This is a genomic window from Kitasatospora sp. NPDC023120, from assembly GCF_055560835.1.
Window position 1 is genome coordinate 336,810 of record NZ_JBVHHY010000001.1, and the last position, 52,239, is coordinate 389,048.

The 52,239-nt window shown below is 70.5% G+C and carries 68 protein-coding genes (1 of these 68 cut by a window edge); 60 read left to right on the plus strand and 8 right to left on the minus strand.

The window, feature by feature from the left end; all coding sequences use genetic code 11:
* Together ACZ3TI_RS01610 and ACZ3TI_RS01615 are read left to right on the plus strand one after the other, a co-directional pair.
* Positions 1 to 191 carry the 3' end of a glycosyltransferase family 2 protein gene (locus ACZ3TI_RS01610; protein ID WP_465722172.1) on the plus strand. It extends 772 nt beyond the left edge of the window, so the window shows 191 of its 963 coding nt (coding positions 773-963); the start codon falls outside the window, past its left edge; the stop codon is at positions 189 to 191.
* A complete protein-coding gene (locus ACZ3TI_RS01615; RefSeq protein ID WP_465722174.1) occupies positions 188 to 640 on the plus strand; it encodes a GtrA family protein in 453 nt (150 codons plus the stop codon). The genes ACZ3TI_RS01610 and ACZ3TI_RS01615 overlap by 4 nt, the downstream gene beginning before the upstream one ends.
* Here the strand turns inward: ACZ3TI_RS01615 and ACZ3TI_RS01620 are convergent.
* On the minus strand, positions 627 to 2,222 hold the full coding sequence (locus ACZ3TI_RS01620; RefSeq protein WP_465722176.1) for a DUF2142 domain-containing protein: 1,596 nt from the start codon (positions 2,220 to 2,222) through the stop codon (positions 627 to 629). The genes ACZ3TI_RS01615 and ACZ3TI_RS01620 overlap by 14 nt on opposite strands.
* An 80-nt stretch (positions 2,223 to 2,302) precedes the next feature.
* On the opposite strand from ACZ3TI_RS01620, the gene ACZ3TI_RS01625 reads away from it, so the two are divergent.
* A complete protein-coding gene (locus ACZ3TI_RS01625; protein WP_465722178.1) occupies positions 2,303 to 2,740 on the plus strand; it encodes a GtrA family protein in 438 nt (145 codons plus the stop codon).
* Between the two features lie 67 nt (positions 2,741 to 2,807).
* Here the strand turns inward: ACZ3TI_RS01625 and rfbC are convergent, their stop codons facing one another.
* On the minus strand, positions 2,808 to 3,407 hold the full coding sequence (rfbC, locus tag ACZ3TI_RS01630) for a dTDP-4-dehydrorhamnose 3,5-epimerase (protein WP_465722180.1): 600 nt from the start codon (positions 3,405 to 3,407) through the stop codon (positions 2,808 to 2,810).
* Positions 3,404 to 4,279, minus strand: coding sequence for a glucose-1-phosphate thymidylyltransferase RfbA (gene rfbA, locus ACZ3TI_RS01635; RefSeq protein WP_465722182.1), 876 nt, complete (start codon positions 4,277 to 4,279; stop codon positions 3,404 to 3,406). Before rfbA ends, rfbC begins: the two co-directional genes overlap by 4 nt.
* Before the next feature lie 83 nt (positions 4,280 to 4,362).
* Between rfbA and rfbB the strand changes: the two genes are divergently transcribed.
* From rfbB to ACZ3TI_RS01675, 8 genes are all read left to right on the plus strand, one after another.
* Positions 4,363 to 5,340, plus strand: a complete 978-nt coding sequence (gene rfbB / locus ACZ3TI_RS01640) for a dTDP-glucose 4,6-dehydratase (protein WP_465722184.1) — start codon at positions 4,363 to 4,365, stop codon at positions 5,338 to 5,340.
* Positions 5,337 to 6,251, plus strand: a complete 915-nt coding sequence (rfbD, locus tag ACZ3TI_RS01645) for a dTDP-4-dehydrorhamnose reductase (protein ID WP_465722186.1) — start codon at positions 5,337 to 5,339, stop codon at positions 6,249 to 6,251. Before rfbB ends, rfbD begins: the two co-directional genes overlap by 4 nt.
* Positions 6,248 to 7,567 (plus strand): lipopolysaccharide biosynthesis protein, encoded by a 1,320-nt coding sequence (locus ACZ3TI_RS01650; RefSeq protein WP_465722188.1) that lies wholly within the window; start codon positions 6,248 to 6,250, stop codon positions 7,565 to 7,567. Before rfbD ends, ACZ3TI_RS01650 begins: the two co-directional genes overlap by 4 nt.
* A gap of 109 nt (positions 7,568 to 7,676) precedes the next feature.
* Positions 7,677 to 8,069, plus strand: coding sequence for a DUF2304 domain-containing protein (locus ACZ3TI_RS01655; protein ID WP_360254645.1), 393 nt, complete (start codon positions 7,677 to 7,679; stop codon positions 8,067 to 8,069).
* The gene (locus ACZ3TI_RS01660; protein ID WP_465722190.1) at positions 8,066 to 8,842 is read left to right on the plus strand and encodes a glycosyltransferase family 2 protein; all 777 of its coding nucleotides are present in this window, start codon (positions 8,066 to 8,068) and stop codon (positions 8,840 to 8,842) included. Before ACZ3TI_RS01655 ends, ACZ3TI_RS01660 begins: the two co-directional genes overlap by 4 nt.
* Positions 8,843 to 8,849: 7 nt before the next feature.
* A complete protein-coding gene (locus tag ACZ3TI_RS01665) occupies positions 8,850 to 9,743 on the plus strand; it encodes a glycosyltransferase family 2 protein (RefSeq protein ID WP_465722192.1) in 894 nt (297 codons plus the stop codon).
* A gap of 48 nt (positions 9,744 to 9,791) precedes the next feature.
* The gene (locus ACZ3TI_RS01670; RefSeq protein ID WP_465722194.1) at positions 9,792 to 10,481 is read left to right on the plus strand and encodes a glycosyltransferase family 2 protein; all 690 of its coding nucleotides are present in this window, start codon (positions 9,792 to 9,794) and stop codon (positions 10,479 to 10,481) included.
* A complete protein-coding gene (locus tag ACZ3TI_RS01675) occupies positions 10,478 to 10,849 on the plus strand; it encodes a DUF2304 domain-containing protein (RefSeq protein WP_350519909.1) in 372 nt (123 codons plus the stop codon). Before ACZ3TI_RS01670 ends, ACZ3TI_RS01675 begins: the two co-directional genes overlap by 4 nt.
* A gap of 94 nt (positions 10,850 to 10,943) precedes the next feature.
* Here the strand turns inward: ACZ3TI_RS01675 and ACZ3TI_RS01680 are convergent, their stop codons facing one another.
* On the minus strand, positions 10,944 to 12,152 hold the full coding sequence (locus ACZ3TI_RS01680) for an acyltransferase family protein (RefSeq protein WP_465722197.1): 1,209 nt from the start codon (positions 12,150 to 12,152) through the stop codon (positions 10,944 to 10,946).
* A 331-nt stretch (positions 12,153 to 12,483) separates the two neighbouring features.
* Here ACZ3TI_RS01680 and ACZ3TI_RS01685 point away from each other — a divergent pair, with 331 nt between their 5' ends.
* The 37 genes from ACZ3TI_RS01685 to glmM all read left to right on the plus strand — a co-directional run bounded on the left by ACZ3TI_RS01685 (position 12,484) and on the right by glmM (position 37,107).
* Positions 12,484 to 14,298: a hypothetical protein gene (locus tag ACZ3TI_RS01685; RefSeq protein ID WP_465722198.1), complete on the plus strand. Its 1,815-nt coding sequence runs from the start codon at positions 12,484 to 12,486 to the stop codon at positions 14,296 to 14,298.
* 392 nt (positions 14,299 to 14,690) lie between these two features.
* Positions 14,691 to 14,999 carry a 30S ribosomal protein S10 gene (gene rpsJ / locus ACZ3TI_RS01690; protein WP_012785157.1) on the plus strand — a complete coding sequence of 103 codons (309 nt, stop codon included), beginning with the start codon at positions 14,691 to 14,693 and terminating at the stop codon, positions 14,997 to 14,999.
* 14 nt (positions 15,000 to 15,013) lie between these two features.
* The gene (gene rplC / locus ACZ3TI_RS01695; protein ID WP_207810335.1) at positions 15,014 to 15,661 is read left to right on the plus strand and encodes a 50S ribosomal protein L3; all 648 of its coding nucleotides are present in this window, start codon (positions 15,014 to 15,016) and stop codon (positions 15,659 to 15,661) included.
* Between the two features lie 4 nt (positions 15,662 to 15,665).
* Positions 15,666 to 16,343: a 50S ribosomal protein L4 gene (rplD, locus tag ACZ3TI_RS01700; protein ID WP_097237486.1), complete on the plus strand. Its 678-nt coding sequence runs from the start codon at positions 15,666 to 15,668 to the stop codon at positions 16,341 to 16,343.
* Positions 16,343 to 16,660 carry a 50S ribosomal protein L23 gene (gene rplW / locus ACZ3TI_RS01705; protein ID WP_030280768.1) on the plus strand — a complete coding sequence of 106 codons (318 nt, stop codon included), beginning with the start codon at positions 16,343 to 16,345 and terminating at the stop codon, positions 16,658 to 16,660. The genes rplD and rplW overlap by 1 nt, the downstream gene beginning before the upstream one ends.
* Before the next feature lie 46 nt (positions 16,661 to 16,706).
* Complete coding sequence (gene rplB, locus ACZ3TI_RS01710) at positions 16,707 to 17,543, plus strand: 50S ribosomal protein L2 (RefSeq protein WP_209414068.1); 837 nt, start codon at positions 16,707 to 16,709, stop codon at positions 17,541 to 17,543.
* An 11-nt stretch (positions 17,544 to 17,554) separates the two neighbouring features.
* Positions 17,555 to 17,836, plus strand: a complete 282-nt coding sequence (rpsS, locus tag ACZ3TI_RS01715) for a 30S ribosomal protein S19 (protein ID WP_030280772.1) — start codon at positions 17,555 to 17,557, stop codon at positions 17,834 to 17,836.
* Between the two features lie 58 nt (positions 17,837 to 17,894).
* On the plus strand, positions 17,895 to 18,242 hold the full coding sequence (rplV, locus tag ACZ3TI_RS01720; protein ID WP_030280773.1) for a 50S ribosomal protein L22: 348 nt from the start codon (positions 17,895 to 17,897) through the stop codon (positions 18,240 to 18,242).
* On the plus strand, positions 18,242 to 19,066 hold the full coding sequence (gene rpsC, locus ACZ3TI_RS01725) for a 30S ribosomal protein S3 (RefSeq protein WP_030055823.1): 825 nt from the start codon (positions 18,242 to 18,244) through the stop codon (positions 19,064 to 19,066). Before rplV ends, rpsC begins: the two co-directional genes overlap by 1 nt.
* Positions 19,067 to 19,071: 5 nt before the next feature.
* The gene (gene rplP, locus ACZ3TI_RS01730; RefSeq protein ID WP_030300385.1) at positions 19,072 to 19,491 is read left to right on the plus strand and encodes a 50S ribosomal protein L16; all 420 of its coding nucleotides are present in this window, start codon (positions 19,072 to 19,074) and stop codon (positions 19,489 to 19,491) included.
* Positions 19,491 to 19,715, plus strand: coding sequence for a 50S ribosomal protein L29 (gene rpmC / locus ACZ3TI_RS01735; RefSeq protein WP_030232478.1), 225 nt, complete (start codon positions 19,491 to 19,493; stop codon positions 19,713 to 19,715). The genes rplP and rpmC overlap by 1 nt, the downstream gene beginning before the upstream one ends.
* Positions 19,715 to 19,987 (plus strand): 30S ribosomal protein S17, encoded by a 273-nt coding sequence (rpsQ, locus tag ACZ3TI_RS01740; RefSeq protein WP_030280777.1) that lies wholly within the window; start codon positions 19,715 to 19,717, stop codon positions 19,985 to 19,987. Before rpmC ends, rpsQ begins: the two co-directional genes overlap by 1 nt.
* Positions 19,988 to 20,089: 102 nt before the next feature.
* Positions 20,090 to 20,461 carry a 50S ribosomal protein L14 gene (rplN, locus tag ACZ3TI_RS01745; protein ID WP_030232481.1) on the plus strand — a complete coding sequence of 124 codons (372 nt, stop codon included), beginning with the start codon at positions 20,090 to 20,092 and terminating at the stop codon, positions 20,459 to 20,461.
* A 15-nt stretch (positions 20,462 to 20,476) separates the two neighbouring features.
* On the plus strand, positions 20,477 to 20,788 hold the full coding sequence (rplX, locus tag ACZ3TI_RS01750) for a 50S ribosomal protein L24 (RefSeq protein ID WP_100892787.1): 312 nt from the start codon (positions 20,477 to 20,479) through the stop codon (positions 20,786 to 20,788).
* Positions 20,788 to 21,357, plus strand: a complete 570-nt coding sequence (rplE, locus tag ACZ3TI_RS01755; RefSeq protein ID WP_350519913.1) for a 50S ribosomal protein L5 — start codon at positions 20,788 to 20,790, stop codon at positions 21,355 to 21,357. Before rplX ends, rplE begins: the two co-directional genes overlap by 1 nt.
* A gap of 4 nt (positions 21,358 to 21,361) precedes the next feature.
* Positions 21,362 to 21,547: a type Z 30S ribosomal protein S14 gene (locus ACZ3TI_RS01760; RefSeq protein WP_030055830.1), complete on the plus strand. Its 186-nt coding sequence runs from the start codon at positions 21,362 to 21,364 to the stop codon at positions 21,545 to 21,547.
* Positions 21,548 to 21,815: 268 nt separating this feature from the next.
* Positions 21,816 to 22,223 (plus strand): 30S ribosomal protein S8, encoded by a 408-nt coding sequence (gene rpsH, locus ACZ3TI_RS01765; RefSeq protein ID WP_207810340.1) that lies wholly within the window; start codon positions 21,816 to 21,818, stop codon positions 22,221 to 22,223.
* A gap of 22 nt (positions 22,224 to 22,245) precedes the next feature.
* Positions 22,246 to 22,785: a 50S ribosomal protein L6 gene (rplF, locus tag ACZ3TI_RS01770; RefSeq protein WP_465722201.1), complete on the plus strand. Its 540-nt coding sequence runs from the start codon at positions 22,246 to 22,248 to the stop codon at positions 22,783 to 22,785.
* A 3-nt stretch (positions 22,786 to 22,788) separates the two neighbouring features.
* Positions 22,789 to 23,172 carry a 50S ribosomal protein L18 gene (gene rplR, locus ACZ3TI_RS01775; RefSeq protein WP_030280785.1) on the plus strand — a complete coding sequence of 128 codons (384 nt, stop codon included), beginning with the start codon at positions 22,789 to 22,791 and terminating at the stop codon, positions 23,170 to 23,172.
* 48 nt (positions 23,173 to 23,220) lie between these two features.
* A complete protein-coding gene (gene rpsE, locus ACZ3TI_RS01780; RefSeq protein WP_465722203.1) occupies positions 23,221 to 23,841 on the plus strand; it encodes a 30S ribosomal protein S5 in 621 nt (206 codons plus the stop codon).
* Positions 23,841 to 24,023 (plus strand): 50S ribosomal protein L30, encoded by a 183-nt coding sequence (gene rpmD, locus ACZ3TI_RS01785; RefSeq protein WP_030055835.1) that lies wholly within the window; start codon positions 23,841 to 23,843, stop codon positions 24,021 to 24,023. Before rpsE ends, rpmD begins: the two co-directional genes overlap by 1 nt.
* 2 nt (positions 24,024 to 24,025) lie before the next feature.
* Complete coding sequence (rplO, locus tag ACZ3TI_RS01790) at positions 24,026 to 24,478, plus strand: 50S ribosomal protein L15 (RefSeq protein WP_030280790.1); 453 nt, start codon at positions 24,026 to 24,028, stop codon at positions 24,476 to 24,478.
* Between the two features lie 312 nt (positions 24,479 to 24,790).
* The gene (gene secY / locus ACZ3TI_RS01795) at positions 24,791 to 26,101 is read left to right on the plus strand and encodes a preprotein translocase subunit SecY (protein ID WP_465722205.1); all 1,311 of its coding nucleotides are present in this window, start codon (positions 24,791 to 24,793) and stop codon (positions 26,099 to 26,101) included.
* Positions 26,101 to 26,754, plus strand: a complete 654-nt coding sequence (locus tag ACZ3TI_RS01800) for an adenylate kinase (protein ID WP_465722207.1) — start codon at positions 26,101 to 26,103, stop codon at positions 26,752 to 26,754. The genes secY and ACZ3TI_RS01800 overlap by 1 nt, the downstream gene beginning before the upstream one ends.
* Positions 26,755 to 26,870: 116 nt before the next feature.
* Entirely contained in the window at positions 26,871 to 27,710 is an 840-nt protein-coding gene (map, locus tag ACZ3TI_RS01805) for a type I methionyl aminopeptidase (protein WP_465722209.1), read from the plus strand.
* Between the two features lie 130 nt (positions 27,711 to 27,840).
* Positions 27,841 to 28,266 carry a large conductance mechanosensitive channel protein MscL gene (mscL, locus tag ACZ3TI_RS01810; RefSeq protein ID WP_465722211.1) on the plus strand — a complete coding sequence of 142 codons (426 nt, stop codon included), beginning with the start codon at positions 27,841 to 27,843 and terminating at the stop codon, positions 28,264 to 28,266.
* A 194-nt stretch (positions 28,267 to 28,460) separates the two neighbouring features.
* On the plus strand, positions 28,461 to 28,682 hold the full coding sequence (gene infA / locus ACZ3TI_RS01815) for a translation initiation factor IF-1 (RefSeq protein ID WP_003956442.1): 222 nt from the start codon (positions 28,461 to 28,463) through the stop codon (positions 28,680 to 28,682).
* A 32-nt stretch (positions 28,683 to 28,714) separates the two neighbouring features.
* Positions 28,715 to 28,828 carry a 50S ribosomal protein L36 gene (rpmJ, locus tag ACZ3TI_RS01820; RefSeq protein ID WP_003956441.1) on the plus strand — a complete coding sequence of 38 codons (114 nt, stop codon included), beginning with the start codon at positions 28,715 to 28,717 and terminating at the stop codon, positions 28,826 to 28,828.
* Between the two features lie 177 nt (positions 28,829 to 29,005).
* Positions 29,006 to 29,386 carry a 30S ribosomal protein S13 gene (rpsM, locus tag ACZ3TI_RS01825; RefSeq protein WP_188306769.1) on the plus strand — a complete coding sequence of 127 codons (381 nt, stop codon included), beginning with the start codon at positions 29,006 to 29,008 and terminating at the stop codon, positions 29,384 to 29,386.
* A 72-nt stretch (positions 29,387 to 29,458) separates the two neighbouring features.
* Positions 29,459 to 29,866 (plus strand): 30S ribosomal protein S11, encoded by a 408-nt coding sequence (rpsK, locus tag ACZ3TI_RS01830; RefSeq protein ID WP_030232513.1) that lies wholly within the window; start codon positions 29,459 to 29,461, stop codon positions 29,864 to 29,866.
* A gap of 139 nt (positions 29,867 to 30,005) precedes the next feature.
* A complete protein-coding gene (locus ACZ3TI_RS01835; protein ID WP_030055844.1) occupies positions 30,006 to 31,028 on the plus strand; it encodes a DNA-directed RNA polymerase subunit alpha in 1,023 nt (340 codons plus the stop codon).
* A gap of 127 nt (positions 31,029 to 31,155) precedes the next feature.
* Positions 31,156 to 31,635 carry a 50S ribosomal protein L17 gene (gene rplQ, locus ACZ3TI_RS01840; protein ID WP_380418021.1) on the plus strand — a complete coding sequence of 160 codons (480 nt, stop codon included), beginning with the start codon at positions 31,156 to 31,158 and terminating at the stop codon, positions 31,633 to 31,635.
* Between the two features lie 81 nt (positions 31,636 to 31,716).
* Positions 31,717 to 32,652 carry a tRNA pseudouridine(38-40) synthase TruA gene (gene truA, locus ACZ3TI_RS01845; protein WP_465722213.1) on the plus strand — a complete coding sequence of 312 codons (936 nt, stop codon included), beginning with the start codon at positions 31,717 to 31,719 and terminating at the stop codon, positions 32,650 to 32,652.
* A gap of 42 nt (positions 32,653 to 32,694) precedes the next feature.
* The gene (locus tag ACZ3TI_RS01850; RefSeq protein WP_465722215.1) at positions 32,695 to 34,353 is read left to right on the plus strand and encodes an ABC-F family ATP-binding cassette domain-containing protein; all 1,659 of its coding nucleotides are present in this window, start codon (positions 32,695 to 32,697) and stop codon (positions 34,351 to 34,353) included.
* A gap of 232 nt (positions 34,354 to 34,585) precedes the next feature.
* A complete protein-coding gene (gene rplM, locus ACZ3TI_RS01855) occupies positions 34,586 to 35,029 on the plus strand; it encodes a 50S ribosomal protein L13 (protein WP_030055846.1) in 444 nt (147 codons plus the stop codon).
* A 45-nt stretch (positions 35,030 to 35,074) separates the two neighbouring features.
* Complete coding sequence (rpsI, locus tag ACZ3TI_RS01860; protein WP_465722217.1) at positions 35,075 to 35,578, plus strand: 30S ribosomal protein S9; 504 nt, start codon at positions 35,075 to 35,077, stop codon at positions 35,576 to 35,578.
* Positions 35,579 to 35,742: 164 nt separating this feature from the next.
* Positions 35,743 to 37,107, plus strand: coding sequence for a phosphoglucosamine mutase (glmM, locus tag ACZ3TI_RS01865; RefSeq protein WP_465722219.1), 1,365 nt, complete (start codon positions 35,743 to 35,745; stop codon positions 37,105 to 37,107).
* An 85-nt stretch (positions 37,108 to 37,192) separates the two neighbouring features.
* Here the strand turns inward: glmM and coaA are convergent, their stop codons facing one another.
* Positions 37,193 to 38,188, minus strand: a complete 996-nt coding sequence (coaA, locus tag ACZ3TI_RS01870; RefSeq protein WP_465722221.1) for a type I pantothenate kinase — start codon at positions 38,186 to 38,188, stop codon at positions 37,193 to 37,195.
* Positions 38,189 to 38,287: 99 nt separating this feature from the next.
* On the opposite strand from coaA, the gene glmS reads away from it, so the two are divergent.
* Entirely contained in the window at positions 38,288 to 40,144 is a 1,857-nt protein-coding gene (gene glmS, locus ACZ3TI_RS01875; protein WP_465722223.1) for a glutamine--fructose-6-phosphate transaminase (isomerizing), read from the plus strand.
* A gap of 42 nt (positions 40,145 to 40,186) precedes the next feature.
* Here glmS and ACZ3TI_RS01880 read toward each other — a convergent pair whose 3' ends face one another.
* The gene (locus ACZ3TI_RS01880; RefSeq protein WP_465722501.1) at positions 40,187 to 40,738 is read right to left on the minus strand and encodes a Uma2 family endonuclease; all 552 of its coding nucleotides are present in this window, start codon (positions 40,736 to 40,738) and stop codon (positions 40,187 to 40,189) included.
* 179 nt (positions 40,739 to 40,917) lie between these two features.
* Between ACZ3TI_RS01880 and ACZ3TI_RS01885 the strand changes: the two genes are divergently transcribed.
* The 5 genes from ACZ3TI_RS01885 (at position 40,918) to ACZ3TI_RS01905 (ending at position 46,034) form a co-directional block, all read left to right on the plus strand.
* Entirely contained in the window at positions 40,918 to 42,393 is a 1,476-nt protein-coding gene (locus ACZ3TI_RS01885) for an NAD(P)H-hydrate dehydratase (protein WP_465722225.1), read from the plus strand.
* Between the two features lie 153 nt (positions 42,394 to 42,546).
* Positions 42,547 to 43,746, plus strand: a complete 1,200-nt coding sequence (gene alr, locus ACZ3TI_RS01890) for an alanine racemase (protein ID WP_465722227.1) — start codon at positions 42,547 to 42,549, stop codon at positions 43,744 to 43,746.
* On the plus strand, positions 43,743 to 45,029 hold the full coding sequence (locus tag ACZ3TI_RS01895; protein ID WP_465722229.1) for an alpha/beta fold hydrolase: 1,287 nt from the start codon (positions 43,743 to 43,745) through the stop codon (positions 45,027 to 45,029). Before alr ends, ACZ3TI_RS01895 begins: the two co-directional genes overlap by 4 nt.
* Before the next feature lie 109 nt (positions 45,030 to 45,138).
* Complete coding sequence (gene tsaE, locus ACZ3TI_RS01900; protein WP_465722231.1) at positions 45,139 to 45,636, plus strand: tRNA (adenosine(37)-N6)-threonylcarbamoyltransferase complex ATPase subunit type 1 TsaE; 498 nt, start codon at positions 45,139 to 45,141, stop codon at positions 45,634 to 45,636.
* 203 nt (positions 45,637 to 45,839) lie between these two features.
* Positions 45,840 to 46,034, plus strand: a complete 195-nt coding sequence (locus ACZ3TI_RS01905; RefSeq protein ID WP_465722233.1) for a hypothetical protein — start codon at positions 45,840 to 45,842, stop codon at positions 46,032 to 46,034.
* A 7-nt stretch (positions 46,035 to 46,041) separates the two neighbouring features.
* Here ACZ3TI_RS01905 and ACZ3TI_RS01910 read toward each other — a convergent pair whose 3' ends face one another.
* Positions 46,042 to 46,608 carry a hypothetical protein gene (locus ACZ3TI_RS01910; protein ID WP_465722502.1) on the minus strand — a complete coding sequence of 189 codons (567 nt, stop codon included), beginning with the start codon at positions 46,606 to 46,608 and terminating at the stop codon, positions 46,042 to 46,044.
* A gap of 154 nt (positions 46,609 to 46,762) precedes the next feature.
* Here ACZ3TI_RS01910 and tsaB point away from each other — a divergent pair, with 154 nt between their 5' ends.
* The 5 genes from tsaB (at position 46,763) to ACZ3TI_RS01935 (ending at position 50,291) form a co-directional block, all read left to right on the plus strand.
* Positions 46,763 to 47,425, plus strand: a complete 663-nt coding sequence (tsaB, locus tag ACZ3TI_RS01915) for a tRNA (adenosine(37)-N6)-threonylcarbamoyltransferase complex dimerization subunit type 1 TsaB (RefSeq protein WP_465722235.1) — start codon at positions 46,763 to 46,765, stop codon at positions 47,423 to 47,425.
* A gap of 23 nt (positions 47,426 to 47,448) precedes the next feature.
* Entirely contained in the window at positions 47,449 to 47,937 is a 489-nt protein-coding gene (rimI, locus tag ACZ3TI_RS01920; RefSeq protein ID WP_465722503.1) for a ribosomal protein S18-alanine N-acetyltransferase, read from the plus strand.
* Positions 47,930 to 49,018: a tRNA (adenosine(37)-N6)-threonylcarbamoyltransferase complex transferase subunit TsaD gene (gene tsaD, locus ACZ3TI_RS01925; RefSeq protein ID WP_465722237.1), complete on the plus strand. Its 1,089-nt coding sequence runs from the start codon at positions 47,930 to 47,932 to the stop codon at positions 49,016 to 49,018. Before rimI ends, tsaD begins: the two co-directional genes overlap by 8 nt.
* Entirely contained in the window at positions 49,015 to 49,275 is a 261-nt protein-coding gene (locus tag ACZ3TI_RS01930) for a hypothetical protein (protein ID WP_465722239.1), read from the plus strand. The genes tsaD and ACZ3TI_RS01930 overlap by 4 nt, the downstream gene beginning before the upstream one ends.
* Before the next feature lie 80 nt (positions 49,276 to 49,355).
* Positions 49,356 to 50,291 carry a polysaccharide deacetylase family protein gene (locus ACZ3TI_RS01935; RefSeq protein WP_465722241.1) on the plus strand — a complete coding sequence of 312 codons (936 nt, stop codon included), beginning with the start codon at positions 49,356 to 49,358 and terminating at the stop codon, positions 50,289 to 50,291.
* On the opposite strand, the gene ACZ3TI_RS01940 is transcribed toward ACZ3TI_RS01935, so the two are convergent.
* Entirely contained in the window at positions 50,292 to 51,467 is a 1,176-nt protein-coding gene (locus ACZ3TI_RS01940; RefSeq protein ID WP_465722243.1) for a THUMP-like domain-containing protein, read from the minus strand.
* Between the two features lie 361 nt (positions 51,468 to 51,828).
* On the opposite strand from ACZ3TI_RS01940, the gene groES reads away from it, so the two are divergent.
* Positions 51,829 to 52,134, plus strand: a complete 306-nt coding sequence (gene groES, locus ACZ3TI_RS01945) for a co-chaperone GroES (protein ID WP_014136232.1) — start codon at positions 51,829 to 51,831, stop codon at positions 52,132 to 52,134.
* Positions 52,135 to 52,239 lie beyond the last annotated feature (105 nt).

Consider the following 52,239-nt stretch of genomic DNA (forward strand, 5'->3'; position numbering starts at 1 on the left):
TCGGCTCGACCGTGCCCGGCTGGTCCTCGCTGTTCATAGGGATGCTGTTCATCGGCGCCGTCCAGCTGGTCTGCGTCGGACTGCTCGGCGAGTACGTCGGCCGGATCTACTCGGCGGTCCAGGCGCGGCCCGCCTACTTCATCGGCTACGACTCGGCCGAGGAGCCGGACCGGTACGGTACGGGCGAGTGAACGAGATCCTCTCCACCGACCGGGACGAGCCCGGTGAGCAGGCCTCCGCGCCGCAGCCCGGGATGCGGCGCCAGCTGCCGTCCTTCCTGGTCATCGGGGTGCTGAGCACCCTCTTCTACCTGGCGCTGTTCGTCCTCCTGCGCCTGGTCGCCTCCTCGCAGGTCGCCAACCTGGTCGCGCTGGCCGTCAGCGCGGTGGCCAACACCGCGGCCAACCGCCGCTTCACCTTCGGCATCACCGGCTCGGACGGCGCGGTGCGCCACCAGCTCCAGGGCGCGGTCGCGTTCCTGATCGGGCTCGGCCTCAGCAGCGGTGTCCTGGCGCTGCTCGGCGTCGCCGTCCCGCACGCCTCCCGGGTGGTCGAGGTGACCGGGCTCGTGGTGGCGAACGGTCTCGCCACCGTGGCCCGGTTCGTCCTCCTCAAACTGTGGGTCTTCAGGAAGCGCTGACGGCGGAGCGGGGCTCCTCCTGCGTGCGCTCGGCCCGGTGGGCGGTGCTGGTCCACGCCCAGATCCCGAGCACCACGCAGCCGGCCGCGCCGGTCAGCAGCGCGGTCGCCGAGCCCGTCGGCGGGTGCCAGGCCCCGGTCAGCGGGTTGAGCGGGGTGTAGTCCACCGAGGTCCCGAGGCCGGCCTGCCAGCGGATCATCGTGTAGCCCAGGAAGGCCAGCTGCAGCGGCAGCACCACCAGTGCGACCGTCCGGACCAGCGAGGCCGACCGGGCCCCTTCGAGCACACCGCGGCGCCCGAGGACGAAGGCGGCGATCAGCGGCACGCCGACGGCGACCGGCAGCAGGTACCGGCCCTGGCCGGCGAAGCCGACCTTGTGCGCGGCGATCGCGCCGGAGAGCGTGAGCACCCCGAACGGGGCGAGGAAGAAGGCGACCACCCGCCAGCGGTCGCCCCACGTGCCGAAGGCGAGCGCGGGCAGCACCAGGCAGCCGATGGCCAGGAACCACAGGAAGTACGCGGTGCCGGGCAGGCGGGTGTCGAGCCAGGAGGGCACGCCGACCATCTCGACGAAGTACTCGGGCCAGCGCACGATCACCTCGTGCCGGATCGCCTTGGGCACCGTGATGCCGGGCGGCACCTGGACGGGCATCATCTCCGAGGCCTTCATGACCACCGTCCACAGCGCCCCCGCGGTGCCGGTGGCGGCCAGCGCGCCGGCCGCCCACCAGGCGGGCCGGAACCGCAGCAGCTGCTTCAGCCGCTCCCGCTTGGCCGGGACCAGCATGATCCCGACGACCGCGGCGCACCAGAGCGGTCCGAGCGCACGGACCGTCATGAGCACCGAGCCGGCGATCCCGATCTGCACCATGGCCGCGCGGCGCAGCGGCTGCTCCGGGTCCAGCACGGTCGGGATGAGGGCCGCGACCAAGGCCACGCCGGCCGCGATCTCGATGCCGTTGGGGTTGATCGAGCCCGCCAGGTGCGCGGTGATCGGGGTGACCGCGACCAGCAGCCCCGCCGCCGCGATCCGGTGCCTGGTCCAGGAGACGAGGGCGTGCGCGGCGGAGGCGAGCAGCGCCGCGACCAGGGCGGAGCTGATCAGCCGCGCCAGGGTGAGGCCCAGCCAGTTCGGCCAGAGCGCCATCGGCCAGCCGACGAGGGCGTAGTAGACCGGGTTGTACCGGCCGGCCCGGGTGCCGACCCGCTCGATCTGCTGGTCCTCACCGCCCGGCGCCTTGGCGCAGGCCACCGACTTGGTGGGGTCGAACCACCAGCAGTTGTCCCGGACGATCGAGGCCGGCACGTGCTGGAAGGCACCGGTGCCGCCGCCCGCGGCCTCCGGCTTGGGCGCGAACTCGCCCCGGGCGGCCCCGACCGCGCGGATGATGTGCTCCCGTTCGTCCGGGCTCGCGTCGTACGGCGAGGCGAGGGCCCAGCCCGCGCAGACGAGGAAGAACCCGATGAACGCGGTCCACCACGTCCGCCGGAACAGCAGGCGACCCGGGCGGCTGGAGCTGTCGCCGGATCTGCTCGCGGCGGGCGCGGGAGGCGTGGTAGCGGCGGGGGAGTATGAGGACACGCGACCAAGATAACGGGTGGCCGAATCCGCCCCACCCGGGCCGCTGTGTGCCCGCCCGGCGTTGCACTTACGATTCCCCCGTGACTCAACTGGAATCGCCCTCGGAAGTGTCCGGATCCACCGTGAAGGGCCGGATCGCCGGACTTCTGGGCCATAGCGCGGTGCGGTTCCTGGCCGCCGGCGTCACCAGCACCACCGTCGACATGGGCCTGCTGTACGTCCTGCACGGGGTGCTCGACCTGCCGCTGGCGCCGTCCACCTTCGTCGCGGTGCTGGCCGGCTTCACGACGAACTTCGTGCTGAACCGGATCTGGGCCTTCGAGAGCACCTCGCCGGTCGGCAAGCAGACCGCCCGCTACATGGTGATGGCGGGCGGCAACTGGGTCGGCACCGTGCTGCTGGTCGGCGGCTTCGTGAAGCTGGGCCTCTTCTACCTGCTGGCCCGCGCGCTCGCGCTGGTGATCCTCTCGGTGGTCAACTACTTCGGCTACAAGTACTGGGTCTTCCGGGACAAGTGACCGCGACGACGAAGGCCCGGCCGGAGTGATCCGGCCGGGCCTTCGCGCGTCTCGGCGGACGCCGGTCCTACTGGGTGCGCAGGCCCTCGGTGAACGCCTTGCAGGTCTCGTACGTCGGCAGCAGGCCGGAGGAGATCGCCTCCGCCAGCGACGGCGCGGCCTCGTCCCGGGCCGACAGCAGCGGCTGGTCGGCCGGCCACTCGATGCCCAGGTCCGGGTCGAGCGGGTGGACCGAGTGCTCGCCGGTCGGGTTGTACGTCTCGGAGCAGAGGTACGAGAGCGTGGCGTCGTCGGTCAGCGCGCAGAAGCCGTGGCCGAGGCCCTCGGGGATGTAGACCGCGCGGCGCTCCACGTCGTCGAGCCGGACGCCCTCCCAACGGCCGAAGGTCGGCGAACCGACCCGCAGGTCGACGATGACGTCGAGCACGGCGCCACGCACGCAGGTCACGTACTTGGCCTGGCCGGGCGGCACGTCGGCGAAGTGGATGCCGCGGACCACGCCGCGCGAGGAGACCGACAGGTTGGCCTGGGCCAGCCGCAGCGGGTGGCCGACGACCTCGGCCAGCCGGTCGAAGCGGTACCACTCGGTGAACATGCCGCGCGGGTCGCCGTGCAGCTGCGGAGTGACCTCGATCAGGCCCTCGATGCTCAGTTCGCGGAACTTCACCGGGCGTTCTCCTCATCCAGCAGCGCCAGCAGGTACTGTCCGTAGCCGCTCTTCAGCAGCGGCTCGGCGAGCTCGCGCAGCTGCTCGGAGCCGATCAGGCCGGCCCGCCAGACGGCCTCCTCGATGCAGCCGATCTTGAAGCCCTGGCGCTCCTCTATCACCCGGACGAACTCCGAGGCCTGCACCATCGAGACGAAGGTGCCGGTGTCCAGCCAGGCGGTACCGCGGTCCAGGATCGTGACGTTCAGCTCACCCTTGCGCAGGTAGGCGTCGTTGACCGCGGTGATCTCCAGCTCGCCGCGCGCGCTGGGCTCCAGGCCGCGGGCGATCTCCACGACCTGGTTGTCGTAGAAGTAGAGGCCGGGGACGGCGTAGCGGGACTTGGGCTTCTCGGGCTTCTCCTCGATGGAGATCGCCTGGCCGTGCTCGTCGAACTCGACCACGCCGTACGCGGTCGGGTCGGCCACCGGGTAGGCGAAGACCCGGCCGCCAGGGGCGTCGGTGTGCTCGGCCAGGCGGGTGCCGAGGCCGCTGCCATGGAAGATGTTGTCGCCGAGGATGAGGGCGACCGACTCGTCGCCGATGAAGTCCGCACCGAGCACGAAGGCCTGGGCGATGCCCTCGGGCTTCTCCTGGACGGCGTACTCCAGTTTGAGGCCGAACTGCGAGCCGTCGCCCAGCAGGCGCTCGAACTGCTCGCGGTCGGCCGGGGTGGTGATGATGAGGATCTCGCTGATCCCCGCCATCACCAGGGTGGAGAGCGGGTAGTAGATCATCGGCTTGTCGAAGACCGGGAGCAGCTGCTTCGAGACCGCCCGGGTGAGTGGCCACAGGCGCGAGCCGGTCCCGCCGGCCAGGAGGATTCCACGCATGCGAGCAGCTTAAGTGAGAGCCGCGCACGCCCCGTCCCGGGCCGTTCGAGGGGGCCGATCGGCGACGGTAGACTACGCGCATTATGCGCATCCTCGTGACCGGCGGCGCCGGATTCATCGGTTCGGAGTTCGTCCGTCAGCTTCTCGGAGCGGACGAGAGCGCCCGGATCACCGTCTTTGACAAGCTCACCTACTCGGGCGTCCTGGAGAACCTGGCCCCGGTGGCAGACCACCAGGGCTACACCTTCGTCCAGGGCGACATCTGCGACGCGGACGCCGTCGACCAGGTCATGCCGGGCCACGACGTGGTGGTGCACTTCGCCGCCGAGTCGCACGTGGACCGGTCGATCGCCGGCGCGGGCCCCTTCGTCGTGACCAACGTGCTGGGCACCCAGGTCCTGCTGGACGCCGCCCGCAAGCACGGCGTCGGCCGCTTCGTCCACGTCTCCACCGACGAGGTCTACGGCTCCATCAGCGAGGGCTCCTGGACCGAGACCTGGCCGCTGGCCCCGAACTCCCCGTACTCCGCGTCCAAGGCCGGCTCCGACCTGCTGGCCCTGGCGTACCACCGGACCCACGGCATGGACGTCGTGGTGACCCGCTGCTCCAACAACTACGGGCACTACCAGTTCCCGGAGAAGGTCATCCCGCTGTTCACCACCAACCTGATCGACGGCAAGAAGGTGCCGCTGTACGGCAACGGTGGCAACATCCGCGACTGGCTGCACGTCTCGGACCACTGCCGGGGCATCGAGCTGGTCATGCGCGGCGGCCGGGCCGGCGAGGTCTACAACATCGGCGGCGGCACCGAGGTCACCAACAAGGAGCTGACCGGCCTGCTGCTCGAGGCCGCGGGCGCCGGCTGGGACATGGTCGAGTACGTCGAGGACCGCAAGGGCCACGACCTGCGCTACTCCCTGGACATCAGCAAGATCGGCGAGGAGCTCGGCTACGAGCCGCAGGTCTCCTTCCCGGACGGCCTCGCCGCGACCATCGCCTGGTACCGCGAGAACCGCGCCTGGTGGGAGCCGCTGAAGCAGAAGGCGGCCCTGGCGAAGTGACCGCGAACGCCGCCGGCCGGGTGCGCTGGCTGGTCACCGGCGCGGCCGGGATGCTCGGGCAGGACCTGCTGTCGGTGCTTGCCGCCGACCCGACCGCCGAGATCACCGCGCTGCGCCGGGCGGACCTCGACATCACCGACGCCGCGGCCGTGCAGGCCGCCGTCGACGGCCACGACATCGTGGTCAACTGCGCCGCGTGGACGGACGTCGACGGTGCGGAGACCGCGGAGGAGGCCGCCACCGCCGTCAACGGCACCGGCGTCCGCCACCTCGCCGCGGCCTGCGCCAAGACCGGCGCCCGGCTGCTGCACGTCTCCACCGACTACGTCCTGCCGGGCGACGCCACCGAGCCCTGCCCGGAGGACGCCCCGACCGCGCCGGTCAACGCGTACGGCCGCAGCAAGCTGGTGGGGGAGCGGGCCGTCGCCGAGCTGCTCCCCGAGCACGGCTACGTCGTGCGCACCGCCTGGCTGTACGGCGAGCACGGCCCGAACTTCGTGGCCACCATGCTCAAGCTCGCCGCCCAGCGGGACACCCTGGACGTGGTGGACGACCAGCACGGCCAGCCGACCTGGTCGTACGCGCTCGCCGGCCGCCTGGCCGAGCTCGGCCGGGCCGCGCTCGGCGGGTGGGCCCCGGCCGGGGTCTACCACGGCACCGCGAGCGGCCGGACCACCTGGTTCGGGCTGGCCCGCGAGACGTACGCGCTGAGCGGGCTCGACCCGGAGCGGATCCGTCCGACCACCTCGGAGGCGTTCGTCCGCCCGGCCGTCCGCCCCGCGTTCAGCGTGCTGGGCCACGACCGCTGGGCGGCCGCCGGCCTTGCGCCGCTGCCCGAGTGGCGGGCCATGCTCGCCGAGGCCCTGCAGCGTCCGGCCTTCCGGGCGCTGCGCACCGCGGCGGAGCGGTGAGCGGCGTGCTCGGCCGGGTGACGCGCGCGCTGCCGCCGGGACTGCTGGCGGTCGGCGTCGGGACGGTCACCCTCGGGGTGGCCTCCTACGCGCACCTCGCGGTGGCCGGGCACGCGCTCGACCGCGAGTCGCTCGCCGAGGTCTCCGTCCTGTGGACCATGGCGATGTCCTTCGCGCTCGGGCTGTTCTTCCCGGTCGAGCAGGAGCTGACCCGGGTGATCGCCGCCCGGACCGCCCGGGGCGAGGGCGCGGCCCCGGTGCTGCGCAAGGCGGCCGTGCTGACCGGCGGGCTGCTGCTGCTGGTGCTCACCGGGCTGGGGGTGTTCTCCCGCCAGCTCGCGGACGTGTTCTTCCACGGCGACCGGACCCTGGTGGTGGCGCTGGCCGCCGCCTTCGTCGGACCGGCCGCCTGCTACCTGACCCGCGGGGTGCTGGCCGGCCTCGGGCACTTCGGCGCGTACGGCCTCCAGCTCGGTCTGGACGGCGTCCTGCGGATCGTCTTCTCGGTCGGACTGCTGGTGGCGGGCGTGCACTCGGCGCTCGCGTACAGCCTGATCCTGGCCGTCTCCCCGGTGCTGGCCATGCTGGTGAGCCTGCCGCGGACGCTGCGGATCGCGCTGCCCGGCCCGGCCATCGGCTGGCGCGAGCTGTGCAGCGGCCTGGGCATGCTGACCGTCTCGTTCCTGCTGGCGCAGTTCGTCGCCAACGCCGCGGTGCTCAGCATCCAGGTGCTGGCGCCCTCGCAGGCCGTGCTGGTCGGCGCGTTCACCGGCGCGATGGTGCTCAGCCGGGTGCCGCTGTTCGTGTTCGGCGCGCTGCAGGCCTCGCTGATGTCGGGGCTGTCGACGGCCGTGGCGACCGGCGACCGGGCGGGCTTCCGTAAGCTCCTCACCAAGACCTGCGGCATGGTGACGGCCCTCGGCGTCCTCGGCGGGGTGCCCGCCGTGGTCCTCGGGCCATGGGTGATTCACGTCGCGTTCAACGCGGACCGGCATGCTCTCGGTCCGGTGGACTTCCTCTGGCTCTCGGTGGGCACGCTCGCCTACCTGCTCGCCACGGTGGTCGGGCAGGCGGTCATCGCCCGCGGCCGCCACCGTCGGCAGCTGCTCGGCTGGGCGCTCGGCACCGCGACGCTGCTGCTGGTGACCTGCCTGCCGGGAGCCCCGGCGACCCGGGTCGAGGCCGCGTACACCGTCGGTCCGCTGGTGGTGCTCGTGGTCATGTTGCTGGCGCTGCGCGGCGACGGTAGCGTGCGCGGCGCCGGTGCGGACACCTCGCGGACCGCCGTCTCCGCCGACGCGGTCTCCACGAGCTGATCACCATGTCGTCCCAGCTCCCCCCGGCGACGCCCCGCGGTACCGGCGTCCCTAGCATGTGCTCCATTCACCCCCATGCCTCACCGACGCGTGAAAGGCGAGATCCATCGTGCAGCTGAGTGTGCTGACTTCGATCACCGGCGTGCTGGTGCTCGTGTGGATTCTGGAGCTGCTGCGACGCCAGCAGCTCCGGGAGAAGTACGCGGCGCTCTGGCTTGCCATCGGCGTGGTGATCGCCCCGCTGGGCTTCTTCCCGCGGCTGCTGGACTCGACCGCGCGCCGGCTCGGCGTGGCCTCCGGGGTCAGCCTCGTGCTGTTCGCCGGCTTCGTGCTGGTCCTGCTGGTCTGCGTGCACCTCAGCTGGGAGACCAGCCGGCTGGAGGCCGAGACCCGTACCTTGGCCGAGGACGTCGCGATGATGCGCGCCCACCTCGCCGAGCACCACGACTTCCCGATTGCCCGCTCCGGCAGCGACGTGAACGACCCCGAGGTGAAGGCATGATCGACGGCAAGCGGGTACTGATCATCCTCCCCGCCTGGAACGAGGCCGAGGGCCTGCCGAAGATCCTCCGCGAGATCCAGCAGAAGCTCCCCGGCGTCGACACCCTGGTCGTCGACGACGGCTCGACGGACAGCACCGCCGCCGTCGCCGCCGCCCACGGCTCCAAGGTCGCGCAGCTGCCGTACAACCTCGGCGTCGGCGGCGCGATGCGCTTCGGCTACCGCTACGCGCACCTGCACGACTACGACGTGGCGCTCCAGTGCGACGCCGACGGCCAGCACGACCCGGCCTACGTGCCCGCGCTGCTCGAGAAGCTCCGCGAGGCGGACCTGGTCATCGGCGCCCGCTTCGCCGGCGAGGGCTCGTACAAGGTGCGCGGCCCGCGCTCCTGGGCGATGAAGCTGCTCTCGGTGGTGCTGTCGCGGGTCGCCAAGACCCGGCTCACCGACACCACCTCGGGCTTCAAGGCCTGCAACAAGCCGATGATCGAGTTCTTCTCGCACTGGTACCCGGTCGAGTACCTGGGCGACACCATCGAGAGCATGGTCGGCGCCGCCCGCTGCGGCTTCGTCATCCGTCAGGTCCCGGTCGCGATGCGCGAGCGGACCACCGGCACGCCCTCCGCGTCCCCGATCAAGGCGACGATCTACCTGGCCCGCGCCGGCCTGGTGCTGCTGCTCGCCCTCATCCGCCGCATGCCGGCGAACGTGAAGGCCATCGAGCCCGCCACCCGTGCCGCCGCCCGCCGGCCCGAGCTCATTGGCAAGGTCTAGGTACCCGATGTCCCGTTTCGAGATCCTGATGCCGTACTACGGCGACGTCCGGCTGATGCAGGACGCAGTCCGCAGCGTGCTGGCCCAGGAGGGCGACGACTGGCGCCTCACGGTCGTCGACGACGGCAAGGAGCCGGACGTCCCCGGCTGGTTCGAGTCCCTCGCGGACCCGCGGGTGCGGTACCTGCGCAACGAGACCAACCTCGGCGTCAGCGGCAACTTCAACCGCTGCGTCCAGCTCGCCGAGTACGAGTACCTCGTCCTCATGGGCTGCGACGACCTGATGCACCCCAACTACCTCACGGTGGTCCGGGACGCGCTGGAGCGCTTCCCGGAGGCGGGCATGGTCCAGCCCGGCGTGCTGGTGATCGGCGCCGACGGCAACCCGGTCGGCAGCCTGGCCGACACCGTCAAGCGCCGGCTGTACGCGCCGAAGGACCCCGGGCCGCTGCTGATGTCCGGCGAGCCGCTCGCGATGAGCCTGATGCGTGGCGACTGGCTGTACTTCCCGTCCGTGTGCTGGCGCACCAAGGACATGCAGGCGACCGCCTTCCGGGCGGACCTCGGCGTCATCCAGGACCTCGCGATCATCGTCGACCTGCTCCTCGCGGACGTGTCGCTGGCGGTCGTGCCCGAGGTGTGCTTCAGCTACCGGCGGCACGCGGTCAGCGAGTCCTCGGTCACCGCCTTCACGGGCAAGCGCTTCGAGGAGGCCCGCCGCTTCTTCCGGGAGACCGCGGACCGGCTGGACGCGCACGGCTGGCACCGGGCCGCCACCATCTCCCGCCGCTTCGTCTCGTCCCGGCTGCACGCGCTCAGCATGATCCCCGCGGCCGGCCGCAAGGCGGGCCTGCGGGGCGTCGGGGCGATGCTGAGCCATGTGGCCGGCCGCCGGGCCTGACCCGTGAGATCCCCCCAGCAACCCCCTCCCAGTGCCCAGGAAGCGACCATGTCCCAATACGACGACGTCTGGCTGGTGATCCCCGCCTACAACGAAGGCCAGGTGATCGCCGATGTGGTGGAGAACGCCCGCAAGACGTTCCCGAACATCGTCGTGGTCGACGACGGGAGCACCGACGGCTCGGCCGAGCACATCCTGACCACCGGCGCCCACCTGGTGCGCCACCCGGTCAACCTGGGCCAGGGCGCCGCCCTGCAGACCGGGCTCTCCTACGCCCTGCAGCAGCCTGGAGCCCAGTACTTCGCCACCTTCGACGCGGACGGCCAGCACCAGACGGCCGACGTCGAGAAGATGGTCGCCGTGCTGCGCGGCGGGACCGCCGACGTGGTCCTCGGCTCGCGGTTCATCGAGCAGTCCGAGCAGGTCCCGATGATCAAGCGCGTGGTGCTCCGCACCGCGGCCGCGGTCAGCCCGACCGCCCGCAAGCTGAAGCTCACCGATTCGCACAACGGGCTGCGCGTGATCAATCGCGAGGCCGCCTCCCAGCTGCGCATCACCATGAACGGGATGGCCCACGCCTCGGAGATCGTCGGCCTGCTGGCGAAGTCCTCGCTGCGCGTGGTGGAGGTCCCCGTGGACATCCTCTACACCGACTACTCGCGCGCCAAGGGCCAGTCCCTGATCAACGGCGTCAACATCCTCTTCGACATCTCGCTCCGGGAGCGTGGCCGGCGATGAAGTACTTCTGGATACAACTGGTGCTGGTGCTGGGCGCCGGCACCGCGGCGCTCATCTTCATCCGGCGCTGGGACCGGACCAACACCAGGGCCTGGAAGCGCATCGCCTTCGTGCTGTTCGTGCTCGCGAACATCTACGCGGTGCTGCGTCCGAACGACGTCACCTGGGTGGCGAACCGGTTCGGCGTCGGCCGCGGCACCGACCTGGTGCTGTACCTGATGGTCCTGGCGCTGGCGTTCCTGGCGCTCAACACCTACCTGCGCTTCCGCTCCCTGGAGAAGAAGCTCACCGACATGGCCCGCACCGTCGCCATCACCGAGGGCGCGCGGCTCAACCAGGAGCGCTTCGACGAGAAGGTCTCCGGCTAGTCCACGGCGGTCCCCGGCGGACCGAACGCAACCGGGCCCGGTACGCGCACTGCGTACCGGGCCCGGTTGCGTTCGGGGGAGCGGGGGAGCCGGGTCAGCCGGAGACCTCGGACAGCGGCCGGACCGGCGCGGCCGGCGGCTGCGGCTGCCGCGGCGGCTTGCGCAGACCGAGGTCCTTCAGCTTGAGCGCGGGCTTCTCGACGACGTGCCAGGAGCAGAACGCGGCGACGACCGAGAGCGCGACCGAGGCCGCCGTGTACGCCCAGTAGCCGTGCTTGCCGACGCCCCACAGCGCGAGGCACTGCTGGATCGGGAACGCGTAGATGTACACCCCGTACGAGAGGTCGACCTTGGTGCCGACCTTGGTCAGCGGGCCCGGCATCCGGCAGGCGAGCCAGATCAGCAGGTAGGCGAAGGCGGGCAGTCCGAACAGGGTGAACCCGCCGTACCGGGCGGTGCCGAGGAAGACCACCGCGGCCAGCACGCCGGCCGGGTCGCTGATCGGCAGCCGGTCCTTGTACAGCTCCGCGACCGCGCCGAGGCCGAACATGAAGGTCAGGGGTATGAACATGTCCAGGCTGATCGAGCCCAGGAACGGCAGCTGCCAGCCGGTGAGGCCGGTCGGCGCGTACTCCGGGGCGCGCAGCAGGTGGAAGCCCCACGCGAGGTGGACCATGTACGCGTAGAGGCCGAGGACCATCAGGGCGACGGCCCAGCGCGCCCGCCGCAGCACGCTGACCGCGGCCAGCGAGACCACCAGCAGGTAGCAGAGGACCTCGTACGCCAGCGACCACACCGAGCCGTTGAAGGCGGTGGGGTGCGGCACGTGGTCGAGCAGCCCGGAGATCCCCCACTGGTTCACCCCGATCGACCAGTTGGCCTCCAGGTACGCCAGCGGTCCCTCCGGGTGCGACCAGAAGCCGGCCAGCCGGCCCTGGTGGTACGCGACCACGGGGGCGACCACGAACGCCGTCACCAGCAGGCAGGCCCAGAGCCCGGGGAGGATGCGGATGGCGCGGTTCCAGAGGAACCGCGCCGGGCTCAGCCGCATGCCGCTGCGCGTGATCAGAAGCCCCGAGAGAACGAAGAAGCCGCTCACCGCGATCGCGCCGACGTTGGTCTGACCGCGGCTCTCCAGCAGTCCGAGGTCGGGCTTGCCCAGCCCCAGCGGCATCGCGTGGGCGAAGATCACGGCGAGGGCGAGGACGAGCCGGAGCAGGCCGAAGCCGTTCTTCCGTCCGAGGGCCTCGGCCAGCGGCGGTCTGGCCGTCAGAACCGACCTCTTGCGTGCGGTGTGCGACATGGGCGGGGGACTCCGGGCCGGTGGTCGTGGAGGGACGTGGACTGCGCGCCTCACCCTATCCGCCCGGACCCGGCCTCCATTGGGGCGGAAGAGGCCCCCGGGGCAGCGGCAGCGCGCCATGACACGCTCTTGGGGGTGCGATTACCATGAGTCCCGGCCCGGGCCCGGCATCGCCGGCGGCGACGATCCATCCGCCGGACGCCCGCAGCACGTCAGGAGTTCGGCCGAACCTGTGCCGATCGGGCGCCCGGCCATCGCCCGCAGAGCTCGCCCGCATCCGGCGAGCGGGTCCGACCCGCGGCAGTGTGCCGCTTCACGGAAGCGAAGAGACATGACGGATTTGGCCCCGGACGTCGTCGGCGGCCGCGCCGGCGTGCCCGACGACGAGACGACCACGGCGTCCTCCGACGGATCGCCGAGCGGCCGTCGGGGCGACCGCTTCTCGCGGTGGACCGAGAAGCGCTGGTTCCTCCCGCTCGCGGAGGGCGTGGTCAGCGTCGGCGTCGCGCTCGGCTTCATGCTGCTGTGCACGCACATCAGCGTCAACCCGACCACCCGGATCGGCCAGGTCAGCGGCCTCGCCAAGATCCAGCAGTACGCGGCGCTGCTCGGCATCCCCGCCCTCGCGGTGCTGCTGCTGCTCGCCTACCGCGGGACGCTGCGCTACTACCGGGTCGCGCAGCGGCTGGCCTGCGCCGCCGTCGCGGGCCTGGGCACCGGCGTCGTGGCCGGCGGCATCGTGGTCGCCCTGCACGGCACCCCCTGGGGCCTCGGCGGCCAGGAGGGCGACCCGGGCAACCTCATGGGCATGGCCAACGACATGATCCGCGGTCAGGGACTGCCCGGGGTCTACCCCCCGCTGTTCCCCGCCCTGCTCGCCGTCTGGGCCAAGCTCTTCCACAACGGCATCGCCGGCGTGGGCCACGCGCTCAAGGACCTGCAGCTGATCCTCAGCGCGCTCGTCGGGCCGATGGCCTACCTCTCCTGGCGCATGCTGCTGCGTCCGTTCTGGGCGATGGCGGTCGCGGTGCCGACCTCGATCGTCTTCCTCGACCCGATCCGCCCGTACAGCCACGGCTCCATGCTGGTGCTGCTGCCGCTGCTGGCGGCCTGCTTCCGGGAGATCCGCCGGGCCGGCGAGCTCTCGACCCGCTCCGCGGTGCTGCGCGGCCTCGGCTTCGGCGCCGCGTTCGGCGTGATGTTCCTCTGGTACTCGGGCTGGTACCTGTGGGCGGCGCCGGGCTCGTTCATCCTGGTCCTGATGCTCTTCCCGTGGCGCCGCGGCCGCACGGCCCTCAAGCGCGCGCTGGTCTTCCTGGGCACCATGCTGGTCACCGCGGCCGTGATCGGGGCCCCGCTGCTCTACCAGCTGGTCAAGCTCGGCGCCTCCACGATGGACCGCTACGCCTACATCAACACCTACATCGACCCGGCGTACGTCATGGGCTGGGCGTCGGACCGCTCGGGCACCCTGGACTACCACAACTGGCCGGCTCAGGGTGACATCGCCGGGCAGACCGGTTTCGGCGTGCTGCTGCTGGTCGGCGTGGGCATCGGCGTCGGCCTGGGCCTGCGCAACATGGTGGTCCGCACCGCGGGCTTCGTCCTCGCCGGCGCCTGGCTGCTGCGGTTCTGGTTCGCCTCGCACATGGAGCACAACCAGGCCGTCCAGCTGTACCCGCGCACGACCTGGATCATCCTGTACTGCCTGATCGTCCTGGCCGTCCTGGGCGTCATGCTGACCTACGAGCGCGGCTTCGGCTGGATCCGCGGCACGCTGGGCGAGGTGGCCCCGGCGCGCGCGGCGCGGATCTCCCCGCGGGTGATGTCGCAGCTGGCCGCCGGCCTGGTCTGCGCGCTCGCACTGTTCGCCACCATGGGCGGCTCCTGGTCGGCGAACCGGTTCATGCCGTCCACCAACCCGGGCGTCGAGGACATGGGCCTGGACGCGCTCCGCGCCCACCTGCAGCAGCTCGACAACGGGCAGTGCCCCAAGTACTCGCCGTACAAGGGCAAGCAGGCCTGCAACCCGATCAACATGGACCTGGCCGAGTACACCTTCGTTCCGGACCAGCCGAAGCTCTGGTGCGCCAACGTCACGTCGAAGGACGCGGACGTCACCTGCGGGCGCCCGCCCAAGCACTGACCTGCGGGATCACCCCATCGGGGCCGGTGAGGAGCACCTCACCGGCCCCGATTGGCATCTCGGCTGCTCCATGTGGCAGTATGTCCAAGTTGCTCGGTTGAGTGCCGATGCTGCGCGCCTCCCGCCGGGAGGACCGGAAGCGAGTCCCATGTACTCGTCGTTCCCGTGATGGCCGTCAAGCGTGAGTTCTACGCCACGGCAGCTGCGGGGCGAAAGTACGGGAATCTTCCGGGAAGCGTACGCGGGGCCTCGACCCGGCTCCCCCCACCCGAAAGTTCGAAACCGACGAAGTACTTCGCCGGTTTTTTGCAAGCGCGAGTGCGACACGCCCGAGCGCGGGGGTCGGAGGGGGAATCGTGCAGTGACTAAGGACAAAGGACTACTGAGTAGCCATGGCGGGACAGAAGATCCGCATCCGGCTCAAGGCCTACGACCACGAGGTCATCGACTCCTCGGCGAAGAAGATCGTCGAGACGGTGATCCGTACTGGTGCGCAGGTCGCGGGCCCGGTGCCGCTGCCCACTGAGAAGAACGTGTACTGCGTCATCCGCTCGCCGCACAAGTACAAGGACTCGCGCGAGCACTTCGAGATGCGTACTCACAAGCGTCTGATCGACATCCTCGACCCCACGCCGAAGACGGTTGACTCGCTGATGCGTCTCGACCTGCCGGCGGGCGTCGACATCGAGATCAAGCTCTGAGAGGCGCACCGAAGATGGCTAAGCAGATTAAGGGCATCCTGGGCGAGAAGCTCGGCATGACCCAGGTCTGGGACGAGAACAACCGGGTGGTCCCGGTGACCGTCGTCAAGGCTGGGCCGAATGTCGTGACCCAGGTCCACACCGCCGACAGCCCGGCCGGCTACAGCGCCGTGCAGCTCGGCTTCGGCGAGATCGACCCCCGCAAGGTGAACAAGCCCCTCGCGGGCCACTTCGCCAAGGCCGGTGTCACCCCGCGCCGCCACCTGGTCGAGATCCGTACCTCGGACGCGTCCGAGTACACCCTGGGCCAGGAGATCACCGCCGAGCTGTTCGAGGCGGGTGTCAAGGTCGACGTGACCGGCACCTCCAAGGGCAAGGGCTTCGCCGGTGTCATGAAGCGTCACAACTTCAAGGGTCTCGGCGCCGGTCACGGCACCCAGCGCAAGCACCGTTCCCCCGGTTCCATCGGTGGCTGCGCCACCCCGGGCCGTGTGTTCAAGGGCCTGCGCATGGCTGGTCGGATGGGCCACGAGCGTGTGACCACCCAGAACCTGACCGTGCACGCGGTCGACGCGGAGAAGGGTCTGCTGCTCATCAAGGGCGCCGTCCCGGGCCCGAACGGCGGCCTCGTCCTCGTCCGCACCGCGGCGAAGGGGCTGTGAGGAAATGAGCACCATTGACATCCTGTCGCCGGCTGGCGACAAGACCGGCAGCATCGAGCTGCCGGCCGAGATCTTCGACGCGAAGGTCAGCGTTCCGCTGATGCACCAGGTCGTCGTGGCGCAGCTCGCTGCGGCCCGTCAGGGCACCCACAAGACCAAGACTCGTGGCGAGGTCCGCGGTGGCGGCAAGAAGCCGTACCGCCAGAAGGGCACCGGCCGCGCCCGTCAGGGCTCGACCCGTGCGCCGCAGTTCGCCGGCGGTGGCGTCGTGCACGGTCCCGTGCCGCGCGACTACTCGCAGCGGACCCCGAAGAAGATGATCGCCGCCGCCCTGCGCGGTGCGCTCACCGACCGGGCCCGCCACAACCGCATTCACGTCGTCACCGGCGTGACCGCGACCGAGGCGCCGTCGACCAAGGCCGCCAAGAGCCTGTTCGGCAAGATCACCGAGCGCAAGAACGTCCTCCTGGTCGTCGAGCGCGAGGACGAGCTGGGCCTGAAGTCCGCTCGCAACCTGCCGCACGTGCACATCCTGGACGCCGGTCAGCTGAACACCTACGACGTGCTCGTCTCCGACGATGTGGTCTTCACCCAGGCCGCCTTCGAGCGTTTCGTGGCCGGTCCGGCCGCGTCCGCCAAGGCCGTTGCCGCTGAGGGCGAGCTCGAAGGGAGCGCCGCCTGATGAGCGACGTTACGAGCAAGACGTTCACGGACCCCCGTGACGTCCTGGTGAAGCCGGTCATCTCCGAGAAGAGCTACAGCCTTCTCGACGAGAACAAGTACACGTTCATCGTGTCGCCGGGCGCCAACAAGACCCAGATCAAGCAGGCCGTCGAGGCGGTCTTCTCGGTCAAGGTCGAGGCTGTCAACACGATCAACCGTCAGGGCAAGCGCAAGCGGTCCAAGACGGGCTTTGGCAAGCGCAAGGACACCAAGCGCGCCATCGTGACGCTGGCCGAGGGCAACCGCATCGACATCTTCGGTGGTCCGGTCTCCTGAACAGGGAGATCGTGATCGTCGATTAGGACGAGGACGAGAGAGCCAAATGGGCATCCGCAAGTACAAGCCGACTACGCCGGGCCGTCGTGGCTCCAGCGTGGCCGACTTCGTAGAAATCACGCGGTCCACTCCGGAGAAGTCGCTGGTTCGCCCGCTGCACAGCAAGGGCGGCCGTAACAACGCCGGTCGTGTCACCGCTCGCCACCAGGGTGGCGGTCACAAGCGCGCCTACCGCGTGATCGACTTCCGTCGTCACGACAAGGACGGCGTGCCGGCCAAGGTCGCGCACATCGAGTACGACCCGAACCGCACCGCGCGCATCGCGCTCCTGCACTACGCGGACGGCGAGAAGCGCTACATCATCGCGCCGCGCGGCATCACGCAGGGTGACCGGATCGAGAACGGCCCCGCGGCCGACATCAAGCCGGGCAACAACCTGCCGCTGCGCAACATCCCGGTCGGTACCACCATCCACGCGGTGGAGCTGCGTCCCGGCGGCGGTGCCAAGCTGGCCCGCTCGGCCGGCTCCGGCATCCAGCTGCTGGCGCGTGAGGGCAAGATGGCGCACCTGCGCATGCCCTCCGGTGAGATCCGCCTGGTCGACGCGCGCTGCCGCGCCACCGTCGGCGAGGTCGGCAACGCCGAGCAGTCGAACATCAACTGGGGCAAGGCCGGCCGTATGCGCTGGAAGGGCGTCCGCCCGACCGTGCGTGGTGTCGCCATGAACCCGATCGACCACCCGCACGGTGGTGGTGAGGGTAAGACCTCCGGTGGTCGCCACCCGGTCTCGCCGTGGGGTAAGCCCGAGGGCCGTACCCGTCGCCCGAACAAGGCGTCGGACAAGCTCATCGTGCGCCGCCGCAAGACCAACAAGAAGCGCTAGGAGCAGGTCAGATGCCGCGCAGTCTCAAGAAGGGCCCCTTCATCGACGGCCACCTCATCAAGAAGGTGGACGCTCAGAACGAGGCGGGTACCCAGAACGTCATCAAGACCTGGTCCCGTCGTTCCGTGATCTCCCCGAGCATGCTCGGTCACACGATCGCGGTCCACGATGGCCGCAAGCACGTCCCGGTGTTCGTCACCGAGTCGATGGTCGGCCACAAGCTCGGCGAGTTCGCTCCGACCCGCACCTTCCGTGGCCACGTGAAGGAAGACCGGAAGTCGAAGCGTCGCTAAGCGCCTGAGCTTGACGCGCCACAACGACTCAATGACTTACTCCATTAAGGGGACAACCATGGAAGCCAGGGCTCAGGCGCGGTACATCCGCGTGACGCCCATGAAGGCCCGCCGCGTGGTGGACCTCATCCGTGGCATGAATGCCACGGAGGCCCAGGCCGTCCTGCGTTTCGCTCCGCAGGCCGCCACCGTGCCGGTCGGCAAGGTGCTCGACAGCGCCATTGCCAACGCCGCGCACAACTACAACCACTCCAACGTGGACGACCTCTACATCTCCGAGGCGTACGTTGACGAGGGCCCGACCCTGAAGCGGTTCCGTCCGCGTGCCCAGGGCCGCGCCTACCGGATCCGCAAGCGGACCAGCCACATCACCGTGGTCGTCAGCAGCAAGGAAGGGACCCGGTAATGGGCCAGAAGGTTAACCCGCACGGGTTCCGTCTCGGCATCAGCACGGACTTCAAGTCCCGCTGGTACGCCGACAAGCTGTACAAGGACTACGTCAAGGAAGACGTTGCCATTCGTCGCATGATGACGAAGGGCATGGAGCGCGCCGGCATCTCCAAGGTCGAGATCGAGCGCACCCGCGACCGCGTCCGCGTCGACATCCACACCGCTCGCCCCGGCATCGTCATCGGTCGCCGTGGCACCGAGGCCGACCGCATCCGCGGCGACCTCGAGAAGCTGACCGGCAAGCAGGTCCAGCTGAACATCCTCGAGGTCAAGAACCCCGAGCTGGACGCCCAGCTCGTGGCTCAGGGCGTCGCGGAGCAGCTGTCCTCCCGCGTCTCCTTCCGCCGTGCCATGCGCAAGTCGATGCAGGGCACCATGAAGTCCGGCGCCAAGGGCATCAAGGTCCAGTGCTCCGGTCGTCTCGGCGGCGCCGAGATGAGCCGTTCGGAGTTCTACCGCGAGGGTCGCGTGCCGCTGCACACCCTGCGTGCGAACGTCGACTACGGCTTCTTCGAGGCCAAGACCACCTTCGGCCGCATCGGCGTGAAGGTCTGGATCTACAAGGGCGACGTCAAGAACATCGCCGAGGTCCGCGCTGAGAACGCCGCTGCCCGCTCGGGCAACCGCCCGGCCCGTCCCGAGGGTGGTCGTCCCGCCCGCGGTGGCGAGCGTCGTGGTGGCGAGCGCGGTGGCCGTGGCCGTCGTCCCGCCGCTGCCGAGGCCCCCGCGGCCCCGGTCGCCGAGGCTCCGGCTGCCGAGAACACCGGAACGGAGGCCTGACCCAAATGCTGATCCCCCGTCGGGTCAAGCACCGCAAGCAGCACCACCCGAAGCGCCGTGGCGCCTCCAAGGGTGGCACCGAGCTGGCGTTCGGCCAGTTCGGCATCCAGGCCGTGACCCCGGCCTACGTGACGAACCGTCAGATCGAGTCCGCTCGTATCGCGATCACCCGTCACATCCGTCGTGGCGGCAAGGTCTGGATCAACATCTACCCGGACCGCCCGCTCACCAAGAAGCCGGCCGAGACCCGCATGGGTTCCGGTAAGGGTTCGCCGGAGTGGTGGATCGCGAACGTGCACCCGGGTCGGGTCATGTTCGAGCTGTCGTACCCGAACGAGAAGGTTGCTCGCGAGGCGCTCACCCGCGCCGCGCACAAGCTGCCGATGAAGTGCCGGATCGTCCGGCGCGAGGACGGTGAGAGCTGATGTCGGCCGCTACCAAGGCTGCTGAGCTTCGCTCGCTGGACAACGAGGGTCTCGTTGCCAAGCTGCGCGAGGCCAAGGAGGAGCTGTTCAACCTCCGCTTCCAGGCGGCGACCGGGCAGCTCGACAACCACGGACGGCTCAAGCTCGTCCGCAAGGACATCGCGCGGATCTACACCCTGATGCGCGAGCGCGAGCTGGGCATCGAGACGGTGGAGAACGCCTGATGACTGAGAACACCAACGAGACGCGCGGTTTCCGCAAGACCCGTGAGGGTCTCGTCGTCAGCGACAAGATGGACAAGACCGTCGTCGTCGCCGTCGAGGACCGCGTCAAGCACGCTCTGTACGGCAAGGTCATCCGCCGTACGAACAAGCTGAAGGCGCACGACGAGCAGAACGCGTGCGGCGTGGGCGACCGGGTCCTCCTCGCGGAGACCCGCCCGCTGTCCGCGACGAAGCGCTGGCGCGTCGTCGAGATCCTCGAGAAGGCCAAGTAACGAAGCCGATGAGGTACGGCCGTATGTGCACCGGGTCCGTTCAGGACGCCGGTGTGAGCAGCGGCCGGCCCGTCGACTCTCGTTGACGATCAGGAGAAAGCTGTGATCCAGCAGGAGTCGCGACTGCGTGTTGCCGACAACACTGGTGCCAAGGAGATCCTTTGCATCCGTGTTCTCGGTGGCTCCGGTCGCCGCTACGCCGGAATCGGGGACGTCATCGTCGCGACCGTCAAGGACGCGATCCCCGGTGGCTCGGTGAAGAAGGGTGACGTCGTCAAGTGCGTCGTCGTCCGCACCGTCAAGGAGCGTCGTCGTCCGGATGGCTCGTACATCCGTTTCGACGAGAACGCTGCTGTCGTGCTGAAGAACACCGAGGGTGACCCCCGTGGCACCCGCATCTTCGGCCCGGTGGGCCGCGAGCTGCGCGACAAGAAGTTCATGAAGATCATCTCGCTGGCGCCGGAGGTGCTCTAACCCATGGCGAACAGCATGAAGATCAAGAAGGGTGACCTGGTTCAGGTCATCACCGGCAAGGACAAGGGCAAGCAGGGCAAGGTCATCCAGGCCCTGCCGGCTGAGAACAAGGTCCTGGTCGAGGGTGTGAACCGGGTCAAGAAGCACACCAAGCCGGGTCCGGGCACCCAGGGTGGCATCGTCACCGTCGAGGCCCCGGTTCACGTCTCCAACGTCCAGCTGGTCGTGGAGAAGGACGGCAAGAAGGTCGTCACCCGCGTTGGCTACCGCTTCGACGACGAGGGCAACAAGATCCGCGTTGCCAAGCGAACCGGTGAGGACATCTGATGTCTGAGACGACTGTTGAGAAGGTGGCCCCCCGCCTCAAGGAGCGTTACAACTCCGAGATCAAGGGCCAGCTGCACGAGCAGTTCAAGTACGAGAACGTCATGCTGATCCCCGGCCTGGTCAAGGTCGTGGTCAACATGGGTGTCGGCGAGGCTGCCCGTGACAGCAAGCTGATCGAAGGTGCCATCAAGGACCTGACCGCGATCACCGGTCAGAAGCCGGCCGTCACCAAGGCCCGCAAGTCCATCGCGCAGTTCAAGCTGCGCGAGGGCCAGCCGATCGGCACGCACGTCACCCTCCGTGGTGACCGCATGTGGGAGTTCCTGGACCGTCTGGTTTCGCTGGCCCTGCCGCGAATCCGTGACTTCCGTGGTCTCTCCCCGAAGCAGTTCGACGGCCGTGGCAACTACACCTTCGGTCTGACCGAGCAGGTTATGTTCCACGAGATCGACCAGGACAAGGTCGACCGTCAGCGCGGTATGGACATCACCGTCGTGACCACCGCTCAGACCGACGACGAGGGCCGGGCGCTCCTGCGCGCTCTGGGCTTCCCGTTCAAGGAGGCGTGAGCCAATGGCGAAGAAGTCCCTCATCGCGAAGTCCGAGCGCAAGCCGAAGTTCGGCGTCCGGGCCTACACCCGGTGCCAGCGCTGCGGCCGTCCGCACTCGGTGTACCGCAAGTTCGGCCTGTGCCGTGTCTGCCTCCGTGAGATGGCGCACCGCGGCGAGCTGCCGGGCGTGACCAAGAGCTCCTGGTAATCCAGGCGCTTTAGGCACACAGCGAAGCAGAGGTGCCCGATCCCACACCGGCCCGTTTTGGGCCTGCCGTACGGCTTCCCGTAAGGTAGTGGGGTCGGGCCCCCTGCCGCGGCTTCCCCATGGACGTCCGTGGCCCTTCATCGGAAGGGCTCGCACCCAGTCTTACTACGTCGTAGGTCCCCTGCGCTTGTGCCCCTGACGAACTCGGAAGAGTGCGGAAGGGGGACCTGGTGCGGAGAAACCACGGCGAGAGAGGCCTGAGGCCATCATGACCATGACCGACCCCATCGCAGACATGCTCACGCGTCTGCGTAACGCGAACTCGGCGTACCACGACTCTGTCGCGATGCCGTCGAGCAAGATCAAGGCGCACGTCGCCGAGATCCTGCAGCAGGAGGGTTACATCTCCTCCTACAAGGTTGAGGAGCCCGCTGAGGGCGAGGTCGGCAAGAAGCTGACCATCGAGCTCAAGTTCGGCCCCAACCGTGAGCGCTCCATCGCCGGCATCAAGCGCATCAGCAAGCCGGGTCTGCGCGTTTACGCAAAGTCCACCAACCTGCCGAAGGTTCTCGGCGGCCTGGGCGTGGCGATCATCTCCACGTCGTCCGGCCTCCTGACCGACAAGCAGGCCGCCAAGAAGGGCGTAGGCGGAGAAGTTCTCGCCTACGTCTGGTAATTCGGGAAACGGAGGTACAGCAATGTCGCGCATTGGACGGCTGCCCATCCAGGTCCCCGCTGGCGTGGACGTCACCATCGATGGCCAGGCGGTCTCGGTGAAGGGCCCCAAGGGTTCCCTCACCCACGTCGTCGCTGAGCCGATCGAGATCGGCAAGGGCGAGGACGGCACCGTGCTCGTCACCCGCCCCAACGACGAGCGTCGCTCGAAGGCCCTCCACGGCCTGACCCGCACGCTGGTGGCGAACATGATCACCGGCGTGACCGCGGGCTACCGCAAGTCGCTGGAGATCAGCGGTGTTGGTTACCGCGTCGCGGCGAAGGGCTCCGACATGGAGTTCTCGCTCGGCTACAGCCACCCGATCCTGGTCACCGCGCCGGAGGGCATCTCCTTCGTCGTCGAGTCGCCCACCAAGTTCCACGTGGACGGCATCGACAAGCAGAAGGTCGGCGAGATCGCCGCCAACATCCGCAAGCTGCGCAAGCCGGACCCGTACAAGGCCAAGGGTGTCAAGTACGCGGGCGAGGTCATCCGCCGCAAGGTCGGAAAGAGTGGTAAGTAAGCGATGAGTGTCTCTGTCAAGATCGGCAAGGGCAACGCCTACAAGAGCGCCGCTCGTAAGCGCCGCGCGATCCGCGTTCGCAAGCGCGTCGTCGGCACCGAGGTGCGTCCGCGTCTCGTCGTGACGCGCTCGAACCGTCACATGGTCGCCCAGGTCATCGACGACGCCAAGGGTCACACCCTGGCGTCGGCGTCCACCCTCGACGTGTCCATCAAGGGCGCCGAGGGCGACAAGACCGAGCTGGCCAAGAAGGTCGGGAGCCTGGTCGCCGAGCGCGCCAAGGCCGCCGGCATCGAGTCGGTCGTCTTCGACCGCGCGGGCAACCGGTACGCCGGCCGCATCGCCGCCCTGGCGGACGCGGCTCGCGAGGCCGGGCTCGACTTCTAAGCCGCTCGTCGACTCTGTCGACGGACGTAAACGAGAGAGGTAATTCCAATGGCTGGACCCCAGCGCCGCGAAGGCGGCGCCGGTCGCGGCACGGGTGGCGAGCGGCGCGACCGTAAGCGTGACGGTCAGGGCAACGCCCCGGCTGTCGAGAAGACCGCTTACGTCGAGCGCGTCGTCGCGATCAACCGTGTCGCCAAGGTTGTCAAGGGTGGCCGTCGCTTCAGCTTCACCGCGCTCGTCGTGGTGGGCGATGGCGAGGGCACCGTGGGTGTCGGTTACGGCAAGGCGAAGGAGGTTCCGGCCGCCATCGCCAAGGGTGTTGAGGAGGCCAAGAAGAACTTCTTCAAGGTCCCCCGTATCCAGGGCACCATCCCGCACCCCATCCAGGGTGAGAAGGCCGCCGGCGTCGTGCTGCTGAAGCCCGCCGCCCCCGGTACCGGTGTTATCGCCGGTGGTCCGGTGCGCGCCGTCCTGGAGTGCGCCGGCATCCACGACATCCTGTCGAAGTCGCTCGGCTCGGACAACGCGATCAACATCGTGCACGCCACCGTGGCTGCTCTGAAGGGCCTCGTCCGCCCCGAGGAGATCGCCGCCCGTCGTGGCCTGCCGCTGGAGGACGTGGCTCCCGCCGCCCTGCTGCGGGCTCGTGCTGCTGGGGTGAGCGCCTGATGGCTCGCCTGAAGATCACGCAGACCAAGTCGTACATCGGCAGCAAGCAGAATCACCGTGACACCCTGCGTTCGCTTGGTCTCAAGCGCATGCACGACGTCGTGGTGAAGGAGGACCGTCCCGAGATCCGCGGGATGGCCCACACGGTCCGTCACCTGGTGACGGTTGAGGAGGTGGACTGATCATGGGCGACAACCCGATCAAGATCCACAACCTGCGTCCCGCCCCGGGTGCCAAGACCGACAAGATCCGCGTGGGTCGTGGTGAGGGCTCCAAGGGTAAGACCGCCGGTCGTGGTACCAAGGGCACCAAGGCCCGCTACCAGGTTCCGCAGCGCTTCGAGGGTGGCCAGATGCCGCTCCACATGCGCCTGCCGAAGCTGAAGGGCTTCAAGAACCCGTTCAAGATCACGTTCCAGGTCGTCAACCTCGACAAGCTGGCCGAGCTCTACCCGCAGGGTGGCGAGGTCACGGTCGAGGACCTGGTCGCCAAGGGCGCGGTTCGCAAGAACTCCCTCGTCAAGGTGCTCGGCACCGGCGAGGTCTCGGTTGCGCTGCAGGTGACGGTCGACGCCGTCTCCGGCTCGGCCGCCGAGAAGATCAAGGCCGCCGGCGGTACGGTCACCGAGCTCGTCTGAGCCCGCTGAGAACCGCCTTCGAGCCCCGCACCTCCTCCGGGAGGTGCGGGGCTCGTGCCGTTCTCCGGGATTTCCGGCCGGAAAGGCCCTCGTTCTTTTGTGTGGCAAACCCGGGCATCCCGTACCCCGTGAGTGGGGGACCGGCCGTACGCGCTTCTTCGGAGTGGCCGCGCACTGTTAGAGTCCGTGGAGTTCCCTTGTAGGCTGCGCGTAGGCTCGCCTGTGCCGTCTGTACGGGGGCCCGAACCGCAAACTCCCCAATTCCAGGACCGACCCTCCCGCCGACGACGCGCGGGAGGCGCAGGAGGCACCGTGCTCAGTGCGTTCGCGCGGGCGTTCCAGACGCCCGACCTGCGCAAGAAGCTGCTGTTCACGCTGGGCATCATGGTGCTGTTCCGGCTGGGCTCGCACATTCCGATTCCGGGCGTGAGCTTCACGGCCGTGAACGAATGCGTGAAGGAGACCAAGAACAGCGGGCTCTTCGGGCTCGTCAACCTGTTCAGCGGTGGCGCGCTCCTCCAGTTGACGATCTTCGCCCTCGGCATCATGCCGTACATCACGGCGAGCATCATCCTCCAGCTCCTCACCGTCGTGATCCCGCGACTGGAGATGCTGAAGAAGGAGGGCCAGGCCGGCCAGGCCAAGATCACCCAGTACACGCGCTACCTGACCATCGCGCTCGCCGTGCTGCAGGGCACCGGCATCGTGGCGACGGCCTCCAGCGGCGCGCTGTTCTCGGGCTGCCCGCTGGCCAACCAGATCGTGCCGGACACCAGCGTGTTCCGGATCGCCGTCATGGTGCTCACCATGACCGCCGGCACCACGGTCATCATGTGGCTGGGCGAGCTGATCACCGACCGCGGCATCGGCAACGGCATGTCGCTGCTGATCTTCACCTCGATCGCGGCCCAGTTCCCGTCCTCGATGTGGGCGATCAAGCAGTCCGGCACCATCGGCGACGGCTGGGTCGAGTTCCTCTCCGTGGTCGCCGTCGGCATCGTCGTCGTGATGCTGGTCATCTTCGTCGAGCAGGCGCAGCGCCGGATCCCGGTCCAGTACGCGAAGCGGATGATCGGCCGGCGCGCGTTCGGCGGCACCTCGACCTACATCCCGCTCAAGGTGAACCAGGCCGGTGTCATCCCGGTCATCTTCGCCTCGTCGCTGCTCTACATTCCCGCCCTGGTGGTCCAGCTGACCAACAGCCAGGCGGGCTGGGCCACCTGGATCCGGACGAACTTCGTCAAGGGTGACCACCCGATCTACATGGCCACCTACTTCCTGCTGATCGTCTTCTTCGCGTTCTTCTACGTCGCCATCTCCTTCAACCCCGAAGAAGTTGCCGACAATATGAAGAAGTATGGTGGGTTCATCCCGGGCATCCGGGCCGGCCGGCCGACGGCCGAGTACCTGAACTACGTGCTGACCCGAATCACGTGGCCGGGTTCGCTCTACCTGGGCCTGATCGCGTTGATCCCGATGATCGCCCTGGTCGCCTTCGGACAGCAGACCAACTTCCCGTTCGGCGGCACCAGCGTTCTCATCGTCGTCGGCGTCGGACTCGAAACTGTGAAGCAGATCGAGAGCCAGCTCCAGCAGCGCAATTACGAAGGGTTCCTCCGCTGATGCGTATCGTCCTCGTCGGTCCTCCCGGGGCCGGGAAGGGTACTCAGGCGCACCTGCTCGCCAAGACCCTGTCCATCCCCCACATCTCCACCGGAGACCTGTTCCGTGCCAACATCGGCCAGGGCACCCCGCTGGGGCTCGAGGCCAAGGGCTACATGGACGCCGGTCGCCTGGTGCCGGACGAGGTCACCATCGGGATGGCCAAGGACCGGATGCTCCAGCCCGACGCCGCCAACGGCTTCCTGCTCGACGGCTTCCCGCGCAACCTGGGTCAGGCCAAGGCGCTCGACGAGTTCCTGGGCGAGCAGGGCATCAAGCTGGACGGTGTGCTGGACCTGGAGGTCCCCGAGGACGAGGTCGTCAAGCGGATCGCGGGCCGTCGCCTGTGCCGCAAGGACGGCAGCCACGTCTTCCACGTCGCGTACAACCCGCCGAAGGTCGAGGACGTCTGCGACGAGTGCGGCGGCGAGCTGTACCAGCGCTCGGACGACACCGAGGAGGCCGTGCGGGTCCGGCTGGAGGAGTACCACTCCAAGACCGAGCCGATCATCGGCTACTACCAGGACCAGGGGCTGCTGGTGACCATCCCGGCCCTCGGCAAGGTGGACGAGGTCACCGCGCGCGCGATCGAGGCGCTGAAGCAGGACAGCTGAGTCTCTCGGCGAACGTACGACGGTACGGCCGGGTCGCCCGCCCAGCGGGCGGCCCGGCCGTTTCGGCGTCGTACGGTGGTAGGCAGTGGTAATCCGGACTTGGAAGGCGTGACCAGATGGTGGAGATCAAGACCCCCGAGCAGATCGCGAAGATGCGAGCGGCCGGGCTGGTCGTCGCCGAGGCCCTCAAGGCCTGCCGCGAGGCGGTCGCCCCGGGGGTGACCACCCAGGAGCTCAACGACATCGCGGACAAGGTCATCACCGACCACGGCGCCACCTCGAACTTCCGCGCCCACCACGGCGGCCTGTGGTTCCCGGGCGTGATCTGCGCCTCGGTGAACAACGAGGTCGTGCACGGCATCCCGGGTGACCGGGTGCTGGAGGAGGGCGACGTCATCTCGATCGACTGCGGCGCCATCCTGGACGGCTGGCACGGCGACGCGGCGATCACCGTCGCGGTCGGCGAGGTCCGCCCCGAGGTCGAGATGCTGAGCCGGGTCACCGAGGGCTCGATGTGGGCGGGCATCGCCCAGATGAAGAAGAGCAACCGCCTGGTCGACGTCTCCAAGGCGATCGAGGGCTACATCCGCCGCCAGCCGCTGCCGCCGAAGGGCAAGTGGGGCATCACCGAGGGTTACGGCGGCCACGGCATCGGCACCGCGATGCACATGGAGCCGCACGTGCTGAACTACGTCGAGCGCGGCCGCGGCAAGGGCCCGAAGCTGGTCCCCGGCACCGTGCTGGCGATCGAGCCGATGGTCTCGCTGGGCACCCCGCACACCACCGTGCTGGACGACGAGTGGACGGTCGTCACCAACGACGGCACCTGGGCCTCGCACTGGGAGCACTCGGTGGCCGTGACCGAGCAGGGCCCGCTGGTGCTGACCGCCTTCGACGGCGGCAAGGCCGAGCTGGCGAAGCTGGGCGTCACCGCGGCGCCGGACCCGCTGGCCTAGTCGCCGCGGCGGCAACTGCCGCTCCTGACAAGGGATCAGAGCCCTGGAGGTTTGGACCTCCAGGGCTTTTGTCCTATTTTTATCGGCTGGTAGTGGCAGTTCGGGTTTACGAGCGAGCAGGAGACAGCACGTGCTCAAGGGATTCCGCGACTTCATGATGCGCGGCAACGTCGTCGACATGGCCGTCGGTGTGGTCATCGGTGCCGCGTTCACCGCGGTGGTGACCGGCTTCGTCTCCGCGTTCCTCACCCCGCTGGTGGGTGTGGTGGTCGGCGCGGCCGGCGACTTCAGCTCGTACAAGGCGACGGTGGCCGGGGTCACCTTCCCGTACGGGCAGTTCCTCAACGTCCTGATCGCCTTCGTGATGACGGCCGCGGTGCTCTACTTCTGCGTGGTGCTGCCGATCACCAAGGCGACCGAGCGCTACCTGCCGAAGAAGCCGAAGACCGCGAAGCGCCCCTGCCCCGAGTGCCTGACCGAGATCCCCGAGGCCGCCCGCCGCTGCTCGGCCTGCACCGCGCACGTCGAGCCGCTGACGGTGTCCACCGGGGCGTGACGTAGCAGATGTGACGGGTACCGCTTTCCGGGACCCCCGTTTTGGTCCACCGGACGCGCTGGCGTAGGATGGACCGTCGGCTCACTCGTAGCGTGCTTCAGCACGCCCTCTTCCCCTCGGGGGCGGGGTGAACCCAGGTTCGCACGAGCGTTCCGCATACGGTAGCCGGTCCCGGAAGGTGGATCTCGCAGTTCATGGCTAAGAAGCAAGGCGCCATTGAGATCGAGGGCACCGTGATCGAGTCTCTTCCGAACGCGATGTTCAAGGTCGAGCTGCAGAACGGTCACAAGGTCCTCGCGCACATCAGTGGCAAGATGCGCATGCACTACATCCGCATCCTGCCGGACGACCGGGTCGTCGTGGAGCTCAGCCCCTACGACCTCACGCGCGGCCGGATCGTCTACCGCTACAAGTAATAACGTCAGATCTAGACCCGGAGAACCTGAACATGAAGGTCAAGCCGAGCGTCAAGAAGATCTGCGACAAGTGCAAGGTGATCCGCCGTCACGGCCGGGTCATGGTGATCTGCGACAACCTGCGCCACAAGCAGCGCCAGGGCTGATCTCTCCCCAGCATTTCTCGTAGTACTTCGCGCGACGCGAAAACGTCATAAGCGGGCTACCCGATCCGTCCCGGAACGGACGGACTGCCGCCCCCGGTCAGAGGCCGGGGCTCCCTCACCGTGAGGTGTCGGAGTTCGGTAGCGCGCAAGACCTCTGAAGAACCACAGGAGCCTTGAATGGCACGCCTCGCCGGCGTTGATCTCCCCCGTGAGAAGCGGATCGAGATCGCCCTCACCTACGTGTACGGCATCGGCCGTACCCGCGCCCAGCAGACCCTCGCCGAGACCGGCGTCAACCCGGATGTCCGCGTTCGCGACATCTCCGAGGACGACCTGGTCAAGCTGAGCCAGTACATCGACGCCAACTACACGGTCGAGGGTGACCTCCGCCGTGAGGTGGCCGCCGACATCCGCCGCAAGGTCGAGATCGGCTGCTACGAGGGTCTGCGTCACCGCCGTGGCCTGCCGGTCCGCGGCCAGCGCACCCACACCAACGCGCGTACCCGCAAGGGCCCGCGTCGCGCGATCGCCGGCAAGAAGAAGCCGGGCAAGAAGTAGTCCGTCCCGTCACCGGACATCCCTCCGGCCCGCGGGTCAGCGGACCGACCACCTCAGTAGGAGAACAGACTTATGCCCCCCAAGGGTCGTCAGGCTGCCGGCGCGAAGAAGATCCGCCGCAAGGAAAAGAAGAACGTCGCTCACGGCCACGCGCACATCAAGAGCACGTTCAACAACACCATCGTTTCGATCACCGACCCCGCGGGCAACGTGATCTCCTGGGCCTCCGCCGGCCACGTCGGCTTCAAGGGCTCGCGCAAGTCCACCCCGTTCGCCGCGCAGATGGCCGCCGAGGCCGCTGCCCGTCGCGCGCAGGAGCACGGCATGCGCAAGGTTGACGTCTTCGTGAAGGGTCCGGGCTCCGGCCGCGAGACCGCGATCCGTTCGCTCCAGGCCACCGGCCTGGAGGTCGGCTCGATCCAGGACGTCACCCCCACCCCGCACAACGGCTGCCGTCCGCCGAAGCGCCGCCGCGTCTGACGCAGCGCCTCCGGGCACGCCGTAGCACGCAGTACCTGCTTTAAACCTCGTACGGGGTCCCGTTTTTCGCGGGACCCCGTACGCTTGGTCCTGTCGGCATCAAATAGTGGGTGCCGAAGACAACTGGAGGAACCTCCCCATGCTTATCGCTCAGCGTCCCTCGCTGACCGAAGAGGTCGTCGACGAGTTCCGCTCGCGGTTCGTGATCGAGCCGCTGGAGCCGGGCTTCGGCTACACCCTCGGCAACTCCCTGCGCCGCACGCTCCTGTCGTCGATCCCGGGTGCCGCTGTCACCAGCATCCGCATCGACGGCGTCCTGCACGAGTTCACCACCGTGCCGGGCGTCAAGGAGGACGTGACCGACCTCATCCTCAACATCAAGCAGCTGGTCGTCTCCTCGGAGCACGACGAGCCGGTCGTGATGTACCTGCGCAAGCAGGGCCCGGGTGTCGTCACCGCCGCCGACATCGCCCCGCCGGCGGGTGTCGAGGTGCACAACCCCGAGCTGGTCCTCGCCACGCTGAACGGCAAGGGCAAGCTGGAGATGGAGCTGACCGTCGAGCGCGGTCGCGGCTACGTCTCCGCCGTCCAGAACAAGGCCTCCGGCCAGGAGATCGGCCGCATCCCGGTCGACTCGATCTACAGCCCCGTGCTGAAGGTCACCTACAAGGTCGAGGCCACCCGTGTCGAGCAGCGGACCGACTTCGACAAGCTGATCGTCGACGTCGAGACCAAGCCCGCCATGCGTCCGCGCGACGCCATGGCCTCGGCCGGCAAGACCCTGGTGGAGCTGTTCGGCCTCGCCCGCGAGCTGAACATCGACGCCGAGGGCATCGACATGGGCCCGTCCCCGACGGACGCCGCCCTGGCCGCCGACCTGGCGCTGCCGATCGAGGAGCTGGAGCTCACCGTCCGCTCCTACAACTGCCTCAAGCGCGAGGGCATCCACACCGTGGGTGAGCTCGTCGCCCGCTCCGAGGCCGACCTGCTCGACATCCGCAACTTCGGTGCGAAGTCGATCGACGAGGTCAAGGCGAAGCTGGCCGGCATGGGCCTGGCCCTCAAGGACAGCCCGCCCGGGTTCGACCCGACCGCCGCCGCCGACGCCTTCGGCGCCGACGACCTGGACGACGCGGGTTACGCCGAGACCGAGCAGTACTGAGAGACTTGACCGCGGGGGCGGTTCTCCGGAACCGCCTCCGCTGTCGTGAAAGTCGTGCGGGCACAGTGCCCGTACGCCCGCTGCGGTACCTGGTACGGCCGTAGTCGGAGATTCGAGGAGTAATTCCATGCCGCGTCCCACCAAGGGTGCCCGTCTGGGCGGTGGCCCGCACCACGAGCCGCTGCTGCTCGCCGGTCTGGCCCGTGAGCTGTTCCAGTACGGCCGCATCACCACCACCGAGGCCAAGGCCCGCCGCCTGCGCCCGCTGGCGGAGAAGCTGATCACCAAGGCGAAGAAGGGCGACATCCACAACCGTCGCCTGGTGCGCAAGACCATCACCGACGTCTCGGTGCTGCACACCCTCTTCACCGAGATCGCGCCGCGCTACGAGAACCGCCCGGGTGGCTACACCCGCATCACCAAGATCGGTCCCCGTCGTGGCGACAACGCCCCGATGGCCGTGATCGAGCTGGTCGAGGCGCTGACCGTCGCGCAGACCGCCGTCGGCGAGGCCGAGGCCGCCACCAAGCGCGCCGTCAAGGAGGCCGACGAGGCCGCTGCCGTCGAGACCAAGGCCGACGAGGCCGAGGCCGCCGAGCAGGCCTGACACCTCTAGGTGTTCCGCGGGCCCGTTTCCCCAGTGCTGGGGGAGCGGGCCCGTTCCTCATCCCCGGGAGATCGAGAAGCAGTGGTCAACGATTGCGCCGAGCAGCCGCCGGTGAAGGACGGTCCGGCCGACGGGTACGTCCGGGTCCGGCTCGACCTCGCCTACCAGGGCGCGGAGTTCTCCGGCTGGGCCCGCCAGAAGGGCGGCCGCCGGACGGTCCAGGAGGAGATCGAGACCGCGCTGCAGATCGTCACCCGCAGCCCGGAGCTGTTCCCGCTGACCGTGGCCGGCCGCACCGACGCCGGGGTGCACGCCCGCGGCCAGGTCGCGCACGTCGACCTGCCGGCCGAGCTGTGGGAGGCGCACCGGGAGAAGCTGCTGCGCCGACTGGCCGGGCGGCTCCCCGGGGACGTCCGGATCTACCGGGTCGGCGAGGCGCCGGCCGGGTTCGACGCCCGCTTCTCGGCGATCTGGCGCCGCTACGCGTACCGGGTCGCCGACCACCCGGGCGGGGTGGACCCACTGCTGCGCGGCCACGTGCTCTGGCACGACCGGCCGTTGGACGTCGACCGGATGAACGAGGCCGCCGAGCTGCTGCTCGGCGAGCACGACTTCGCCGCGTACTGCAAGAAGCGCGAGGGCGCCACCACCATCCGCACCCTGCTGGAGCTGCACTGGGACCGCGTCCCGGTGGACGCCTACGCCGCCCAGGAGGGCTCGCTCGCGGTCGCCACCGTCCGGGCCGACGCCTTCTGCCACAACATGGTCCGGGCGCTGGTCGGCGCGATGCTGCTGGTCGGCGACGGGCACCGGCCGGTGGAGTTCCCCGGCGAGGTGCTGGCCGGCGGGGTGCGCAACTCCGCCGTCAACGTGATCCGGCCGTACGGGCTGACGCTGGAGGAGGTCGGCTACCCGCCGGACGACCAGCTGGCGGAGCGCAACCGGGCGGCCCGCCGGATGCGGACCCTGCCGGGACAGCCGGCCGTCCCCGGGGCGGAGCCCGAGGCCGGAGCCTAAATCGGTTTTGGCCCGGGGCGTCCGCTTGGGACAATCCTCCCCATGGGACACGTCGAGATTTCGCACCTTGAGTACTACCTGCCGGACGGGCGGGTGCTGTTCGACGACGCGTCCTTCCGGGTTGGCGAGGGCGCCGCGGTCGCCCTGGTCGGCGCGAACGGCGCGGGCAAGACCACGCTGCTCCGGATGATCGCGGGGGACCTCCAGCCGCACGGCGGCTCGGTGACGATCAGCGGCGGGCTCGGCGTGATGCGCCAGTTCGTCGGCACCACCGGCCGCGAGGACCAGCAGTCCTCCCCGGGCGCGTTGTCGGCCGACGCCTCGGTGCGCGACCTGCTGGTGTCGGTCGCCCCCGAGCGGATCGCCGTCGCCGCCCGCGCGGTGGACGCCGCCGAGCTGGCGATGATCGCCCAGGACGACGAGAAGACGCAGATGGCCTACGCCCAGGCGCTCTCCGACTGGGCCGACGTCGGCGGCTACGACTACGAGACCGACTGGGACGTCTGCACCATGGCGGCCCTCGGCATGCCCTTCGACAAGGCCCAGTGGCGCGGTCTGAACACCCTCTCCGGCGGCGAGCAGAAGCGGCTGGTGCTGGAGGCACTGCTGCGCGGCCCGGAAGAGGTGCTGCTCCTGGACGAGCCCGACAACTACCTGGACGTCCCGGCCAAGCGCTGGCTGGAGGAGGCCATCAAGGCCACCCCGAAGACCGTCCTGTTCATCTCGCACGACCGCGAGCTGCTCTCCAAGACCGCCGACAAGATCATCAGCGTCGAGACCGGCGCGGCCGGGAGCAGCGTCTGGGTGCACGGCGGCGGCTTCGACACCTTCCACGAGGCCCGCAAGGCCCGCTTCGAGCGCTTCGAGGAGCTGCGCCGCCGCTGGGACGAGGAGCACGCCAAGCTCAAGAAGCTGGTCGTCACCCTGCGCCAGGCCGCGTCCGTCAGCCACGACATGGCCTCCCGCTACTCCGCCGCGCAGACCAGGCTGAAGAAGTTCGAGGACGCCGGCCCGCCGGAGGCGCCGCCGCGCGAGCAGAGCATCACCATGCGGCTCAAGGGCGGTCGCACCGGCGTGCGCGCCTTCACCATGGAGCAGCTGGAGCTCACCGGTCTGATGCAGCCCTTCGACCTGGAGGTCTTCTACGGCGAGCGGGTCGCCGTGCTGGGCGCGAACGGGGCCGGCAAGTCGCACCTCCTGCGGCTGCTGGCGGGGGACGACACGGTCGCGCACACCGGCGGCTGGAAGCTGGGCGCCCGGGTCGTACCCGGTCACTTCCGGCAGACCCACGCCCATCCGGAGCTGTTCGGCCGGACGGTCCGCTCGATCGTGGAGGAGGAGCACGCGCTCAGCCGCGGCGCCGCGATGGGGGCGCTGCGGCGGTACGAGCTGGACCGCCAGGAGGAGCAGAAGTTCGAGTCGCTGTCCGGTGGGCAGCAGGCCCGGCTGATGATCCTCAAGCTCGAACTCTCCGGTGTGACGGCCCTGTTGCTGGACGAGCCGACCGACAACCTGGACCTGGAGAGCGCCGAGGCGCTGCAGGCCGGGCTGGAGGCCTTCGACGGCACCGTGCTGTGCGTCACCCACGACCGCTGGTTCGCCAGGACCTTCGACCGCTACCTGGTGTTCGGGGCGGACGGGCGGGTGTACGAGTCGTCGGAGCCGGTGTGGGACGTGACCCGGGTGGACCGCGAACGCTGAGTGACGGAGGGGGCCGGTCGCGGGCATTTTTGACCCGCTCCGGCCCTGCCGGTAACCTGGACGCTTGATGTGCGTATTGGCTCGCTCTATCTCACGTGAGAGGTCGGTACGCCGGAGACATCAGGTCGTCGACCAGCGGTCCCCCTTGAATTGCGTCCAAGGTTGGCCAGGCTGCTCTTCCGTCCGGGTGCTCCTGTCAGGACTCACTCACTGAAAAGCGAAGGCTACGACCGTGCGTACGTACAGCCCCAAGCCCGGCGACGTCCAGCGTCAGTGGCACGTCATCGACGCGACCGACGTCGTGCTCGGCCGCCTGGCTTCCCAGGCCGCCAACCTCCTCCGGGGCAAGCACAAGGCGATCTACGCGCCGCACGTTGACACTGGTGACTTCGTCATCATCATCAACGCCGACAAGGTGCACCTGTCCGGTAACAAGAAGACCCAGAAGCTGGCCTACCGCCACTCGGGCTTCCCGGGCGGTCTGCGCTCGGTGCGCTACGACGACCTGCTGGCGAACAACCCGGAGAAGGCCGTCGAGAAGGCCATCAAGGGCATGATCCCCAAGAACAGCCTGGGCCGCCAGATGCTCTCGAAGCTGAAGGTCTACTCGGGCGACCAGCACCCGCACGCTGCCCAGCAGCCGGTGCCGTTCGAGATCACCCAGGTCGCGCAGTAATTCGGCCACCAAGCCCCCCAACACTGAAAAGAGCTGAGGAACACCGTGGCCGAGACCACTGAAACCCTTGAGGTCGACTTCGACGAGACCGTCGTCGAGGGCGAGTACACCTCCGAGGAGAGCTACACCTCCGAGTCCCTGGCCGGCCGCTTCGGCGAGGCCACCCCGGGCGCCGGCCTCGGCCGTCGCAAGGAGGCGATCGCCCGCGTGCGCATCGTCCCCGGCACCGGCCAGTGGAAGATCAACGGTCGCAACCTCGAGGGCTACTTCCCCAACAAGGTGCACCAGCAGACCGTGAACGAGCCCTTCAAGCTCCTTGAGCTGGACGGCCGTTACGACGTCGTCGCCCGCATCAGCGGTGGCGGCGTGTCCGGCCAGGCCTACGCGCTGCGCCTCGGCGTCGCCCGTGCCCTGAACGAGGCCGACGTGGACAACAACCGCGGCGCGCTGAAGAAGGCCGGCTTCCTGACCCGTGACGCCCGCGCCGTCGAGCGCAAGAAGGCCGGTCTGAAGAAGGCCCGCAAGGCGCCGCAGTACAGCAAGCGCTAATCGCGTCCCAGGGGGTGCGGTCCGCCCAGCGGCGCACCCCCTGGATGCGCGTAACCGTCGCCCCGGAGTACCTCGCGTACTCCGGGGCGACGTGTTCCCCGGCTACTGTGCGGCGGCCGGGATCATCGGTTGGGTTCCGAGCAGTGGTGATGGAGGACGGAACAGTGGGACGACTCTTCGGTACGGACGGCGTACGCGGGGTGGCCAACGAGGGACTGACGGCGGAGCTCGCGCTCGGGCTGTCCGTCGCCGCGGCGCACGTGCTCGGCGAGGCCGGTGCCTTCGACGGCCACCGGCCGGTCGCGGTGGTCGGCCGTGACCCGCGCGCCTCGGGCGAGTTCCTGGAGGCCGCCGTCATCGCCGGTCTGGCGAGCGCCGGAGTCGACGTCCTGCGGGTCGGCGTTCTGCCCACCCCCGCCGTGGCCTACCTCACCGGGGCGCTCGGCGCCGACTTCGGCGTGATGCTGTCCGCCAGCCACAACGCCATGCCGGACAACGGCATCAAGTTCCTCGCCCGCGGCGGCCACAAGCTGGACGACCGGATCGAGGACGCGATCGAGGCCCACTACCGCAAGCACACGCTCGGCGAGGAGGACTGGAACCGTCCGACCGGCGCCGCCGTCGGCCGGGTCCGCGAGTACACCGAGGGCTTCGACAAGTACGTCGCCCACCTGATCGGCGTGCTGCCCAACCGCCTGGACGGCATCAAGGTCGTCATCGACGGCGCCCACGGCGCGGCCGCCTACGTCGCTCCCGAGGCCTTCGCCCGCGCCGGCGCCGAGGTGGTCCACACCCTGGGGGCCGAGCCCACCGGCCTCAACATCAACGACGGCGTCGGCTCCACCCACCTGGACCGGCTGCGCACCGCGATGAGGGAGCACAAGGCCGACCTGGGCATCGCCCTGGACGGCGACGCCGACCGCTGCCTGGCCGCCGACGCCGACGGCAACGAGGTGGACGGCGACCAGATCATCGCCATCCTCGCGGTCGCGATGAAGGAGGCCGGCACCCTGCGCGGCAACACCGCGGTGGCCACCGTGATGTCCAACCTCGGCTTCAAGCTGGCGATGCAGCGCGAGGGCATCGAGCTGGTGGAGACCGCCGTCGGCGACCGCTACGTGCTGGAGGCCATGAAGGAGCACGGCTTCGCGCTGGGCGGCGAGCAGTCCGGCCACGTCATCCTGCTGGACCACGCCACCACCGGCGACGGCACCCTGACCGGCCTGATGCTGGGCGCCCGTCTGGCCGCCACCAAGCAGCCGCTGGCCGACCTGGCCGCCGTGATGACCCGCCTTCCGCAGGTTCTGATCAACGTCAAGGGCGTCGACAAGTCCCGGGTGAAGACCAGCACCGAGCTGGCCGCCGCGGTCTCCGAGGCCGAGGCCGAGCTGGGCTCCACCGGCCGGGTGCTGCTGCGTCCGTCGGGCACCGAGCCGCTGGTCCGGGTGATGGTCGAGGCCGCCGACCCGGTGCAGGCCGACACGGTCGCGCAGAAGCTGGCCGAGGCGGTCCGGGCGCACCTGGGCTGAGCCGGGACGCACCTGGGCTGAACCGAGCCCGGACGCGAAGGGCCCCCGCCGGGTATCGGCGGGGGCCCTTCGTCCGTTTCCCGGTTCAGAGCTTGCGCAGCAACGCCCGGCGCACCTTGTGGTCCTGACCCTTCTGCAGGATCAGGGTGGCCCGGCCGCGGGTCGGCAGCACGTTCTCCAGCAGGTTGGGCTTGTTGATGGTGCGCCAGACCTGACGGCCGTACTCCATCGCCTCCTCCTCCGGCACCTCGGTGAAGCGGCGGAAGTAGGAGTTCGGGTCCTGGAAGGCCGTCTGCCGCAGCTTGCGGAAGCGGTCCAGGTACCAGTGCTCGATGTCGTCGGTGCGGGCGTCGACGTAGATCGAGAAGTCGAAGTAGTCGGCCACCGCGAGGCGGGTCCGGCCGTCGGTGCCGGGCAGCGCCGGCTGAAGGACGTTCAGGCCCTCGACGATCAGGATGTCCGGGCGCTCCACGGTCAGCCGCTCGTCCGGCACGATGTCGTACACCAGGTGCGAGTAGACCGGCGCGCTGACGCTCTCCTTGCCCGCCTTCACGTCCGCGACGAAGCGCATCAGCGCCCGGCGGTCGTACGACTCGGGGAAGCCCTTGCGGGCCATCAGGCCGCGGCGGCGCAGCTCGGCGTTGGGGAGCAGGAAGCCGTCGGTGGTGACCAGTTCGACCCGGGGGTGCTCGGGCCAGCGGGCCAGCAGGGCCTGGAGGAGGCGGGCGGTGGTGGACTTGCCGACCGCGACGGAGCCGGCCACGCCGATGATGAACGGGGTCCGGGTGCGATCGGTGTCCGGGGTGTCCAGGAACGTGCCCAGGGCGCCGCGCAGTTCGTGCGTGGCGTGGATGTACAGGTTCAGCAGCCGGGACAGCGGCAGGTAGACGTCGCGGACCTCGTCCAGGTCGAGGGCGGTGCCGAGGCCGCGCAGCCGCTCGACCTCCTCGGCGGTCAGCGGCAGCGGCGTACGCTCGCGCAGCGCGCTCCACTCTGCCCGGCTGAGGTCGACGTAGGGGGACGGCGACGGGCCGGGCGTGGCGGCGCCCCGCGTACAGAGTTCGGTCAGCACATGGTCCATTGTGAGCCGTAGCGGCGTTCACGGTGGTTGTGGTGTCGGTCACGCAGCGTTCCGGTAACGCGGGAAAATGGCCGCAGAACCGCCCTTATGCTGGCACGCATGTGCGGAATTGTTGGATACGTGGGCGCGCAGTCCGCCCTCGACGTAGTAATCGCAGGCCTGCAGCGCCTTGAGTACCGGGGTTACGACTCGGCCGGTGTCGCGGTGCAGGTCCAGGACTCCGACGGGCAGTGGAGCCTGTCCACCGACAAGCGGGCCGGAAAGCTCGCCAACCTCCAGAAGTCGCTCGCCGAGAACCCTCTGCCCGGCGGCACCACCGGCATCGGCCACACCCGCTGGGCCACCCACGGCGGCCCGACGGACGCCAACGCCCACCCGCACCTGGACGACGACCGGCGGGTCGCCGTGGTGCACAACGGCATCATCGAGAACTTCGCCCAGCTGCGTGCCGAGATCGCCGAGCGCGGCCACACCCTCCGGTCCGAGACCGACACCGAGGTCGTCGCCCACCTGCTGGGCGAGGCCTACCAGGGCGACCTCGCCGAGGCCATGCGGGTGGTCTGCCGTCGACTGGAGGGCGCCTTCACCCTCGTCGCCGTGCACGCCGACGCGCCGGACGTCGTCATCGGTGCCCGCCGCAACTCGCCGCTGGTCGTCGGCCGCGGCGAGGGCGAGAACTTCCTCGCCTCGGACGTCGCCGCCTTCATCGCCCACACCCGCGAGGCGATCGAGCTGGGCCAGGACCAGGTCGTCGAGCTGCGCCGCGAGGGCGTCACGGTGACCAACTTCGACGGCACCCCCGCCGACGTGCGCGAGTACCACGTGGACTGGGACGCCTCCGCCGCCGAGAAGGGCGGGTACGACTACTTCATGCTCAAGGAGATCGCCGAGCAGCCGAAGGCCGTCGCCGACACCCTGCTCGGCCGGATCGGCACCGACGGCCGGCTCACCCTCGACGAGCTGCGGATCTCCGACGCCGACCTGCGGTCGGTCGACAAGGTCGTCATCGTCGCCTGCGGTACCGCCTTCCACGCGGGCATGATCGCCAAGTACGCGATCGAGCACTGGACCCGCATCCCCTGCGAGGTCGAGGTCGCCTCGGAGTTCCGTTACCGCGACCCGATCATGGGCCCGGGCACGCTGGTCATCGCCATCTCGCAGTCCGGCGAGACCATGGACACCCTGATGGCCCTGCGGCACGCCCGCGAGCAGGGCGCCAAGGTGCTGGCGATCTGCAACACCAACGGCTCCACCATCCCGCGCGAGTCGGACGCTGTGCTGTACACGCACGCCGGCCCGGAGGTCGCGGTCGCGTCCACCAAGGCGTTCCTGACCCAGCTGGTCGCCTGCTACCTGGTCGCCCTGTACCTGGGCCAGGTCCGCGGCACCAAGTGGGGCGACGAGATCTTCGCCGTCATCAAGGAGCTCGGCGACGCGCCGAAGCAGGTCGAGCAGGTCCTGGAGACCATGGAGCCGGTGCGCGAGCTGGCCCGTTCGCTGGCCGACGCCCGCTCGGTGCTGTTCCTCGGCCGCCACGTCGGCTTCCCGGTGGCCCTGGAGGGCGCGCTCAAGCTCAAGGAGCTGGCGTACATGCACGCCGAGGGCTTCGCGGCGGGCGAGCTCAAGCACGGCCCGATCGCGCTGATCGAGGAGGGGCTGCCGGTCGTGGTGGTCGTGCCCTCGCCGCGCGGGCGGTCGATCCTGCACGACAAGATCGTCTCCAACATCCAGGAGATCCGGGCCCGCGGCGCCCGCACGATCGTGATCGCCGAGGAGGGCGACGAGGCCGTCGTCCCGTACGCGGACCACCTGATCCGCATCCCGGCCACCCCGACCCTGCTCCAGCCGCTGGTCTCCACCGTCCCGCTCCAGGTCTTCGCCTGCGAGCTGGCCACGGCCAAGGGCCACGAGGTCGACCAGCCGCGCAACCTGGCGAAGTCGGTCACCGTCGAGTAATCCCGCGCTCGTCGGCAACGGCGCCCCTGCGGTGGCTGCGTCCTACCGCAGGGGCGCCGTGTCGAGCGCGAAGGAGAACGGGGCGGGGAGGTCGATCGTCTTGCCGAACTCGACCTTGGTCTGGGTGATGTAGTCCTTGCCGTCGGGTTCGGTGAACAGGGTGACCATGCCGTCGGTGCGGTCGATCAGCAGGTAGCACGGGATGCCGGCGGCGGCGTAGCCCCTGCGCTTGGGCTCGCGGTCCTTGTGCGGGTTGATCGACGTGATCTCGAAGACGAGCAGGACACCTTCGGCGGGCGCCCAGGAGTCCGCGTTCTCGAAGTGGCCGACCGGGCTCACCGTACTGTCGGGAATGAAACGGCTCTTGGGCGAGACAACCAGGCCCTTGTTCCCCGAGAGGTCCAAGTCGATCGCTGCCTTGCGGAAGAACTGCTTGGCGAGCAGCGAGAACGCCGTCTCGTGGGCCCCGTCCGGTGGCGGTGTCACCACGATTTCCCCTTCGATGAACTCGGCCTTGCTTCCCAGCGGGGTGTCCAGCTCCAGAAACGCCTGGAGGAGACTGTCCTCACCCAGTGGATGCTCGACTGCCGGCATGGCGACCATGGCGCTTCTCCCTCCTGTGGGTCCGTGCCGCGCCACAAGGTAGGCGTACGGACCGACACCGGCGGGGGATCGAAGTGGTTGTCACTCGAAAGTGTGCCGCAGGCCCCGCTCCCGTGGGGCGGTGACGCGGGCTAGCGTCGGCATCAGCCGACCGCTGGAGGAGTTCCGTCATGCGTCATGCACACCCTGTGGAAACCGTCCGGGCCGCCGAGGGCGCGCTGATGGCGCGGCTGCCGGAGGGCACCCTGATGCAGCGGGCGGCCGCGGGGCTGGCGGCGACGTGTGCGCGGCTGCTGGTGCGGCGTCGGGGGCGGGTGTACGGCAGCCGGGTGGTGGTGCTGGCGGGCAGCGGGGACAACGGGGGTGACGCCCTGTACGCCGGGGCCGCGCTGGCCCGGCGCGGGGCGCGGGTGACGGCGGTGCTGCTCGCGCCGGAGCGGGCGCACGGGGGCGGGCTGGCCGCGCTGCGGGCGTCCGGCGGGTGGGTGACGGCGGAGCAGGAAGTCGGCCTGTCCGACTTCTCGCGCGCGGACCTGGTGCTGGACGGGATCGTCGGCATCGGCGGCCGGGGCGGGCTGCGCCCCGAGGCGGAGCCGTACGCGGCGGCCGGGCGGCGCGGGGTGGTGGTCGCGGTGGACCTGCCCAGCGGGGTGGACGCCGACACCGGCGAGGTGCCGGGCGCGGCGCTGCGCGCGGACGTCACGGTCTGCTTCGGCACGTACAAGCCCGGGCTGCTGGTCGACCCGGGGGCCTCCTACGCGGGCGCCGTGCAGCTGGTCGGCATCGGACTGGAGCTGCCGGAGGCGGACGTGACGGCCCTGCAGCACGCGGACCTGGCGGCGCTGCTGCCGCTGCCCGGTGCGGAGAGCGACAAGTACCGGCGCGGCGTGGTCGGGGTGGCGGCCGGCTCGGCGAGGTACCCGGGGGCGGCGTTGCTGGCGGTCGCCGGGGCGCTGCGGGGCGGCGCGGGAGCCGTCCGGTACGTGGGCACCGCCGCCGAGGAGGTGGTGCGGCGCTTCCCGGAGACGCTGGTCACCGAGGGCGGGCCGGCCGGGGCCGGGCGGGTCCAGGCCTGGGTGGTCGGTCCCGGCGGCGGCGAGGGGGCGCGGCAGGCGCTGGCCGAGGCGCTGGCGAGCGACGTCCCGGTGCTGGTGGACGCGGACGGGCTGACCGAGCTGGGCCGGCTCGGTCCGGACGCGCTGGCCGGCCGGACCGCGCCCACCCTGCTCACCCCGCACACCGGCGAGGCCGCCCGGCTGCTCGCGGGCGCCGAGGGCACCCCGCCGCCGGCCGCCGACGACCTGGCCGCCACCCGGCTGGCCACCGCCCGTCGGCTGGCGGCCGCCTACCGCGCGACCGTGCTGCTGAAGGGCTCCACCACGGTGGTCGCCGATCCGGGCGGCGCCGTCCGGGTGAACCCGACCGGCACCTCCTGGCTGGCCACCGCCGGCAGCGGCGACGTCCTGGCCGGCCTGGCCGGCTCCCTGCTGGCGGCGGGCCTGCCGCCGCTGGACGCCGCGTCGGCGGCCGCCTACCTGCACGGCCTGGCCGGCCGCGAGGCGGCGGGCGAGCCGGGCGCTCCGGTGACGGCGCTCGCGGTGGCGCAGGCGCTGCCGGCGGTGTGGCGGGCGGTCCGTGCGGGCTGAGGGAACGGAACCGAACGCTCCTCCTGCGGCGTCCGAGGAGGCGGTGGCGGGCGGTTCACCGCAGGGCCGTGCGACGGGCCCGCCCCGGTCGTCGGCCGCCGCGCCGATGGGCCGTTCGGCGAGGACTCCGGGACGTCTGGGAGACTGACCCTGATGACAACTGCGAACACGACCGGCACAGCCACCCTGACCGACGGCGTACGGGCCGAGGCGACCATCGATCTCGCCGCCCTGCGCGGCAACCTCGCGGCGCTGCGCGAGCGCGTCGGCAGCACGGCGGTGATGCTCGCGGTCAAGGCGGACGCCTATGGCCACGGGGCGGTCGAGTGCGCCCGCGAGGCGGTCGCCAACGGGGTCGGCTGGCTCGGCTGCGCGACGCCCGACGAGGCGCTGGCGCTGCGCGCCGCGGGCATCCGCCCGGACCAGGCCCGCATCCTGTGCTGGCTGTGGACGCCCGGCGGGCCGTGGCGCGAGGCGCTCCGGGCCGGACTGGACATCTCGGTCAGCGGCCAGTGGGCACTGGACGAACTGCTCCCGGCCGTCCGCGAGACGGGCATCCCGGCGCGCGTGCACCTGAAGGCCGACACCGGCCTCGGCCGCAACGGCTGCCAGCCGCACGACTGGCTGCAGCTGGTGGCCGCCGCCCGGCGCGCCGAGACCGAGGGGCTGCTCACGGTCGTCGGCGTCTGGTCGCACTTCGCGGCCGCCGACGAGCCCGGCCACCCGTCCATCCTGGCCCAGCTGGACTCCTTCCGTACCGCGCTGGCCGCCGCCGAGGCGGCCGGGGTGCGCCCCGAGGTGCGGCACCTGGCGAACTCGCCGGCCACCCTGCTGCTGCCGGAGTCGCACTTCGACCTGGTCCGCACCGGCCTGGCCGCGTACGGGCTGTCGCCGGTGCCCGAGGTGGGCTCGCCGGTCGACTTCGGGCTGCGCCCGGTGATGGCGCTGAGCGCGCGGCTGGCGCTGGTCAAGCAGGTCCCCGGCGGACACGGGGTCAGCTACGGCCACCACTACACGACCCCCGGCCCGACCACCCTGGGCCTGGTCCCGGTCGGCTACGGCGACGGCGTCCCCCGGCACGCCAGCGGCACCGGGCCGGTGCAGATCGGCGGCAAGTGGCGCACGGTGGCAGGCCGGGTGGCGATGGACCAGTTCGTCGTGGACCTGGGCGGGGACCTGCTCGAGGTCGGCGACGAGGCGCTGCTGTTCGGCAGCGGCGAGCGCGGCGAGCCGACCGCCGAGGACTGGGCCCGCGCCTGCGGCACCATCTCCTACGAGATCGTCACCCGGATCGGTGCCCGGGTGCCCCGCCGCTACCTGGGCGGCAGCCACGCCGAGGGCCTCCCGGCATGACCGACGCGCCGGCCGGGGACGGAACGGTCGCGGCGGTCGCCAAGGCGGCCGGCGCGGCCTCCGGGGTGAGCCGGGCGGGCGTGATCGGGATCTCGGTCGGCGTGCTGGCGGCCGGGGCGGCCGCCGGGGTGGCGATAGAGCGGCTGACCGTCGGCCGGGCGATGCGCCGCCGGGCCCGGGCCGAGCTGGACGCCGGAGCCCCGTACGGCTCGCTGCGCGGACGCCCGAGGACGGTGGCCGCACCGGACGGCACCGAGCTGTACGTGGAGCTGGACGGCACCGGCTGGGATTCGCCGGACGGTGACGGGCACCACCCCGAGCCGCTGACGGTGGTGTTCTGCCACGGCTACTGCCTCAACCAGGACAGCTGGCACTTCCAGCGGGCCGCGCTGCGCGAGGGCATGCGGCTGGTCTTCTGGGACCAGCGCAGCCACGGCCGCTCCGAGCGCTCCCGCTCGTACCTGGCGGGCGAGCCGGCCGGCATCGACCAGCTGGGCGGCGACCTCAAGGCGGTGATCGACGCCGTCGCGCCGACCGGGCCGCTGGTGCTGGTGGGCCACTCGATGGGCGGCATGACGGTGATGGCGCTGGCCGACCAGTACCCGGAGCTGTTCCGGGAGCGCGTCGCCGGGGTCGCCCTGGTCGGCACGCTCGCGGGCGACTGGAACGAGGTGAACCTCGGCCTGCCGAAGGCCGGTGCGAAGCTGTTCAAGAAGGTCGCGCCCGGGGTGGTGAAGCTGCTGGGCCGCCAGGTCGACCTGGTGGAGGCGACCAGGCGGTTCGGCTCGGACGTGACCGCCGTCTTCTACCGGAGGTTCTCCTTCGGGAGCCGGGACGTCGACCCCGGTGTGGTGCGCTTCGCCGAGCAGTTGCTGGACGCGACCCCGATCGACGTGGTCGCCGAGTTCTACCCGGTGTTCGGCGCGCACGAGAAGTACGAGGCGCTGGCCGCGCTGCGCGGTCTGCCGGCCCTGGTGCTGGCCGGGACGAAGGACCTGCTGACGCCCTCGGCGCACAGCGAGGCGATGGCCGAGCGGCTGCCGGGGGCCGAGCTGGTGCTGGCCGAGGGTGCCGGGCACCTGGTGATGCTGGAGCGCCCGGAGCTGGTCGACCACGAGCTGGCGCTGCTGCTGCGCCGGGCCGCCGACTTCGCCGGGGCGGCGCCGCTGCCCGCAACCGTCCTCGACCTGGCCCGGAAGCCCGCCGCCGAGCCGACCGCCGAGCCCGTCCCGCCTGCCGAGCCTCCTGGGCCCACCTCCGAACCTGCCGTCGACCCCGCCTGACACCCCGCCCCGGCACCCGCCCGCCGCACCGGGGTGCGGCGATGTGGCACGGTAGCGGTGGCGCCCGGTGGTCGGCGCGCCGGTACGGACCGAAGGGCAAGACACGCGCATGGGCTCGCACGCCACTCTCACCGTCCCCACCCCGGAGCGGATGGGCCGGCTCGGCCGGGAGCTGGCCGCGCTGCTGCGGCCGGGTGACCTGTTGCTGCTCTCCGGCGAGCTGGGGGCGGGGAAGACCACGCTGACCCGGGGCCTGGGAGAGGGGCTGCAGGTCCGCGGGGCGGTGACCTCGCCGACCTTCGTGATCGCGCGGGTGCACCCCTCGCTGGTCGGCGGCCCGGCCCTGGTGCACGTCGACGCGTACCGGCTGGGCGGGGACCTGGACGAGATGGAGGACCTCGACCTGGACGTCTCGCTGCCGGAGTCGGTGATCGTGGTCGAGTGGGGCGAGGGCAAGGTCGAGCGGCTGTCCGAGGACCGGCTGGAGGTCCGGATCGAGCGCGCCCTGGGCGACACCGCCGACGGGGACGACCAGGACCCGCGCCGGGTGGTGCTGACCGGCATCGGCCCGCGCTGGACGGGCGTGGAGCTGGCGGAGCTGGCATAGCGGCGCCCCGCCTCGCCAACAGACCCACGGACAGGCCTGCCTCGCCGGCAGACCCACCGGCGGACCTCGCCTCGCCGACAGGCCCGCCTTGCCGGCAGGCCGTCGACATCTTGCCGACAGCCTGTCGGCAAGATGTTGCGGGCGGGGCGCCGGGCGTGGTGGGATGGGTGCTGCGGTTAGGTCTGCCTAACTAGGGAGGCGCCATGTCGAGCCCCACCCCCGCCCCGGAGAGCGCCGTCCGCGCCGCCGGGGCCGGAGAGTCCGCCCGCCGCGCTCCGGGGGAGCCGATGCGGGCGCTGCTGGCCGCCTGCGCGGCCGCCGAGGCGGTGTCCACGCCGCCCGAGCCGGAGCCCAGGCAGGACGAAGGGCCCGAGACGGAGTCGCCCCGGGCCGCATGAGGCCGCCTCAGGCGATCACGACCACCTTGGTGTCCTTCGGCGCGAAGTCCCAGAGCAGCTGCCCCTCGGCGCGGCCGCTGCGGATGCCGCCGGTCTTGGCCTTCGGGTCGGTGGTCGGGGTCGCGCCGTCCATCGCCGCGCTGAAGCCGAACACCACGCCGTTCTGCTGGGCGAAGCGCACCACGTGCTCGATCTGCCGACCGTCCGTGCCGGTGGCGGTCGGGGTGCGGCTGTACACCGCGTAGCTGCCCGGAACCGGCTCGACCGTGCCCGGGATGACCGGGAAGGCGGCCGTGACCTGCGGGTTCTTCTTCGGCTCGACCAGCCAGACGTAGTGGCTGCCCACCGAGTAGACCACCCGCGTGCCGGTGCCCGAGGTGGCCGGCAGCGGCGGCACGGTCGGGGTGGCCGAGGCGCTCGGCGCCGGGGCGGTGGCGGTGCCGACCGCCGTGGTGGTGGGGGTGGGCTTGGCACCGCCGGCCCGGTCCTGGGCGCCGCTGGCCTGGAAGGCCAGCAGGCTCACCACCGCCAGGGCCCCCAGGGTCAGCCCCGTGACCACCACTCCAGGACCCATCTTCGCCACGTGCCGCTCCCGCTGCCGTCCCTTTACGTACCGCCTTATCGTGCCAGGTCCGTCCGTCCGGCTCGCAGCGCCTCGGATGTGTGTTCCCGGTCGGCACACCTTGCCGATCGGCCGGTCGGCCCAACGTCGGTCTAACCTTGACCCCGTGCTGCTGCTCGCGTTCGACACCGCTACCCCCGCCGTCACCGCCGCCGTCCACGACGGAACCGCCGTCCTGGCCGAGACCCACCAGGTCGACGCCCGGCGCCACGGCGAACTGCTGCTGCCCGCGATCGACCAGGTGTTGCGGGCTGCCGGGGTGGACAAGCACCGGCTGACCGGCATCGCGGTGGGCGTCGGCCCGGGCCCGTACACCGGCCTGCGGGTCGGCCTGGTCACCGCCGCCGCGCTCGGCCACGCCCTCGGACTGCCGGTGCACGGCGTCTGCACCCTGGACGCGATCGCCTTCCAGGCCCGTGCCGAGGTCGAGGGCCTGGCCGGGGAGCCGTTCACGGTGGCCACCGACGCGCGCCGCAAGGAGGTCTACTGGGCCTCGTACGACGCCGAGGGCCGCCGCACCGAGGGCCCGGGCGTGGACCGCCCGGCCGAGCTGGCCCCGCAGCCGCGCGCCGTCGGCGCGGGCGCGCTGCTCTACCCCGACGCCTTCCCGGGCGCGCACGGCCCCGAGCACGTGTCGGCCGGTGCCCTGGCCGGCTTCGCCGCCGCTGAGCTGGCGGCCGGGCGCGAGCTGCTGCCGAACGTCCCGCTGTACCTGCGCCGCCCGGACGCCCAGGTGCCGGCTGGCTACAAGGCGGTGCTCCCGGCGTGAACCACGGCACCACCCTGCGCCCGATGCGCTGGTGGGACATCGCGCCGGTGATGGAACTGGAGCTGGAGCTCTTCCCCGAGGACGCCTGGTCCACCGGGATGTTCTGGTCCGAGCTGGCCGAGACCCACTCCGGCGGCACCCGCCACTACACCGTCGCCACCGCCCCGGACGGCACCATCGTTGGCTACGCCGGGCTGATGGCGATCGCCGGCGAGGGCGACGTCCAGACCATCGCCGTCGACGGGCGCCACCAGGGCGCCGGCCTCGGCACGGCACTGCTCACCGACCTGATCCGCGAGTCCGCCCGGCGCGGCTGCGCCGAACTGCTGCTGGAGGTGCGGGTGGACAACCTGCGCGCCCAGCGGCTGTACGAGCGCCACGGCTTCGAACCGGTGGGCATCCGGCGCGGCTACTACCAGCCCGCCAACGTCGACGCGCTGGTGATGCGCCTCGACCACCCGAGCACTGACAGCACCGACCCGAAGGACATTGAGGACACCCGCCATGGCTGACGAACCGCTCGTCCTCGGCATCGAGACCTCCTGCGACGAGACCGGCGTCGGCATCGTGCGCGGCACCACGCTGCTGGCCGACGCCGTCGCCTCCAGCGTCAACGACCACGCCCGTTTCGGCGGCGTCGTCCCGGAGATCGCCAGCCGCGCCCACCTGGAGGCGATGGTCCCGACCATCCAGCGGGCCCTGGACACCGCCGGGATCAAGGCGAGCGACCTGGACGGCATCGCGGTCACCGCCGGCCCCGGCCTGGCCGGCGCGCTGCTGGTCGGCGTCAGCGCCGCGAAGGCGTACGCCTGGGCGCTGGACAAGCCGCTGTACGGGGTCAACCACCTCGCCTCGCACATCTGCGTCGACCAGCTGGAGCACGGCCGGCTGCCCTCGCCGACGATGGCCCTGCTGGTCTCCGGCGGGCACTCCTCGCTGCTGCTCAGCGAGGACATCACCACCGACGTCCGCCCGCTCGGCGCGACCATCGACGACGCGGCCGGCGAGGCCTTCGACAAGGTCGCCCGGGTGCTCGGCCTGGGCTTCCCCGGCGGCCCGGTGGTCGACCGGACGGCCCGCGAGGGTGACCCGACGGCGATCGCCTTCCCGCGCGGCCTGTCCGGAAAGAACGACCCCGAGTACGACTTCTCCTTCTCCGGCCTGAAGACCGCCGTCGCCCGTTGGGTGGAGGCCAAGCGCCGGGCCGGCGAGGAGGTGCCGATCGCCGACGTGGCGGCGTCCTTCCAGGAGGCCGTCACCGACGTGCTCACCCGCAAGGCCGTCAAGGCGTGCAAGGACAACGGCGTCGACCACCTGATGATCGGCGGCGGCGTGGCGGCCAACTCGCGGTTGCGCGAGATGGCCCAGCAGCGCTGCGACCGGGCCGGCATCCGGCTGCGGGTGCCCCGCCCGGGCCTGTGCACCGACAACGGCGCGATGGTCGCGGCCCTGGGCGCCGAGATGGTGTGGCGCGACCGCACCCCCTCGGCCTTCGACCTGTCCGCCGACTCCTCGCTGCCGGTGACCGACGTCCACGTGCCGCACACGCACTTCCACGACCAGGCCTACGACGCCCTCGGCGGCGCCCGATGACCGTCGCCGCGATGTGGGAGGCCCGGGCGGCGGACGGCCGCGGGGCCGAACTCGCCGCCTGGGTACGGGAGTCCGTGCTGCCCGCGCTGCGCGGAACCGTCGGGCTGGAGCGCACCGAACTGTTCGGCGCCCCGGGGGGCCGGGTGCTGCTGATCACCTGGTGGAGCGGCGAGCCGGTGCCGGTCGCCGACCCGCCGGCCGAACTGCTCGGCCGTCCGGTGCACCGCTGGTCCTTCACCAGCGAGCACGTCGAATAAGCCTTCGCCGGGAACCGCCGCCCCGGCCGCTACCGTGCATAGCTGAGAGAAAGCTGGACGGGAACCGGGAGCGCGGTGCGGTGAGCAGGGACGGTCGGAGCAGGGGCAGCCGGAACACGGACGGTCGGAGCAGGACCAGGGCGTACGCGGCGGGGGCGCTGGCCGTGCTGGCCTTCACCACCGCGTGCGGCGACAACGGAGGCGGCGCCGGCGCCGCCCCGGCCGCCACCGCGGCGGCACCCGCCGCGCCCCAGCCCACCGGAGCCGCCCCGACCAGCGCCGCCACCCCGGGCGCCGCCGCGGCGGGCGCGAACGCGGCGGCCTGGGCGAAGTGGAACCTCACCCCGCTCGCGCCCGCCCCGGCACCGCCCGCCGACAAGCCCGTCAAGCTCGAACGGACCGGCCCGGTGCCGGTCTTCAGCGACGTCAAGACGAGCGACAAGGTCGTCTTCATCACCATCGACGACGGTGCCGAGAAGGACCCGAAGTTCGTCGAGATGCTGACCGACCTCAAGGTCCCGATCTCGATGTTCCTGACGAAGGACATCGTCAAGAACGACTACGGCTACTTCAAGCCGCTCCAGGCGCTCGGCAACCACATCCACAACCACACCGTGGACCACCCGGTGATGAGCAAGCTGTCGCCGGACAAGCAGAAGTCCGAGATCTGCGACGACCAGTCGGCGCTCACCCAGCAGTACGGCACCGCACCGCTGCTGTTCCGTCCGCCCTTCGGCGACGGGGCCAACACCCCGACGCTCAACACCTCGGTGCAGGAGTGCGGCCCGCGCGCGATCGTGCTGTGGCGCGAGTCGATGCAGATCCACAACATGCAGTACCAGGCGGCGGACCAGAAGCTGAAGCCCGGCGACATCATCCTGGCGCACTTCCGCGGACCCAAGGAGCTCAAGGGCGCCACGATGACCCAGATGTTCGGCGAGCTGCTGGCCCGGATCCAGGAGCAGGGCTTCTCGGTCGCCCGACTCGAGGACTACATCCAGGCCCCCGCCACCTAGCTAGGACGCCCGGACCGGCTGCCCCAGCATCATCAGCGGGCCGTGGTCGGTGCGGCTGAGGATCACCGTGACGGTGTTCGGCCCGGACGGCTTGAGCTGGCGGCGCAGCTCCTCCGGGGTGATCGCCATCCCGCGCTTCTTGATCACCACCGTGCCGACCGCGCGCTCGCGCAGCAGCGCCTTCAGCTTCTTGATGTTGAAGGGCAGCACGTCGGTGAGCTCGAAGGCGTGCGCGTACGGGGTGGCGACCAGCTCGTCCGAGGTCAGGTAGGCGATCTTCGGGTCGATCAGCCGGCCGCCGACCTGCTCGGCCACCTCGGCCACCAGGTGGGCCCGGATCACCGCGCCGTCCGGCTCGTACAGGTAGCGCCCAACCGGGCCGGCCGGCGGGTCGGGCAGGTCGCCGCCGGTCAGGCTGGCGGCCTGCGGCAGCAGCGTGGCGCGGTGCGGGTGGGCGGCCCTGGTGCCGAACCAGAGCACCGCCTCCTTGACGTCACCGTGGTCGGAGACCCACTCGGCCTCGGCGTCCTCGGGGACGGCCTCGTGCGGGATGCCGGGCGCGACCTTCAGCGCCCCGATCGGGGTCCGCCGACCGGCCTCGATCGCCCAGGAGAGCGGCGGGGCGTACGCCTCGGGGTCGAACACCCGGCCGCGCGAGGTCCGCCGGGCCGGGTCGGTGAACACCGCGTCGTAGCCGGTGACGTCCACCTCGGCGACGTCCGCGCAGCGCACCTCGACCAGCTCGGCCAGGCCCAGGGCGGCGGCGTTGGCCGCGGTGGCGGCGCAGGCCGCCGGGTCCTTGTCGACGGCCAGCACCTCGATGCCCGCCCGGGCCAGCGCCAGCACGTCCCCGCCGATGCCGCAGCACAGGTCCGCCAGCCGCCGTACGCCCAGCTCGGCGAACCGGCGCGCGCGCCACTCGGCCACGCTGCGCCGGGTGGATTGCTCGACCCCGTTGGGCGTGAAGTACATCAGGTCGGCGTCCGCCCCGAACTTCGCCCGCGCCCGCTGCCGCAGCCGCGCCTGCCCGAACGCCGCCGACACCAGCTCCGCCGGGTGCTCCCGCCGCAGACGGGTGGCCAGCGCCAGCTCCTCCTCGGGGGTGAACTCGCGCAACTCGGCGAGCAGGGCCTGACCCTCGGGGGTCAGCAGGGGCTGGAGGTTCTCGGTGTCCACGTGGCCATTCTGACCGGTCTCAGTGGAGCAGGGCGGCCGGCCAGAACCCCAGCAGCCAGAGGACGGGCGCCGCCGCCGTGACGTACGGCGTGAACCGGTACCCGAGCCGCCACGCACGAGTGTGCCGAGGGGAGCGGCTGTCGTACACGAGTACGGGTACTCACCCGTCGTGCGGGATTTCCGGGGCGCGTCGTTGGCACTCTGGTTGACTGAGTGCTAACACGGGCCTATGGTCGTCCTTGGCACTCCCCACCGGGGGAGTGCTAACGCGAAGACGTGTGTCTGACCCCCGCGACGGCAGACTCGCAGGCTCGCCCCTACCCGTTAGAAAACCCCGTAATCTCCGAAGGGGAGCTCGGACGTGACCACCAGCAGCAAGGTTGCCATCAAGCCGCTCGAGGACCGCATCGTGGTCCAGCCGCTCGACGCCGAGACCACCACGGCCTCCGGCCTGGTTATCCCGGACACCGCCAAGGAGAAGCCCCAGGAGGGTGTCGTCCTGGCCGTCGGCCCGGGCCGCTTCGAGGACGGCCAGCGTCTGCCGCTCGACGTCGCCGTCGGTGACATCGTCCTGTACTCGAAGTACGGCGGCACCGAGGTGAAGTACCAGGGCGAGGAGTACCTGGTGCTCTCCGCCCGCGACGTTCTCGCGATCATCGAGAAGTAAGTCGTCCCCGACCCGCCCCGGATCCGTGTCCTCAGTGACAGTGGCCCGGGGCGTGGTTGTTGGTTCACGTAGTTCGGCGGCCGGTGGGCCGGCCGCAGCCCCGAG

What these genes read in the sequence shown, in the direction of transcription:
- rfbA (WP_465722182.1), bottom strand. Translation starts at nt 4,279, where the DNA reads ATGCGTGGAATCCTCCTGGCCGGCGGGACCGGCTCGCGCCTGTGGCCA.
- rfbB (WP_465722184.1), top strand. Translation starts at nt 4,363, where the DNA reads ATGCGCATCCTCGTGACCGGCGGCGCCGGATTCATCGGTTCGGAGTTC.
- ACZ3TI_RS01660 (WP_465722190.1), top strand. Translation starts at nt 8,066, where the DNA reads ATGATCGACGGCAAGCGGGTACTGATCATCCTCCCCGCCTGGAACGAG.
- ACZ3TI_RS01665 (WP_465722192.1), top strand. Translation starts at nt 8,850, where the DNA reads ATGTCCCGTTTCGAGATCCTGATGCCGTACTACGGCGACGTCCGGCTG.
- ACZ3TI_RS01670 (WP_465722194.1), top strand. Translation starts at nt 9,792, where the DNA reads ATGTCCCAATACGACGACGTCTGGCTGGTGATCCCCGCCTACAACGAA.
- ACZ3TI_RS01675 (WP_350519909.1), top strand. Translation starts at nt 10,478, where the DNA reads ATGAAGTACTTCTGGATACAACTGGTGCTGGTGCTGGGCGCCGGCACC.
- ACZ3TI_RS01680 (WP_465722197.1), bottom strand. Translation starts at nt 12,152, where the DNA reads ATGTCGCACACCGCACGCAAGAGGTCGGTTCTGACGGCCAGACCGCCG.
- ACZ3TI_RS01685 (WP_465722198.1), top strand. Translation starts at nt 12,484, where the DNA reads ATGACGGATTTGGCCCCGGACGTCGTCGGCGGCCGCGCCGGCGTGCCC.
- rpsJ (WP_012785157.1), top strand. Translation starts at nt 14,691, where the DNA reads ATGGCGGGACAGAAGATCCGCATCCGGCTCAAGGCCTACGACCACGAG.
- rplC (WP_207810335.1), top strand. Translation starts at nt 15,014, where the DNA reads ATGGCTAAGCAGATTAAGGGCATCCTGGGCGAGAAGCTCGGCATGACC.
- rplD (WP_097237486.1), top strand. Translation starts at nt 15,666, where the DNA reads ATGAGCACCATTGACATCCTGTCGCCGGCTGGCGACAAGACCGGCAGC.
- rplW (WP_030280768.1), top strand. Translation starts at nt 16,343, where the DNA reads ATGAGCGACGTTACGAGCAAGACGTTCACGGACCCCCGTGACGTCCTG.
- rplB (WP_209414068.1), top strand. Translation starts at nt 16,707, where the DNA reads ATGGGCATCCGCAAGTACAAGCCGACTACGCCGGGCCGTCGTGGCTCC.
- rpsS (WP_030280772.1), top strand. Translation starts at nt 17,555, where the DNA reads ATGCCGCGCAGTCTCAAGAAGGGCCCCTTCATCGACGGCCACCTCATC.
- rplV (WP_030280773.1), top strand. Translation starts at nt 17,895, where the DNA reads ATGGAAGCCAGGGCTCAGGCGCGGTACATCCGCGTGACGCCCATGAAG.
- rpsC (WP_030055823.1), top strand. Translation starts at nt 18,242, where the DNA reads ATGGGCCAGAAGGTTAACCCGCACGGGTTCCGTCTCGGCATCAGCACG.
- rplP (WP_030300385.1), top strand. Translation starts at nt 19,072, where the DNA reads ATGCTGATCCCCCGTCGGGTCAAGCACCGCAAGCAGCACCACCCGAAG.
- rpmC (WP_030232478.1), top strand. Translation starts at nt 19,491, where the DNA reads ATGTCGGCCGCTACCAAGGCTGCTGAGCTTCGCTCGCTGGACAACGAG.
- rpsQ (WP_030280777.1), top strand. Translation starts at nt 19,715, where the DNA reads ATGACTGAGAACACCAACGAGACGCGCGGTTTCCGCAAGACCCGTGAG.
- rplX (WP_100892787.1), top strand. Translation starts at nt 20,477, where the DNA reads ATGAAGATCAAGAAGGGTGACCTGGTTCAGGTCATCACCGGCAAGGAC.
- rplE (WP_350519913.1), top strand. Translation starts at nt 20,788, where the DNA reads ATGTCTGAGACGACTGTTGAGAAGGTGGCCCCCCGCCTCAAGGAGCGT.
- ACZ3TI_RS01760 (WP_030055830.1), top strand. Translation starts at nt 21,362, where the DNA reads ATGGCGAAGAAGTCCCTCATCGCGAAGTCCGAGCGCAAGCCGAAGTTC.
- rpsH (WP_207810340.1), top strand. Translation starts at nt 21,816, where the DNA reads ATGACCATGACCGACCCCATCGCAGACATGCTCACGCGTCTGCGTAAC.
- rplF (WP_465722201.1), top strand. Translation starts at nt 22,246, where the DNA reads ATGTCGCGCATTGGACGGCTGCCCATCCAGGTCCCCGCTGGCGTGGAC.
- rplR (WP_030280785.1), top strand. Translation starts at nt 22,789, where the DNA reads ATGAGTGTCTCTGTCAAGATCGGCAAGGGCAACGCCTACAAGAGCGCC.
- rpsE (WP_465722203.1), top strand. Translation starts at nt 23,221, where the DNA reads ATGGCTGGACCCCAGCGCCGCGAAGGCGGCGCCGGTCGCGGCACGGGT.
- rpmD (WP_030055835.1), top strand. Translation starts at nt 23,841, where the DNA reads ATGGCTCGCCTGAAGATCACGCAGACCAAGTCGTACATCGGCAGCAAG.
- rplO (WP_030280790.1), top strand. Translation starts at nt 24,026, where the DNA reads ATGGGCGACAACCCGATCAAGATCCACAACCTGCGTCCCGCCCCGGGT.
- ACZ3TI_RS01800 (WP_465722207.1), top strand. Translation starts at nt 26,101, where the DNA reads ATGCGTATCGTCCTCGTCGGTCCTCCCGGGGCCGGGAAGGGTACTCAG.
- map (WP_465722209.1), top strand. Translation starts at nt 26,871, where the DNA reads ATGGTGGAGATCAAGACCCCCGAGCAGATCGCGAAGATGCGAGCGGCC.
- infA (WP_003956442.1), top strand. Translation starts at nt 28,461, where the DNA reads ATGGCTAAGAAGCAAGGCGCCATTGAGATCGAGGGCACCGTGATCGAG.
- rpmJ (WP_003956441.1), top strand. Translation starts at nt 28,715, where the DNA reads ATGAAGGTCAAGCCGAGCGTCAAGAAGATCTGCGACAAGTGCAAGGTG.
- rpsM (WP_188306769.1), top strand. Translation starts at nt 29,006, where the DNA reads ATGGCACGCCTCGCCGGCGTTGATCTCCCCCGTGAGAAGCGGATCGAG.
- rpsK (WP_030232513.1), top strand. Translation starts at nt 29,459, where the DNA reads ATGCCCCCCAAGGGTCGTCAGGCTGCCGGCGCGAAGAAGATCCGCCGC.
- ACZ3TI_RS01835 (WP_030055844.1), top strand. Translation starts at nt 30,006, where the DNA reads ATGCTTATCGCTCAGCGTCCCTCGCTGACCGAAGAGGTCGTCGACGAG.
- rplQ (WP_380418021.1), top strand. Translation starts at nt 31,156, where the DNA reads ATGCCGCGTCCCACCAAGGGTGCCCGTCTGGGCGGTGGCCCGCACCAC.
- ACZ3TI_RS01850 (WP_465722215.1), top strand. Translation starts at nt 32,695, where the DNA reads ATGGGACACGTCGAGATTTCGCACCTTGAGTACTACCTGCCGGACGGG.
- coaA (WP_465722221.1), bottom strand. Translation starts at nt 38,188, where the DNA reads ATGGACCATGTGCTGACCGAACTCTGTACGCGGGGCGCCGCCACGCCC.
- glmS (WP_465722223.1), top strand. Translation starts at nt 38,288, where the DNA reads ATGTGCGGAATTGTTGGATACGTGGGCGCGCAGTCCGCCCTCGACGTA.
- ACZ3TI_RS01880 (WP_465722501.1), bottom strand. Translation starts at nt 40,738, where the DNA reads ATGCCGGCAGTCGAGCATCCACTGGGTGAGGACAGTCTCCTCCAGGCG.
- ACZ3TI_RS01885 (WP_465722225.1), top strand. Translation starts at nt 40,918, where the DNA reads ATGCGTCATGCACACCCTGTGGAAACCGTCCGGGCCGCCGAGGGCGCG.
- alr (WP_465722227.1), top strand. Translation starts at nt 42,547, where the DNA reads ATGACAACTGCGAACACGACCGGCACAGCCACCCTGACCGACGGCGTA.
- ACZ3TI_RS01895 (WP_465722229.1), top strand. Translation starts at nt 43,743, where the DNA reads ATGACCGACGCGCCGGCCGGGGACGGAACGGTCGCGGCGGTCGCCAAG.
- tsaE (WP_465722231.1), top strand. Translation starts at nt 45,139, where the DNA reads ATGGGCTCGCACGCCACTCTCACCGTCCCCACCCCGGAGCGGATGGGC.
- ACZ3TI_RS01905 (WP_465722233.1), top strand. Translation starts at nt 45,840, where the DNA reads ATGTCGAGCCCCACCCCCGCCCCGGAGAGCGCCGTCCGCGCCGCCGGG.
- ACZ3TI_RS01910 (WP_465722502.1), bottom strand. Translation starts at nt 46,608, where the DNA reads ATGGGTCCTGGAGTGGTGGTCACGGGGCTGACCCTGGGGGCCCTGGCG.
- rimI (WP_465722503.1), top strand. Translation starts at nt 47,449, where the DNA reads ATGCGCTGGTGGGACATCGCGCCGGTGATGGAACTGGAGCTGGAGCTC.
- tsaD (WP_465722237.1), top strand. Translation starts at nt 47,930, where the DNA reads ATGGCTGACGAACCGCTCGTCCTCGGCATCGAGACCTCCTGCGACGAG.
- ACZ3TI_RS01930 (WP_465722239.1), top strand. Translation starts at nt 49,015, where the DNA reads ATGACCGTCGCCGCGATGTGGGAGGCCCGGGCGGCGGACGGCCGCGGG.